Source organism: Paenibacillus xinjiangensis (assembly GCF_059686975.1).
This window is the reverse complement of sequence record NZ_JCAALS010000026.1, coordinates 1-57,671: the sequence shown is the minus strand read 5'-3', so window position 1 is coordinate 57,671 and position 57,671 is coordinate 1. Positions and strand designations below refer to the sequence as shown.

Genomic DNA, 57,671 nt, shown 5'->3' with positions numbered 1-57,671 from the left:
CGCAAATGGTTAAGCAGGCTCTTAACAGCCGTTATCGTCGCCTCTGCCTTGTCCTCCTCGGCTGGCGTTCTTGCCAGTAAGACCGAAATTCCTCTAACAGACACCGCACATGAAGCGCAGCTGAAGTCATATATCCAGAGCTGGATATCCGAGCTCGCCAAACAGCCGACCTTCGAGCAATGGAAATCGGCCGCATTCGAGGTAACCCCTCTCGGTCCAGGTACGCATAACTGGCTGGCAGTCGTGAAGCAGCATGAGAATGCTGTCGGTTATCTGGTTGTACAAGCTCTAGAGCAAGGCGGCTACTCACTAGGGGAATATGGATTGGGAGCCTATCTATATAATGAAGCTGCACTACAGCAGCTTGATGAAGAGTCTGGGAGCTCGACGAGTCAGGTCATGTATATACATCCCTTATTAGCGGTGTGGAGAACGAATGGGGATACTACGCATTATTATGATGCGATGAGCGGAGAAGAGCTGCCTTTATCTGATCAGGTGTGGGAAGAGTCCTTGGTCGAGGAAAATAAGCTATTATCCAATACCGATATTACGCAACCAGTGTCTATTCTTAAGCATATCGCCAATCGCTCTTTCGATCCATACGGCAGGATGCCATGGCTGACGAATGCGCCGCTGCAAGCAAACAACCTCAATAAGACCCCCGTTCTGACCGAACTAGGGTCCAAGAAGAAGCTCTATTACACAGCAGAGCGATATGACGGTCAAATGCTGTACGTATGGTCGGCAACTGGCTACGACAAATGGAGCAACGGAGAGATCTACATCCGTCTTGAAACCGATGAGCTCGGCGAATCTAAGCGTTATATCCCGCTTCAGCTATTGACCGAGCTCGGCCATTTCTATACTTAGCTTGTAATCACATCACTTAGCCTTAACGCTGCGTTCTCCTCTAGCCTTCCACCACAGCATAATGCTCATAGGTCCCCAGCCGAACCATCGCGTCAGCCAATGCTCCCTAACTGCCTTGGCTGATGCCCTCGTCTGCTTCCGTTCATCCTTCGGTGTCTCCATGTAATTCACAATTTGAACCGTCATGTACTTGATCAGATCATTACCTTTAGTCGCCATTAGAATCACCTCGTTTATGTGTTAGTTCAAGTTTGCCCTGTCTAATCCATTCATAAACGTGTATGAGTTTTCCTCCATTAAGGTACGCTAACGGTACATCCATATAACCGCCGGATATAGGAGGAAACCTTTGTGTTCAAAAAGTTGCCATTCGTCATAACCCTGATGCTGATCCTGCCTATATGTACGGCAGCCGTTCCCCTTGAACAAACGCAAGCCCCTGAGGACAGTGTGCTTAGACCGTCAGCCGTCGTGTTAATCGATGCAGGCCATGGAGGAATTGACGGCGGAGCTACAGCAGATCAGATGGTCGAAAAGGATATTAATCTGGCCGTTGCACAGAAGCTGTATTTGCTGCTCAACAGTCAAGGAATTCCGGCTGTACTCAATCGAACAGGTGACTACGCTCTTAGTGACGATAACAGATGGCATATTAGCAAATCACGCCACCGCAGGGACCTGTCTCAGCGAAGGCAGCTGACGGAGGAGATTCAAACCGAGCTGCTCATTAGTCTTCATGTGAATGCAACCAAAAACCGCAGCAAGTTCGGACCTCTGGTACTGCACCAGCAGAGTGGCGAAAGCGCACTGCTCGCTTTTTGCATCCAAGATACGCTGAACCGGCAGCAGGAAACCGCCAATTATCCTAGAGAAGGCAACCCCTTCTATTTGCTGCGTCGTGTCGAGCAGCCTGCGGTCATTGTCGAGATGGGCTTCATCAGTAATGAAGAGGATCGCACGATGTTATCCGACCCTCGCCAGCAGCTGCGAATTGCCTCAGCGATCGCTTCAGGGATTCGGCAATACAAATGGCTCACCCGGTGACAGCATGCCTGACAGCTTGACGAACTGAACATTCGAGCCAGATTCCAGATTCGGTATCGATTGCTTCAGCACAGCTGCTGTCTTCTTGCCAGACGGGCCGACATGCCCAATCGTTACACATTGCTCATTCTGCTCCAGATGCTTACGAATGACATCAATCTGCTTGGAGATATGGGCTTCCGTATACACATCATCCAGGAATACATCATTGGATAGCAGAGGAACGCCCAGTTCCTTTGCTACTTTGGGAACGACTGTGTGATAGCTTGTTCGGCTGTCTAGAAAGAACAGTCCACGCTCCTTGCATACGCTGATAACGATACGCATCATTCGCTCATCAGCAGTAACTTTTGAGCCCATATGGTTATTCATGCCTATAGCGTAGGGAACATTATCAATCGCTTCCTCTACCCGCTTGCGTACTTCCGCATCACTCATATCGGTCGTAAGCGCACCAGGGCCTAACCACTTCCTCAAGCCCTTGTTCGGCTCCATCGGCATATGGACAATGACATCATGACCCAGCTTGTGCGCTTCCTCTGCATCTTTGACGGTACTCGGCATAAAAGGCATGATGGCTACGGTGAACTTAACCGGCAGATGCAGCATCTCATCCGTTCCATCATTGCCGTTCCCGAAGTCATCAATCACAATAGCAACCTGGCGGCTTGGCTCTCCTGTCATCGCTGCTGAAGCTGCCGGCGGAATAACAGAAGCGGAAGCCATTCCCCCTGCTAGACTGATGCTAATGACTATAGCTGCACACAATAGGAGATATTTCAATCTGAATACGGCCATTTCTCTCACAATTTACACTCCTCGTCGTCACTCACCAATCGTTAATATGAGTAATATCTCTTTCATTGTTTGTCCAAACGAGGAAAAATATGCAAAACAAAAGATCCTCCCATCCATTCATCATTAATGGGCGGGGAGGATCTTCGTTCTAATGCTGTAATTTAGATTTTGGTACGCAGATCGTTCGTAATCTGCTCAAGCGTAATATCTCTGAGCTTATGCTCCATAGCAAGCTGAGCATCATTAAATGCGATTTCGAGAGAAGACTGTATGTTACGGCCGACATCACAATTCGGATTAGGCTTCTGGTGAATAGCGAACAGATCATCCTGCTTATCACCTTGCACCGCCCGATAGATGTCCAGCAAGGTAATCTCGCTCACCGGCCTCGTAATCGAGGCGCCTGCTACTCCCGCACTAGTCGTGACAAGTCCAGCCTTACTTAGCAGTCCCATTATTCTTCGTATCACGACTGGATTCGTATTAACACTGCCGGCAATCATATCCGACGTTGTTCTGCCATTCTTATTCACTTCAAGTAAGGACAAAATATGAATGGCTACGGCAAATCGATTACTGGTCATCCCGACCACCTCCGTAGACGAGCCTTTAAATATGGAGCTATTATAGGGACTATGCGAGCAGAAGTCAATGAAGCTGACTATTCAGCGAAAGTTACCTTCTGATCCTTCAGAGAAGCAACTCGCGCAAGTGATTCTACCCGGTAGCCAAGCTCAAGCAGCTTCTGTCTTCCCGGCTGGAACGACTTCTCAATCACGATCCCAATACCGCATACCGAAGCGCCTGCCTGCTCAACGATTCTTGCCATACCGAGGGCAGCGTCGCCATTAGCCAGAAAATCATCGATAATGAGCACCCGATCTCCAGGTCCTACAAACTTTTTGGAGACGGTCACTTCGCTCTCCTCTTGCTTGGTGAACGAGTAGATTTTTTCGGTATACAGGTCGTCACGAAGTGTCAATGATTTTTTCTTTCTTGCGAATACCAACGGCACCTTGAATTGCAGAGCCGCCATAATGGCTGGAGCAATACCCGATGACTCAATCGTCAGCACCTTCGTAACGCCGCTCTCCGCGAATTGAGCTACGAAGGTAGCACCAATCTCCCACATCAGCTGAGGATCAATCTGATGATTAAGGAATGAGTCAACCTTCAATACTTGCTCACTTAGGACGATTCCCTCTTGCAGCACTTTATTCTTCAATAGTTCCAATTCAATTACCCCTTGTCCATCATATTGAATTATTTCGCGTACACCTAATGCCGAGTATTCTAACGTACTGGTTTGTTCTTGACTGCTCCTATTATAACATGATACAATCGTTTTTGTTGACACAACATCAACATTTGCGGTCGTGGCGGAATTGGCAGACGCGCTAGATTCAGGTTCTAGTGGTGTAACAGCCGTGGAGGTTCGAGTCCTCTCGACCGCACCAACCATTCAACTAACAGGTTCGTGGATTTGCTCTTAGAGCGATTCACGGGCCTTTTTTCATAGGCAATAGTCTCTTTCAAAAAAAAAAATACATACACCTCTCGAAATATGTTACTTTTATACTTAGTTTATTGAGATGGTAACCTTTACTAACTTCTTAGGAGTGACAGCAGCTATGACAATCTACGATTTCAACATCGTAAAAACGAACGGTGATCGGTTGCCTTTGTACCAATTCGCAGGCAAGCTCGTACTTATTGTGAATACCGCAAGCAAATGTAAATTCACCCCCCAGTTCGATGATCTGCAGAAGCTGTATGAGCAATACAAAGAACGCGGAGTCGAAGTTATCGGATTTCCTTGCAATCAATTCGACGAGCAGGAGCCAGGCAACAGCCATGATGCCGAATCCTTCTGTCAGATCAACTATGGCGTGAAGTTCCCGATGGTAGGAAAAATTGATGTGAACGGCGATCAAGCCCATCCACTATTCCATTATTTGACGAAGGCCGCTCCATTCCAAGGATTCGACGAGAGCAATATTAGTGCCAAGCTGCTCAAAATGATGGTTGCCGACAAAGCGCCCGAGTGGCTGCTCGGCAATCCAGTCAAATGGAATTTCACGAAGTTCCTTGTTGATCAAGAAGGTAATGTCGTTCGTCGATTCGAACCGACAGATTCGATTAATGACATCAAAGTCAGCTTAGATGAATTGCTGCAATTAGCGTAAAACAACGAACATCCCGAACTACTCTATCAAGAGAGTTCGGGATGTTTTTTTCCATGCTATGTCGGTATACTAGTCGGACTAAGTCTCCATGAATTTGGCAACAATACCGGCAATTCTCCGATCCCTTGTTTCCTGAGTTTTGGCATCAACGACCTGTCTGACGAATTCTTTGCGCTTCGAGGGAGCCAAGGCTTCGAACACCTGGGTAGCGCCCTCCTGAGCAGACAATGCAGCACGAAGATCATCAGGAACTTCAATGGTGCGTGGCTCTAGATCAAGCGCAAGCTTCACCTCTACCTGGTCTCCAGCCTTGAGACTTGAAGCTTCCCTATGCGCGGCGCTAAGTGGAATCATGAACTCACCATTCATTACACCTACAGTAGTCGAATAGCTGTAGCCATTCAGACTTACCGTGACACTCGGCTTCTTGCTCTTGCCAAGCTTGTCTATCATCTCTGCAGGCACCACAATGCCTGTCGCTTTCTTGCCTTCTGCCTGGATGACGCTAGTTAAGAATGTTACTGTCATACTCATACAATAGCCCTCCTTCTGTTCCTATCGTCACCTTATCCCCCACGTGAATACTTCCGCGGCAGCAGCTCAGTAATTGGGGTTGTTGTATAGTGGTCGTGATCCTTGATAATAACGTTCATATCCATTCCGTAGTCACTAATTAACTCGCGACATATCCCACAAGGGGATACGACCTCAATGGGCTCATTCTCGTGGTCTGGATCAGGATGTCTGACAGCAACAATGGTGTCAAATTCATGTTCTCCCTCAGAGATTGCTTTGCCGATGACAATAGCTTCGGCACATACAGCTACTCTTCCAATGTAAGCCTCCAGATGAACCGCCGAGAATATCTTGCCTGATTTTGTTCTCAGCGCCGCCCCTACATGATGCTTCCCATCTTGGTACAGTCTGCTTATTGTATCCTGCGCCACAGCTATAAGCTGCTGGTCTATTTTCTTAATCATTGTGCACACTCTCCATAAGCTCATCGTTCATTACTTGCCTAAGAACCCGCCTTCGGATCGGATGACTTGTCCCGTAATCCACTGCGATTCGTCGCTGGCTAATAAGCTGATTCCCCGAGCTGCATCCTCAGGCAATCCTAGGCGTCCCATCGGGAACATCGGCAAAAAATGCTCCTTCAGCTCATCATTAATCCAGCCTGAATGAGTCGGACCAGGATCAAACCCGTTAACCGTTATATGAAGCGGCGCCAAGCCTACCGATAATGGCTCAATCAATGCTATAAGTGCTCCTTTCGTTGCGATATAAGCCAAGTTATTAGAGTCTGGCCCCTTGGATACTAAGAAGATAATACGCCCTACTGCACCTGCTGGTTGGTTCAGCTCAAATCGCTTCGCAAATTCAGTGCTGAGCAGTATAGTGCCCCGATTGTTCACAGCATAATGCTGATCAAGCGTTGCTGCATCAAGACTTCTGAAATGAGTATGCAGCTCGTAAGTCGCATTATTAATTAGAATTGAAGGCGCTCCTAAAGTCCGTTCTACCTGATCCATTATAAGAGCTGGCATCTCGGGGTCAGCCAGATCCGCCTCCATATGAGCTGCTCTCACACCTAGCTGCTCCAGTTCGTCTTGCAGCTGCATCGGCCAATCAGGTTCTCCGCCATTACCAGCAGTTTCGTCGAAGGCACGCCAATGGGTAAAAAAGATATCTGCCCCTAAGCTTGCTAATGAGCGGCATACGGCTGTCCCAATACCAGAGGCTCTGCTTGCACCTGTTATGATTGCTATTTTATTGTTCAATTTGATCATTGTAATTTCCCCCATTCATAATTAGGAGGACCAACAGTTAGACGTTCATCCGAGATGCAGCTCCCCTGATTATAAAAACAGATACCAATAAGGTATCCGCACAGTGGGCTTGATGATTCATCATCCCTGCGTATCCTGTAAGGTAAAAGATAAGCAAGCAATACCAACTACAACAGTGATCCTTCACTATTGTCCATCCGTATTGTATCTCGTTCATATCCCTACAGTATAATCCACATGTCTGCTTCAAGCTCCTTCACCAGCATCTCTGCATATACCTTAATTGAGAATGACAATAAAATCAATATTTACAACCATTTTCAAAGACATATAAAAAAACAAGCGACCACCCCTCAATTCAACTTCGGGAGTAGTCGCTATAATAGAGAAAGCTTATTCGAACAAATCACCAAATACATCGAGCACCGTTTTTTTCTTCTTATACGGTCTGCCGTATTTATCATACTTCACCTTGGAGTCGTAGCCCCCATTGTAATGCCTGTCATAGCTGCCTTGCTGCGCCGCCCCGTAGCCTGGAGGAGGTGAATAAGGCTGCTGTCCGTAACCATTCGAGTTATTGTACGGCTGCCCAGGGGTCTGACCGTAACCAGCTTGTCCGTTAGCTCCGGATGGCGGGCTGCTTGGCTGCGAATCATATCTTGCTTCCTCAGCCTGATACTCCTTAACCCCTTGCATAAGCTTATCCAGCTCTCCACGATCCAGCCATACTCCCTTGCAATCTGGACATATGTCGATTAGAATACCATCCTTCTCAACTTCCCTCATTCGCACATCTGCACACACTGGACACTTCAACCTTGTCTACCTCCTTTATGTTGAGCTTCCGCTCCCGCGCTCGCTTGATGCAAGCTCAAGTGTATAATCGCGGCTTAGCTTAACGACTCGTCTATTCGCTCTTCGAATGACCACTGACGCATCATCCCAAGCTACTACGATTCCTGTTACATCATTCATTTCCATTTCATCGCGGATCACTCGTACCATATCTCCATTGACACGATAATAATCCAGTTGTTCCTCTGTAATCAATTACTTATACCTCCTGCTAGCAGCAATTTGGAAAAAACCTCAATGAAACTGGTTAAAGTTCATTGAGGTTTTCAGTCATTCATATCCTATTCGTGTTAGACACGTATTAGCCTACATGTTCCTTAGTATCATTCGTTTCATACCATTCATCGAGTACTCGAGAAGACATCACACGCCCCGCTATATACTCCGCTTGACGCTCAGTAAACTGTTCACGCCAGCTCATGTCGAGTTCCTCAGACAGCTTAACAATCGTAAGCAGCTCTGACCAAGCTACATAACGTTTGTACCAGAAAAATTGCGGATGCTCAATCATATAAGGATAAAGATCGTCAAATTCCGTATGCTTACAATCTAGTGCACGTTCAAAATGCACCTTCGCGTCACCTAGTTTTGTATTCATAAACTCAGCAGATAAATGACCCATTTGCTTATGCCTCCCCTCGGTTACATGAATATTATTATAAGCCATATTGTCGAAGCAGAAAAGAGTATAACTCTGGAACTTGTTATTCGAACGTAATCTGACCATTCTCAAGCGATGAGATTTTAACCAGCGATTCCATTCGAACCCCTTGCTCACGCAGCGTTCTTCCGCCTGCTTGGAAGGATTTCTCGACGACGATGCCTAGTCCAACGAGATGCGCTCCAGATCTCTCGATAATCTTCACAAGTCCGCGCGCCGCATCGCCGTTTGCGATAATATCATCAATGAACAGCACTCTATCGTCTTTGGTTAGAAATTGCTTGGATACCATGATATCCGTTACCATGCCTTTTGTAAAGGAGGGTACACGTTCCGAATAAGCCTCTGGATCAGCAATAAGTGTCTTCTTGCGGCGTGCAAATACAAGCGGAACACCCAGCACATAAGCAGCAGCAAAAGCTGACGGAATACCCGATGATTCTATCGTAATGACCTTAGTGATCTGCTCATCAGCGAACCTGCGAGCAAACTCATGTCCCATTTCCATCGTTAGCGCAGGATCGACCTGGTGGTTGATCAAAGAATCCAGCCTCAGTACATCATTTGATAATACAGATCCTTGCTGCAAAATACGCTCTTTTAAAATATTCATGTATTCCATTCCCTCCACCAAAATTCCTTTTCGTTAACGTACCATAGGAAGGGTTCCAAGCGCAACCCGAAGTACTGGCTAAATGTCAGGTTATCTGCACATGGACAAGAATAGACCAGCTCGATTATTTGTTCTACAATGAAAGCATTCCAGAAACTTTTTCCAATTATGGACGTCTATTAGATATAAGCTACTGCGTCATCCATACGATCATATATAGGGGGGGAAATAATGCAGATGAGATCGCCAAGAGCACGATACGCTATGATGAGCAAATGGGCAGCTGCCCTGACCATTACCCTGCTTGCAGCAGGCTGTCAGCTGGGGGGCGAGCCGAAGCCTGAGACTACTAATGAAGCTCAAGGCCAGTCAGCAGAGCGTAATGATACTTATTTAGATAAAGATACACCACAGAAAACCTACTTAGAGGATAACGATTCAAGCGATACTTATGTCGAGAGTGCGCCGCCCGATTATGAAGCCTCCGGAAGCGGCAGTGGAGCAAGTGCGGAATCCAATTCACAGGAACCCCTCTCAACCAGTACGAAGGCTGATGTAAGCACCGAAGGAGAAGAGCCGAAGTGGAACGCAGCCAAGCCGCTGCTGCTCGACATTCCGATTGGAGCAGCCAAAGCCGACATCGTTAAGCAGCTCGGCACAGCCGATGATTCGTACATACTTGAAGATGAGGATGAGAAGATTGAGGTGCTGGAGTATACAGGCTATGCCATTGGCATATCTGCCAATAAAACGGTGCAGTATATCGAGGTCTACTTGAACACAGTATCGACCGGGCTTAGCGGTGTCCGTGTGGGCGATAAGCCCGAGTCGGCTGTGAAAGCACTCGGGAAGCCGAGTACGCAGAACAGCTACATGCTTACTTATGAAGGGGAAGGTACGCTGCTCAAGCTCGATCTTGATCCTGACCGGAACAAGATCGTGTCGATTAAGCTCATCAAACAAACCTAATTAATGCCATCCTTGCAGCCAAAGCACAAGCAGCGCGAACAGCAGAATCGGGAATGTGAATAGTAAGCCATACTTGGTATATTCTCTCCAAGTGATGGTGATCCCGCCTTGGCGTACGAGCTGAATCCAGAGCAGCGTTGCCAGAGAGCCAATTGGAGTCAGCTTCGCACCTACCGCTGTTCCAAGCAGGCTGGCATAAGGCAAATAGTCTGGTCCATTCACTTCTACAATAGCTAATGATGAGATGAGAACAGCTGGCAAGTTATTGATGACTGAGGCGAGTATGGCGAACAGTAGCCCAGAGCCTAATATGCCGATCAGATCATTCTTATCTGCTGCTTGCGCAATAAGCGATGGGAACCACGCGGCTGCGCCATGTACATGCAGACTATATACAATCAGGTTCATCGACAAAGCGAATACGATAATAAGCCATGGGGCGCGCAATACCGTTTGTTTGAACGGGGCGCGTCCTTTTGCTGCCGACAGTATCCACTGAACAGCTGCCCCGCCGAGTGCGATTGCCGACGCCGGGATGCCGAAGTGCTCCGAGATCAGGTAACCGACCAGCATCAGAATGATAATCAGCCACGACAGTCGGAATAACAAGGGATCTCCGATGACCGAACGCGGCTGCGGGAACAATGCCGGAGACTCGCCTCGCTCCTCCTCTGCCAATATTCGCTGCCGGAAGAAGCCCGTCATCACAAACACCGTCGCCGCTATAGCAGCAAGCCCCGGAAGCAGCATATGAGAAGCATATTCTCCGAATGGAATCTCAAAAAAGTCGGACGTTAATATATTCGTCAGATTGCTCATCATCAGAGGAGCGCTTGCTGTGTCCGCCATGAAGCCAATCCCTAGCAGATAAGCGAGCCTTCCGCCTCTCGATAGCCGCAGTAGGGCTGTTACCTCCAGTACAATCGGCACCATGATCAGAATCGTCCCGTCATTGTTGAAGAAAATCGTTATCACAGCTGCTAGTAGAGATAGCAGCGCGAACAGCAGCACCTGCCGGTGGTGATACCGCTGTACAATATGGAGAGCCGCCCAGCGGAAGAAGCCATTATGATCCAATAATGACGTGAAGATCATAATTCCGATCAGCGAAAATGTCGCATTCCACACAAATCCCCATATGTACGAGGCATCCTCCGGCTTCAGCAGTTGGAGCGCGAACAAGATGGCGGCTCCCGCCAGAGCGGTGAATGCCTCATTCAATCCTCGCGGCTTAAAGAGAATAAGCGCAAGCGAGGCAGCAAACACAATAATAGTTACGAGCATAGCCATAATAAGTAGGAACCGCCTTCGTTTTTAACGACTAAAGTGAACTTGCTGTCATGCTCGTCCCCTTCCGATCATACCTTGTAAATAGACAAGTTTTCATAGATTGGAGGACAGGCTTACATGATGAAGCGTACAGGCAGGGTGCTGCAAATCGCCTCGACTTATATAGGTACAATCGTTGGTGCAGGGTTCGCTACCGGTCAAGAAATATTGCAGTTTTTCACCCGTTTCGGTTACTGGGGCACAATGACCATTGCGGTTGCAACTGCTCTATTCATTTGGCTGGGCAGCAAGATGATGCTGATTGCCAGCGAGATAAAGGCCAAGTCCTATGAGGATCTGAACAAGGTGCTGTTCGGCGATAAAATGGGCCGCTGGATCAGCCACTTCATGCTGATCATTCTGCTCGGCGTAACCGCGGTCATGCTCGCGGGAGCCGGCACTATTTTTTATGAGAATTGGAACATCTCTTATCAATCTGGCTTAATCATTACGGTTGTCGCTTGTTATTTCCTGCTTCGCAAAGGCATGAATGCCATCTTGACGGTTAACGCGATTGTCGTTCCGCTCATGCTCATATTCACCGTGTTCGTCATGATCGATACCTTCAGCACCCCGGAAGCAGGCCGTTTCCTGACGCTCTCTAGCGATCATACGGTATGGGCAGCATGGGCTTCCCCATTCCTGTATACCGCCTTTAATCTATCGATGTCACAGGCGGTGCTTGTCCCGCTCGGAGCAGATACGCCTGACCGTAAAGTGATCATTGCAGGCTCATGGGTCGGAGGCATTGGCATTGGCTTCATGCTGCTCGCAGGCCATATCGCGCTATCCGTTCATATGCCTGGCATTCAGCAGTATGCAATCCCGATGGGAGGCATCGCCAAGCAGCTTGGACATACAATTCAGTTCATTTATGTATTTTTGATTTTTGCCGAAATCTTCACCACACTAATCGCCGATATTTATGGTCTAACCCTCCAGCTTCAGCAACGGCTGAAATGGCCGCGCTCCATCCTCACTTTGCTCGTCCTTGGGTTCTGCCTGCTGACAAGCCAGATCGGCTTCGGTACGCTGCTGTCTACGCTGTATCCGATCTTCGGCGTCATTAGCTTCGGCTGGCTGATCCTGATTATCCGTAAAAAAATGACGCAGAGCCATGTGTGAGTAAGGCTAGTGAGGCTGGTCAAACTATGAAGGAGTTAGCTCATTGAGCCGAGCTTCTGGAAGCTTCTCCATGAGCATATTGCGAATATGCTCATGGCAGGTGAATAGAACAAGCTGTCTGTGCTGGGATAACGGGATCAGGAGCTCAGCTGCCGCTTGCAGCCGTTTCTTGTCGAAGTTGACGAACAGATCATCGAGCAGCAACGGCAGATTGGCCGTTTGTGCAGACTCAACTGCAAGTGCGAGGCGCATCGCCAGATACACCTGCTCAGCTGTGCCGCGACTCAGCATGACACTATCGACAATTCTGAGATCAGCCGTCTCGAGTCGAATCGTCGAATCGCCAGGTGTCGTCAGCACCCTTCGATAACGCCCTTCGGTCAATTGCTGTACGAACCCGCTTGCCAGCCGCAGAACGACCGGCTGCCGTTCCTCCTCGTAAATGCGTCTGGTCGACCGAATCAGACTGCTGCTGACAGAGAGCACCGCATACCTCTCCGCATCTCTCTCCAGCTGAGCTATTATCATCTCCTTGTCTGCAAGAAGCACCCTCTGCTCATCCTCCTGCAGAAGATTATCCAACTGCTGCCTCAGCCTACCTCTTGTATCCAGCCTATCCGTCCGCTTTCGTTCCGCTTCCAGTGCAGCCTCTTGAGACATGCCTCGCATAGTGTGAAGCTCGGCTTCATCATGGAGGGCAAGCAGCTGCTTGAGCTCAGCTAGCCGCTGCTCTGTCATACCTGCCGTCAGCTCGATCGTCAGCTTATTCAGCTCAGCATCAATCGCAGCGAGTCTGCTGCGATGCTGAAGGTTAGCTGCGAACGCTGCCTCCGACGGCATATCCGCCTGCTGCACGAGCTCAGCCGCAGCCGCGATGTTCTGCATCAGACGGGATTCCACCGTCGTGATGGATAGGTGTTGCTCTTGGAGCCGCTCAGTCATACCAGCGGCTTGGAGCTGCGCCGCAGCTTGCCGGCGCTGCTCTGCTTGCAGCAGCCGGAGCGCCAGCGCCGGGTCTGCTGCTTGCTTGTGCGCCGCCTCGGGATAGGCGGCGCATAGCTCTGCCGCCTGCGCCTCGAAGGCGGCGAGTCTTGCTTCTGCGGCGGCTTTCTTCGCCGCGTGGCGTTCCCGCTGCTCGAGCCGGAGCAAAGCTTGCTCGGCGAGGTCGAATACTTCGAGCGCTGCATCCGGCGACATGCCCGGCTGCAGCGCGAGCGCTTCCAGCCAGCCGCGCCACTGGCGGGCGGCTGCTGTACGCTCTTGCGCCGCAGCGGCAGCGGCCTCGCGGCGCTCCAGCGCAGCTGCGCGCAGACGCGCATGCCTGCGGGCGAGCTCGATGCGCGCGCCGCTCATGCGCTCGCTGGCGTGCAGCGCCTCCAGGCGCGCATCCACGGCAGCGCACAGCTGTTCGCGTGCCTGCGCAGCGGCATGCGCGTGCTCTTGCGCCGCCGCAGTGCCAGCGGCAGCGGCGCCTTGCCCTTGCAGCGCAGCCGCGGCAAGGGCGGGCTCGCGCACCAGCGCTGCCAGCGCAGCTGTGGCGCGCTGGTGCGCGGCGAGTGCGCTGCCGCCGCGCGCACCGCGCCCGCGCTGCCGCGGCTGGCGCCGCCGGCTGCGCACCAGCGCCAGCGCCGCCAGCGCTAGCGCAAGCGCGCCCAGCGCCGCTGCGCCCGCGGCGCTCGCCGTGCCGGCGTCGCCTCCGCCAGCTATCGCGGCTGCGCCAAGTGCAACGGCGGCACCGCCCGCAGCCGCGGCGCCCGCCCATAACGGGCCGGCTCCGCCGCGGCCCGCTTCCGGCGCGGCAGCTAGCCGCAGCCGCTCTAATTCCCACTCGCGAAGCGCAGCATCGCAAGCGTTCCAAGCCGCGCGAAGCGCTTCGCGCGTGCGCGGCACAAACTCCACGCCGCCGCTGCTTCCATGCGCGGCCTCCAGCCTCGCCTGCTCTGCATCCGCCTCGGCAAGCTGCTGCGCCGCTTCGCGTTCCTGCTCCACGGACGTGTACAGCTCCGCATTCAGCCGCTCCTCCAGGCGGCCCGCTTCCGCTTCAAGTCCCTTGACCCCGCGCACATATTCGCGGTCAGCGACTGTGATCCGCAGGCTTCGCAGCTGCTCCTCCGTCCAATCCACGGCGATCCGGCTTAAGTATCGGCCGATCACCTCGTCATCCGCTCGCAGCTCCGCCTGCAGCTCTATTCGCTCTTGCCGCCAATGCTGAATTCGCTCGCTTTCCTGCAGAGCAGCCTCCACTTCCTCTGCTGTCACTAGCAGTTGATCATTGATGACGATCGCGCTGCGCTGCAGTTCTAACAGCTGACTGCTGCGCTGAAGCTCGTCAAGCTGCTCATTTAATTGGACTCTCTCCCTTTGCAGCTCTGTCCAGCGCAGCTCTGCTTCTGCTGTAATACGTCCAGCTTCAACGAATCCTTCTCGTTCCTGCAGCAGCTCAAGTCTTCTCACCCAATCCGGTCGAACTGCGTTCGCCTTGTCCACTAATTGCAGATAGGACTGCTTCCGCGGCAGCTCTTCATCTAACAGCAGCAGCTCCTGATCGAGAAGCTCCAGCTGTCGCTTCAATTGGTTATAAGCCGTAATGCCATCCGCCTGCTTGCGAAGCGCTGCCTCCGTCTGATCAAGCGCCTTCAGCTGTTTATTCATCTGCTGATTAACACCGCGCGGCTTGAACAACGACTCCATCTCCTGCTGCAAGCGCTTCTCCGCAGCAGCGATCGCTTTACCGCCTTCCCAGCCTGCATGGTACAAATATCGTCCAAGCTCATCGCCAGATAGCGCCCCAACGTCCTGCAGCTCTGACAAGGTAATCGCGTACAGCTGTCGGAACAGCCGCTCATTCGTACCGCCAAGGAACTGCCGCTCCCATTCCTCTTGAGAGAGCCAGCTCTCCTCACCTTCTGCACCCTCGGCATCTAACCGGCGCAGCTTCAGCTTGCCGCCTCCCCGATCCGCATACCGCTCAATCACATATGAAGCGCCACTGGCATTCTCGAACAGCAGCTGGCCCCCGTGCGCTCCGCCATTAACCGGCTCTTGACGCTCTGCCAGATTGCTTCGTTTGGCGAAGCCGTACAGCATCGTTCTAATGAAGCTGAACAGCGTGCTCTTGCCTGCCTCATTCAGCCCATACCAGACTACGGCTGAAGCGTCCAACCGGAAGCGAGCTCCTGTGAGCTGGCCGAAGCCATCTATCCGTGCCTCAAGAAGCTTCATTCCTCTTTCCTCCCCTCAGCTCCGCCATCCTCCAGCAGACCAAGAGTAAGCTCTCTTGCCTGCTCCAGCCAGCTCGTAGGCAGCTCCTCCCACTTATTCTTCAACACCCTGCCAAGCTTTGCGTGTCCTGCAATAGCTGCCACGGCAGCTGCTGCCTCAGAGCGCCAAGCCTCCTGATTCTCCTCAAGCCGTTCTGCCAGCCTATACAATTCACCTGTGAAGCTGTCCTCCTCCTTCAGCTCAGCCAGCTGAAGCTCCGCTTGCGTGTAGATCTCAATTGCATAGACCCACGTCCATATCCCGCCTGTTGGCAGCTGCCTGCTCTCTTGCAGCTGCTCCAGAAGCGTTCTTGCCATAACCGGATCGGACAGCCTGCGGTGAAGCGCACCGCGTCCGGCCAAGATTAGCCTTACCATAACGGATCGGCCCTCTCCATCAAGCGTGATTCGATCCAGCATATCTTCGAGCCGCAGTAGAAGCTCCTGCTCAGAGCCAATTCCCGTAATTGGCAGCTCCGCTTCCAGAAAGCGCACCTCATCGAGCGGGATAAAAGTCAGATTAACCAGGCGCTGTGCAGATACCTCTACCAGATAGCAGCCCTTCTCACCTTTTTCCCGAGGATTTCGCCCTTGGATGTTGCCTGGATAGACGACATAGGGATATTCATGCATAACCTTTCTTGTATGTATATGTCCAAGCGCCCAGTAATCAAAGCCTTTGCTGCCGGTCAACTCCTCCAGTGAGCATGGCGCATAGGGATCATGGGAGCTGTCGCCGCCTACATTGCCATGAAGCATGGCAATGTGGAATGGAGCATCTGGCTGAGGCAAGTAGCTTGCAGCTAAATTTTGTGTGACATGCCGAGTTCCGTAGGACATCCCATAAACAAAAGCAGCCAGCTCACCATTCTTGCTGGTAGCCGGCTTATATTCCATATGCTCAGCACCGAACACTGTAACGTTAGCCGGCAGCTTCAGCTCAGCCCGCTCACCATTCAGTGGATCGTGATTGCCATGGATGACGAATACAGCAATGCCGTGCTCCGACAGCCTCTCCCATTCCTTGACGAGCAGCAATTGCGCCCGCAAGGAACGATCAGCAGCATCGTACAAATCACCTGACAGGACAATGAAGTCCACCTGCTCGCGAATCGCCGTGTCCGTCAACGTCCTTAGAGCGGTGAATGTGGAGGACAGCAGCTTGTCCCTGAGCGGCTCCGGCACTTTGTTCATGCCGCGGAACGGACTGTCCAAATGCAGATCCGCCGCATGAATGAATCGAAATGGCACCGTCATCGGCTTATTCCTCCGGTTTTACTGACAAATATACTTTTTTGAGCTGTAGAATAACTCTTTGCAGGGAATATACTTTCTTAGCTTTGTCCCAGCCTGCACGCGCCAGATTATAACGGTATGACGGGTCTGTCACCAGCTTCTCGAGTGCATCAGACAAGGCGATTGGGTCCTCAGGTGGCACCAGCAGGCCGTTCACGCCGTCATCGATTTGCTCCGAAATCCCGCCCACATTCGTGCCGACTAATGCCAGCCAGCATAGCGCGGCCTCTGCGAACACAGAACCGAACGCTTCCGCACGTGAGGGAAGTACGAATACATCGAAGAATGGCATGAACTCTTCCGGATGAAGCATATACCCATAAAAAATAATATCATCATATAAGCCCAGCGATACTGCGAGCTCCTCCAGCTCTTCCCGAATCGGTCCATCTCCAATAATATGGAGCACGAACGGATGGCCACGCTTCTTCAGATCCGCACAGGCATGCAGCAGAATATCTAAACCCTTGGCAGGCACAAGCCTGCATACGGTGATCAATTGAGGAACCGCATTCTCATGGGCGATCGGCTTGAATCTCTTCTCATCGAAGCCGTTCGGTATAACCTTGATCTGACTTGCATCCTTCATGTAGGGCGATACATAGGAACGGAAAGATTCAGACACTGTTAACAGCCGATCCAGCTTAGCCTCCAGCTCCCCATATATAGATGTAAGGAAACGATGCTCAGGACCATCAGGGATGATCTTCCCATTCAGAATAAGCTCACGCTCGTAGCTGGAGTGCATCGTCATAATGACCGGCGTATCCGGTAAAAGCTGCTTCATCACGAGTGCAGCAATCGGATGATGGGCATGGATAATGTCATAGGACCGATTGATTCTAAGCCGTGTCCACCAGACATAATCACGATAGGTCTGTATGTATTTGTCGATGGTCGGATTGCCTTCGAATTGCTTAATATCAAACGTATCGAACGTTATCTCCTCTTGTCCTTTTCCTCTTACCCGCTTAGGCAACGAGAACAGCTCCATCTGCCAACCAAGCTTCAGGAATCGATCCTGAATGTACGGAACCATGGAGGACACGCCGCCTGGTTGCTCAGGTGGGAAAAACAATGCTTGTAAAATATTCAACGACATCCTGCCTCCTTTAATCTATTATTAGGTTTTGCGACAGCAAAACCGATATATGTGTAATAGTGCTGTTTGCACGACGACGAAATCTTTCTCAAACGAAGCTTTGCGCCTTTCATAAAACATGTTATATTAGAACATATGTTTCTGTAAAGCTACACATTCTAACTGGATAATGGTGGTACATACATGTCGATTATACAATGGGTCTCTGGCCCGAACGGTCAGCTAATTTCTTCCACATCAGTGATGGTTATATTAGTCCTGATGCTCTTTATGTCAACCCGATTATATGCCAGCTATCGCAACAAACGTGTTTACCGGCTGCTTATTGCAACCATTCCGCTGTTCATCATCCAGCATGCTCTACTGTCTGTACTCGCTTATCCTAACACGGCGATTACGCCTCTGCTGAATATGGCTGCGACCATCTTGCAGATCGTCTCCTTCATTATTATAAACTTTGTTTTCATGAAATTATATACTCAGCGAAGTGTCCAGCTAAAAGTTCTTCCCTTCATCATCATGGTCATCATGACCTTCGTCATTGCTGGAGGGCAGTATGCATTCCTGCCTCCTCTTAACGAGGCCGCAGCAGTTGGTCAGCAATATCGTTTTCTAGCACTAGATTTCTATTCCTTAATTGTGACATTTCTCATTCTGCTCGACACAAGAGGCGCGGATATGAATACCAAATATTCCGCCAGTCTCATTACATACTTTATTACAGAGCTAGCCAGATTCGCTGATGGATACGTCTTCCATGGCGCTGTCTCCTGGCTGCTGCTAATCATCCATATTCTTCCGATCATATACTTTATGCAGCTCTTTTTGCTTTTATTTGAATGGGTTATCGAGCGATTGCTGTCGACCTATCAATCCTCCATTACAGACGGGTTAACCGGACTGTACAATCGGCGCCACTTCCATATGAAGGCCGAGCAGCTGATGAAGAAGCAGAAAGGCATGGCCGTCATTTTTTGCGATATCGACAATTTCAAGAAGCTCAATGATACGCATGGCCATCATAAGGCAGACGGTGTACTTAAGCAGGTATCCGAGATTATTAAGGAAGAATCTGCCGGTATAGGCGCAGCTGGCCGATATGGCGGTGAAGAGCTGCTTGCATGCGTCAGCACAGATCAGGTTAAGCCCGACCGCGTCGCAGAATCCATCCGCAAGCGGGTCGAGCTCGAGACGATGGTCACGATTAGCGTAGGGGTCAGCACAACGAAGGATGTTCAGGACGTGCAGGAGCTAGTTAAGCTTGCGGATGAAGCCATGTATCATTCGAAGACAACCGGCAAGAACAAAGTAACGCTATTCCAATCCATGCCCGCCTCCAAGAAGAAATCACTTTCCTCTTAATACAAAAAAAAGATGCTGCAAGAGTGTTTCGTCCACTCTAGCAGCTGATATAATTGTTTGATTCGAATCATAAGTTTGTCGAAAATCAAGCTTAATATAAACTTCGCATTGGTTTAATAAAATAAAAGAGTCAGTATACTGGCTCTAGAATAGTGTTTAATTCACCCTTTGGGAAATACCAAGCTCTCTAAGTTTTTGCAAATATGCTTCTTTAAACCTGTTGTTTATTGACATATTAATCCCAGTAGTACTGACAACTCTTCTATAACTAGGATATATTCCTTTCATGTGTAATTCCTCTGTTACCATCTGAATTTCGTGAATTATCCATCCATTCTTTTTCTTGATTGTATTTTATTATGGGTTACTAAGTTACGAACTTTACCACTTAGGGTTCTTTTCAGGGTCAGATAAGATTTTATTTCGTTTCCACTTTCGCATTCGGGCTCATGGGTAACATGTGCAATTGATACACAAACAGTCGGAATTGACATAGAGGAAATTAAGCCGATTCCTTTGGATGTTGCAAGTCGTTTTCTTCCGAATTCGGGGTTAAATCAATGATGAAATAGTATTTTGTTGTTTGCCTTATTAGTCATATCAACTTAAACTGCGATAAACGCTGGCATTTTAAGGCTTGAGATTTCCCAATGGCTCTAAGCCAAGGCAGCGTCAAGAAGTTTGTATAGAAAGGTTTTCTATCGAGACGATGAAACGGAGATTTTGTTTCTGATTTGCGAGAGAGACAAAGTTCAAAGAAAAGACACGGGAGTTCACTGATCTTTGGCAGAATCCTTTTCATAACGTTGTACATCTTTATTAGACGCAGTTTATGTGTCGGGTTCGATGAATCCGATGATTGTCTTTCCACACTACTTTTCGTTGTAGTCGAGCGCTAATTGAAGGGAATGGAATATCAGTTTCTGGAGTGGTAGCAGACCGTTCGCAAATCATCAATCCTATACGTTTATTAGCAAGCTATGGACAAAAATTCGGTTTAGATGCTATTATCAAGTCCCAAAATACAATTAGCAATATCCTCTTCTAGAATAGCATTTTCATAAATTATAGATGCTAATTTATTTCGTTTACTATTCGTATTTCCTGATAGATATGATTTATATAATATTGATTTGAAATTTTCCCAATTCTCAACAGGTTTTTTGAATTTGTTAGACAATTCAATATATTTATCCTCTCCAAATTTATTACCTATAAATTTAATTGAATTAGAAAAGTTAATTCGATCTCTTATAATATTCCTAATACCCCTAATTAAAATCCCATTTCCCCCATCAAAATCTTCTAAATCGATGAACTCTATTGAGTTATGTTCTATATGTTTACCAAACTCCTTCATAGAGTTAATCGCACTTGTAGGATAATCAAATCTATCAGTCATTTTTATGGCTGCCTGTTCTAATAAACTAGTGCAGTCTCTTAAAGTATAACCTTCAGTATTAACGATATTAAATATTGAATAAGTATTCATGTATCCTTGTGTGAAATATTCTTTCATTAGTGTTTCACCAAATACTGGCGGTTGAAAATATGGTCGTGTGTCATTACATATTAAATTCCCACTTTCATCACTTCCTATAACAAGTATTGCATGCCCAGAATGAATTTTATTGTAGAAATCAGATAACCAAGGAAGATAATATGTATCCATTGTAATAATTATTGGCATGTTACTTCCAAGTTGTTCATTAATAATAGTGTATGTATCTTTAATTCCACTATTATGTACACTCTTAATCTCCAATCCATGTAATTTTTCTAGAAGACAATAAGGTTCCGCCAAACTTCCATAAAATAATCTTGGACCTAAATCCCCTCTCTCCCAAATACCAGAGTGTTTCGTACCTTTGGGAGCAAAACTAAATCCCCATGCATCGGCATACATTAATTCAAATCCACAGTTAAGCCAATTTGCTACTGAGGCAATTAAAAAATGAGAGCAATTATTTAATCCGTCATCCATAAGTGGTTTAATATTTAACATATTATCAATCCAACTCCCTATTATATTCAAATTCTCTAATAAACCCTACTTAAACCTGAGAATTTAGATACTCAATGAGATACAATTGTGTACATATTTTTACACATAGTTTTATGATTTGTCAAACTTCACAGCAAGCGATTAATTTAAATAAATATTTACTAGTAAAGGACTTATTCCCAATACATTTGCAAAATAAACTACTGCATTTCTATCTTAATGGAGTACTATGTAATATCGGTAACCAGCTTTTTCTGGGGCCCTACGGCATGGAATTCACGTTTCAAACGGTTAAGATATACGATAGATGCTGCATAACTGGAACGTTTCCTTTTCTTTCGAATGACCGACTGGATGGATAACTCTTTCATGATGCGCCACACCTTTTATGATTGACACGATATCCAGCTTCCCGCAAGGCAATGATCATTCGAGGATAGCCAAAATAGGGATGTGCAAAATGAATGTCCATCATATGTTCCTTAATCTCTCAAGGTATCCCTGCAATAGCTAACAGAAGGGTAATGCCATGTAAGTCGCGTAGATCATCAATTACTTCGTAGTTGTCTTGCCCTATCTGCCACCACTTTGTAGCTGCCTGATCCCTCAAGATAATCCTTCACCGCTGCATCTTGAAATCTTCCGTGTATTGTTGAAAAACCTGCCCTTTTTTAGCCATAAAAAATCCCCTCCAAGTTCACTCTTTTTCCTCATGATAGCATAAGGCTTTTTACGAGTGTCTACTTGTAGGGGATAATACCAAAGTAGCCGGTCTCAATAATACTATTAATCTCGATCTTTAATTGTAAGTATAGGCCTGCAAGCTAATCCGAATTTAACGAATGCATATCGGCTCTGATACACCTGAGTATCAGGCGCTAGATCCCGATCCGTCCACCCAGCATGATTGGTGAAGCTGTCCGGTCCTATTTTAAGCGGCTCTCCTTTAATATGGTGATGCGGACCAAGCAAGTTGCGACAGCTTCCCGCGAACTCAAGCTCGATGACGTTCCGTCCATGCTTCAGCAATGAACCAATATCTATCTCATACGGCTCCCACAGGAAGGTACGAGCCTCAACCCCGTTTATGCGAAGCTTAGTTACGATAGCATCTGGCGGCAGACCGAAAGACCATGCCACTTCTGATGACACTAGCTGCTCTTCACTCCAGTCAATAACCTGCTCAAGCCGCAATCTCCCAGCAAAGAAAGGGAAGCCTTGCTGCACGAAATCGCCAACTTTGAGCGTCAATGGGCGCTCCGTCAATTCGAAATCCCCAATCGTCTGAAGCGTCAGCCCCTCCTCGCCTTCGACGAACGGCGTCATCGATCGCACTCCGAAATCCCCCAATAGATAGACACTTTCCAGTTCCGTATCATAGGTCAGCTTATTGCCCTCCGACTCGAACGTTTTCGCCCGCTCAATCGCCTCATACGTTTCCGGAGCATTATAGTAATCGTATTCAATAACAAGGTTGTTCTCACCGAGAACAACCTTGCCGCTAATAGCGATCTTGCGGAAGGCTGTATCCAGCCACCAGCCGCAATTCTCGTTTGAAATCACTATACCGTTCAATGTGATGCTCGTCTTATCCGGCTGCTCCATAACGAGATACAGCTCCCTCTCGCACGTACAATCGAAATCGACATGAAGTCGGAACTCGCACGCAATCTGAACATTACGGCCCAGCTCCAGAAGCTTCTCCTGTAGGACAATAACCGGCTGTGGCTCGCTCCACTCTCCTCCTTCGACGCTTAAACGGCAGGTATCCAGCGTCAAGCTATTCAAGTTGGCGTGCTTGACCTGCCAAGTACCGTCAATAGAGATCACCTTTTGCGGCGACGAGGATGTACCGCTCTTCTTCAAGGAAGGCTGTAAGTCACTCGTTGCACAATCTACCATCTGTTTCAGCATGTAGGATTGAGCTGCAAGCAGAGGCAGCCGAGTCCTGACAACGCCACTAGCACGCTCCTGAACAAGAGGCAATTCCTCACCTGATACCAGATCCAATAGAGTAACTTCACCTTCACGGCATAGCTCAATCTCCACTTCTCCCAAAGATGACTCTCCCGAATGAACGATATAATAGAGCCATGCATCTCCAAGCTTAAGTGTCTGCGCGTTCACTATATCAGAATCAATCGGATTACCAGCAGCGTCCTTTATGCGCACGAACGGCATAGATGAGCATGCAACTACTTCATTAGCTGTCGTTTTCCATGCTAGCTCCAGCAAACGATCGAGAAGCGCATCTCGCTTGCCATCAAGCAAGGTCGGATATGGCTCAACGACTATAACTTCGCCGCCTTGCTCTAGCATGGCAATTAGCAGCTCTACCGTCGCCCTGCTCCAAGTCACGCTTGGCGGCATGATAACCGACGAATAGACGGCTTGGCCTACAATTAGTTGTCCGCTATCCACCCTGCCATGCCGTTCCAGAACGCTCTCGCTGCCGTAATCATGCTCTAGGAAGGAACGGCACAGCTGCCTTGATAAGGCTGCGAAGCTCTCATGATAAGGACGAATGGCCGAGCTGTCTAAGCCTTGCTGCTCTACCCAAGCGGACCGAATCGGATGCAGCAGCAGAATATTCGCTTGTCTCTCACCCTCTGAGAGCAGCATAGACAGCCGAGCGAAATAATCATTAAATAACCGATAATCGTCCCACCATGGCTGCTGATAGAACAAGGACGGCGGATAATCCCGTTTCCGCAGCCCTCTTAAGCTATAGCTTTGCAAGTGCTGACACATCATCGTAATGCCGTGCACGAACTGCCATTCGCCGATTCGCTTCAAGTCTTGGAGACTCACATTCCATCCTGAGCAGCCATAGCTCTCTGTAATCGTCCGCTTCTTGCCGAGCTGGTGTGCGACCGATCCTACCTGCTTAGGTACGAGGGGCTCCTCCCCGGTGAATCTTCCTAACCAATCACAGCCAGGAATTTGCATATATTCATAGAAGGACATTAAGTCGCCAACAGACGTCACCTGTCCCATCAGCGTCTGCTCGTCAACGACATGACCCGTTAGCGACCATCCTTTCTCTTCGCACCAATCACCGATCTGTTTCGCATAACTGGTTGTGAATAGCTCAGTCACGCAGGCCCAGAATTGGTAGCGATGTTCCTTGGCATATTCCCCATCTAAGAACAAAGAGGGAAGAATTTCGAGCACACTGCTGCCGTTCTGCTGTCGATACGCCTCATCTAGATCAAGCGACCAAGGGATCTGTCCTCTACCAAATTGGGGCTCATCGGTGAACACACCCTTCAATACATGCTTGAACGGCTCGCCGAAGGCGTCCCAATAAACTTCGTATGTGCTGTCAATGAAGGCGCGTACCGCTGCCTTGCTAAGCGTATCTATGTAATAGGGATTGATCTCCCAGAAGATACGAAGCTCAGCTTCTGTCACCCTTTCCCCCGATACCCTAAGCCAGCCCTGTTCCGTATGGATGTAATAGCCTAGAAGACGCGATTGATCAATCACTGTGTGGAAGGGAGCTTTCTCCATAGCCAGATTCTTCTGCTGGTAAGTGAGACCAAGTGCGGGCACTTGCCCTCCACCGAAGCCGCTTGGCCAACCATTCTCGTCATAGAACCAAGGCTCCATATCAAGCGATTCCGCTTTTTCAATACAGGCGCGGACAGCATTCATCCACTCCTCGCCCATATACGGTGTCTGAAGTCCGCCCCTTGCATGCATGAAGAAACCGCCAATGCCGGCGCGATGCATCTCCTCGATCTGACGTTCCAATTGCTCCTGCTCCAGCTTGTCGTTCCATGACCAGAGCGGAACAGACCTATACTCGCTATCTGGATCACGCAGCTTGCCCCAATTCCAATCTCTATTCCTACCACTCTCGAGTTGCCGTGTCTCCATTTCCCATATCCCCCATACGACTGATTTCCGCCCTGCGGACGGGCAGTACTATCCCTTCAAAGATCCTGCTGTCATTTGTATAAACGACTTGTTGGCAAACAGATACACAACGAGTATCGGTACGATGGACAGGCATGCACCCGCCATCATGTAATGCGTCTGCGCTGCCGCTGAGACACCATACTTCAGATTCGCTAGTCCAACAGTAAGCGTCTGAAGCTCGGGCTTGCTCAGCGTGAAGACAAGGGGAAGCAAATATTCGTTCCATGCGCCGCGGAACGCGAACAGCCCGGCAACGCCAAGACCTGGCGTAAGTAGAGGAAGTATGATTCGGGTATAGACAGCTGCAGGCGAACAGCCGTCGATAGTCGCAGCCTCGTCAAGCTCGCGCGAAATCCCGCTCATGAAGCTCAGCAATATAAAAAAAGCCGATGCATGCGCACTTACCAGTATGACTATGACACTCCACAACGAACGATGGAGCTGTAGATTGATCATCAGCTCGAATTGTGGACGCAGGACAACCGCACCAATCGAGACGAACATGGTGAATGCTTGAATGCTTATATATATTTTTTTGCCAACAAAGTTCATTCGATTAACGACGTAAGCTGCCATGGATGCAACGATTAGCGTTCCCACCGTCGCCATTACCGCTACGAACAGACTATTGAACGCATAGGTCTGAAACCCTGCAGCAGTCCAAGCTTCCGCGTAATTGCCGAAATGCCAGCTGGAGGGCAGCAGCGTCGCGCCGGCTGTCAGCTCCGCATTCGTCTTGAACGATCCGAGCAGCGTAATCACAATTGGAAATAGCGTGAAGAAAAGTACAGCAAGCAGAAAAGCCCATGTGAGAATGGTCCATCGGTATCTCATGATGCCCTCCCTCCTTCTTAATCGTACCGGCTCATGCGCCGCGATCCATAGAAATAAATGATGGTAATGACTCCTACAATAAGCGCAGTCACGAACGCTACCGCACTGCCATAGCCCATCTCCTGTACTTGCGTAGCCGCTGATCCGCCTGCCGTAGGGAAGAACAGCTTATAGACATATAAGAACATCACATTCGTTCGGCCGATCGGCCCGCCGTCCGTCATGACCATAATACTCTCATAGCCCTTAAGGGCATTGATAATGGCCAACATAATGATCATCTGCATGACAGGACCTAGCATAGGGATCGTTATATACCTGAATTGCTGCCACCTGCCTGCTCCGTCCAGCGACGAGCTCTCGTATACATCCTGCGGAATGTTTTGCAGACCAGCCAGGAACAACAGCATATAGTTACCTAGAGCTCCCCATACGGCGACCAGAATCACGCTAAGCATAGCGAAATCGACACCCAGCCAATCGATCGGCGCTCCGACGAGCTTGTATTTCATCAGAAACTGATTAAGAATGCCATTATAAGAATTGAAAATCGTAAAAAACACGACAGCCATAACAGCTGTGCTTATGATTGTTGGCATGAATAGCAGCGCGCGTATAACTCCGCGTCCTCGAAGTCCACGGTTCAGAATGACGGCTAACAGCAGTGCAAGCGGCAATGAAAGCGCCAGCTTGCCTCCCGCATAGATGAACGTGTTCAGAACAGAGCTCCAATATTCATGATCTCTCCCTATTCTGGCGAAGTTCTGTAGGCCTATGAACCTCTCCGCGCCATAGCCTTTGTAGTCGTAGAACATATACCTCATTGCCCACAGAATCGGGTAGATGCCGAGTACGACAGTCAGAATGAAGCTTGGCAGCATGAAGCTGTACGAGAAGGCAGCGTATTTCATTTTCTTCATACCTGTGTCACTCCTTATCAGGTCAAGAAAGGGAGAGGGAAGCAGCTCCCCCTCCCTCTGTCAGGCTCTATGTTCATTGGGCGAATTTGCCAGCTAGCGTGCTCGGATCGAAGTCTGGATCGGGCACTGTTTCAACTTCGTTGTTCTTAATCGCTTGGGCGAGCGCAGCATTGTAGCGCTCATTCAAATCTATGATTATTGCGTCAAGATCTCCCCCGCTGATCATGTATTTGAAGAAAGCGTCGTCCGACTTCGTGCCTTGCACCGCTACAACCGGATAGACTGGCCACACGCCGTCGTACTTGTTCGGTAAGAACCCTTCGATCCCCTTCACCTGTGGCGTTGCTGCAGCTTCACTAACCGATGGCACCATAGAGATTCCGAAGCCCTTTTCCTGATACTGCTGAAGCAGCGGCTCAGAATACATGTATGACATGAACTTCCACGCGGCTTCCTTGTTCTTCGTCTTAGAGCTCATTGCCAGCCACTGTCCTCCTAAGAAACCCGATGCCCCATTATACTGCCCGTCTATAGAAGGTGCAGGTGCTGCAGCCCAGTCGATCTTCGCAGGGAATTGTGAAGAATAGACACCCGCTTCTGCGGAGAAGGACAGATACATGCCGATCTTGCCTTCAGCGAATTGCGCGCGAAGCGGATCGATGTCGAGTGATTCGACCCCCGGCAGCATGCTGCCGTCATCCTTGATCTGCTTGAAAGCTTCAATAATTGGCTTAAAGTGGCTGAAGTCGTATTGCGCCGTATTGAAATTATAGCCAAAACCACCGAACCCGCTCATCTCAGCGATGACGCGTGACGAACGACCGAATGCGCTTCCTGGATTTTTGAAGTTTTGCGCGAATCCGTAAGCGCCGCTCTCCTTGCCGGCAACCGTTAGCTTTTTAGCAATATCGACTAACTCGGCAACAGTCGTTGGCGGCTCTGTAACGCCTGCCTTCGCGAACAGCTCTTTATTGTAGATTAGCCTCATCGTCGTCCCATAGTTTGGAAGACTGTAGCGCTGTCCTTCAAAGCTGTTCAGCTCAGGCATCTCCGGGAAAACCGCCTTAAGCTCCTCCGTCATAAACTCATCAATAGGTGCAAGATAGCCTTTTTTATAAAAGGTTTGAATCGTATTCTCTTTCACGCGGATAATATCTGGCGGCTCGGATGTCTGGAACGACATGTCGAGCGCCTGATCGAAATCATCCCCTTTGATAACAAGATCAACCTCGATATTGTCCGTGTTGGTAGCATTGTACGTATCAATCTGCTCTCTAATGAACTCCGAGTCATGGCGGTCGCCTGTCCAATAGCTTATGACCGTTTTGTCTCCCGATCCACCGTCTCCTGCCCCGCCGTTCTCATCTGTATCCTTACTGCCGCAGGCTGACAGGCTTCCAGCCATCATGATAGCAGCCAACATCATTAGCCATCTCTTTTTCATGCTTATAGCCTCCCTTGTATCGAATACTCCGTGTGACACTCCTCATTATAGAGGTGCCAGCCCAGCTGCATAAGGCGGAAATCGCACATAAAGGGCAGATTTCTTCATCTCCTTTGTTCTATTACAGATAGGAGACAGCTGCCTGCCAAAAAAGCCTCTTGCCAGCTGATGCCGGAAGAAGCTGCATAGAGTTCATTCCTACTCATTGCTGCCCTTTACCTTGCTCAAGGTCAATCGGTGAGTCGGTATTGCCTGTACTGTATATTTTGAATTCAGATGGTGTCATGTTCGTATGCTTCTTGAATGCGTCACTGAAGTAACGTCGATTCTCGTAACCAACCCGTTGGGCAATTTCCTGTACTTGATAGCCGCTGATCAGCAGATCCTTTGCCCGTTCCATCCGCTCGTGGATTACGAATGTCTGGAAGGAAATACCTAGTACCTTCTTGAACAAATTCGAGAAGTAACCTTGACTGATGCTGAAGCGCTTAGCGCAATGCTCAAGTGACAGATTCAGATGAAGGTTGTCACAGATGTAATTTTTAGCCTCGTAGATGAGTTTGCTAGATTCGTCGGATCGCTCTTGGCGTGTCCAGCTGCATGCTTCCTCGCATAAGCCGCGGACCCTCTCTCTCATTTCCATGAAGGTCGAGCTTGCCCCTGTCCACCCGGACAGCCAGCGCTTCTCAAGCTCATGCACCCTTTGCCTAGGGAAGATCTCCTGTAACGTGCGATATATTTTGGCAGATAGCTCGAGACAGAGGCTCTCCACATACCGGGGGGCCGGCAGCGGTTCATTTTGCAGCATATCATTGAATATTTGCTCCAATAGCAGCCTGCATTTGCCGTTGTTGCCTGACTTCAGCGCGAATAGGAACTGCTGCTCCACCGCAAACGAATAATTCGGCAGCATGCTGGGTCTTGCTTCTACGTCCGTGACGACGGTATAGCTTGTTACGCCGTTTCCATCGGTATAGAAGTGATAGGATAGAGCGCTGACGGCTTGTCGGTAAGCTTCTGGCAGCTCCTGAATCGTCTCAACGCACAATCCGACTCCAATAGATATCGTGGAATGAGTATACTGCTGCGTATTGCGCCTGCAATCCTCGGAGATGCTCTCCGCTTCCTTATTATCTTGACAGTTCATAATACAGACGAATCGGTTAGATGCTTCGCGGAATACGACGCCTTGCGTCCGCTGTGATACCGTTTCCTCCAGCACATTCTTCAAGCTGAAGCGCATGAGCTCGATCTCGCGGGCAGGCCTTGTCTTGTACTTCTCCATGAAATGATCGAATTCTACGACGAAGATATTAAAGTGTGCAGGCTCTAGACCGATGCCGAGCTTCTTCCATTGCTGCTCTGCTTTCTCTACGGTGATCGGATGATGGATCAGCAGCGATAGATGCTCCTGCTGCAGCATCGGCAAGCCTAATCGACGCTCCATCTCGATTTCACGGCGTTTATCTCGTTCCTTCCGCTCTTCAAGCAAAGCTTTCTTGGCATGCAATACGGTCTTTACGATCTCGTCGATCGAGAAAGGCTTCTTCAGAAAGTCGAATGCGCCTAGCCTGATCGCCTGCTGAGCATAAGCAAAATCGGTGTAAGCGCTCAGTATGATGACTTTGGTAGAAGGGGCAATCGATAGTATGGCTTCTGTCATGGCAAGTCCGTCCAGCCTAGGCATGCGGATATCGGTCAGCACGATGTCGGGCTGCGTATCCCTAATGAGACCAATACCCTCTTCACCATCGAGCGCCGTACCCATCACCTTGATGCCATGCTCTTGCCAAGGGGGCTTGCTTGATACCATGTCGACTACACTGCGAATATCGTCAATAACGACGAGTCTAATCTCGGTTACAGCTTCATTAGGCATACCACTGAATCTCCCCTCTTCGCATTGGAATCCACAATTCCGTTCTGGTTCCGCCTTCTGCGGGACAACTCATCTCCATCCAAGCCTCATCCCCGTAAAATAAGCTTAGCCGATTGGTGATATTGTACAGTGCGAACCCTTTGCCTGATGGCGAATGGCCAAGCCGCTTCATGCGCTCGCTTATGAGGCGAAGATCTAAGCCTGATCCGTTATCCTGGATGACTATATTCAGCTTGCCGCCCTCTTGGTTCACCTCCAGCCGTATTTCCCCTCCGTCCCTGCGGTCACGCAAGCCATGCTGGATGCTGTTCTCCACAATTGGCTGCAGCAGAATCTTAGGTACGTAATAGCTGAGCAGCTCGGGGTCTAAGACTTGAGCCTCATAACGGAATAACCCCTCGTAGCACATGCCTTGAATGGCACAATATTGTTCGACATGGGTCAGCTCATCCTCCAGCGTATTCCAATCCTTGCCGCCACTAAGACCAAGCTGGAACATCGTTGACAGTGCAAGAATCATCTTATTAACATCCTCGTTCTCGCCCATCTCGGATTTGCAATAAATCGTATTGAGTGTGTTATATAGAAAATGCGGCTCCATCTGCGCGGTCAGCGCACGTATCTCCGCTTCCCGCTTGCCCGCCTCGCTCGTGCGCACATCCTGAATCAGATGGTTAATTTCATCCAGCATTCGATTGAATTGAAAACCTACCTGTGCAACCTCATCCCTCGACTTACTCTCGAATCGCACCGTTAGTCTGTTGTCCTCGACCTCGCGCATCAGCCGCTGCAGTCTATAGAGCGGGCGAACAAGTACACCGGTAAGCTTGCTCGATACGAACCATGCGGCCAGAAGGAACACCAGCATTAAGCAGATCGTCGCTTGTTGTACGTTCTTCATCTGTTCAAGCAGCTTGTCCTTCGATTGAATGCCGAATAATAACCAATAATCTACCACCGAGGAATGCGAATAATTAACCAGATACTCCGTCTCTTCGAACGTGTGGAAGAAAGAGGCAGACCTACCGTCCTCACTCACATTGCCAAGGAACGATTCATCCTTGCGCATATTATGCTGCGCAGACCATGTGGTTCGCATGACCTCGTTGCCAGTAGTGTCTACAATGAAGTAGCTGCCTTCTTTTTGTGAGGAGCCCTGGTTCATGATGTCGATCAGCCCACGTTCACTTATATTAACGATGAAATATACATTCGTATTGGAGAAGTAATCCTGCGTGCCTTTCGTGACGAAGCTGAGCACTCGGCTCTCGCCTGTGAAGAACACGTCATTATGGCCTCTTAGCCATAAGCCTTCATTGTTGTCTTTCGCCAAGTAGTATAGATTGGATTCATAGAAAGAACGATTAGGAGATCGTCTCTGAGATAGATGATAGAAATCGCCGATCGGCGTTGCGATTAGAATGCTCTCGATGAGCGGCTCATTGAACATAGCCTGTGAGAATTGATACTGCATTTCGGAGAGATGAACGTAGTAGTTGGAAATCGTATTGCTCTGTACATCCTGCATCATTAGATTGAATGAGTCGCTTAGCATAATGGAGCGAACCGATTTCGATACGCTGTACAGCTTGTCATCCAGCAGCTGGGCCGTCTTGCTGACTGATTCCCGGCTGGAGGAGAACGCGTTGCGCTCGAGCTCCTTCGATGCGATTAAATAAGAGGCCGTTCCTACCACTGCAATCGCCAGTGCAATTAACAATAGGAACACGATCCCGATCTGCTGTTTGAATGACATACCGTAATACACATTCGATATCGATGCCTTCATCCGTTTAACCCACGAAATCGTCAAGCTCAATGCACCTCCCGCTTGCGAACCATTGTACATGATTGAATACGGTTTCGTAAATTGTTTCCTGTAAGTCTATTATTCATGCGGTATCGCGGATATACAGCATAAAAACCCCTTCCGGACGATAGTGCGAAGATACCGTGGAATCATCGCACAAATCTACCGAAAGGGAATTCTTTTCTCTTATGGCTCTTGTCTGAAAATTTGCTGGGAAAAATAATACGAGTGGAAACAGAATTTCATACCCAAATTTCGATTTTGACTTTCCCCCTCTTATATTCCATGACTGTTTTCGAACGTTATTCGATATTCTTGTGGCGTGATTCCGGTCCATTTCTTAAACAAGCGAGTAAAGGATTGTGGCGAATCATATCCGATACGTGCACCGACCTCGGCTACCTTCATTTCTTCCATACCGAGCAATTCTTTGGCCTTGCGGATACGTGTCTCCTCAATATACTCTGACAGATTGACACCCTGTTCCTGTTTGAACAACCGTGATAGGTACGAAGGATTAAAGCTTATGACATCTGCCAATCGAACAAGTGAAAGATCCTCGGCTATATGCTCTTCTATATAAGAAGAAATTTTCCGGATGACATGGGCTGCCCGATTACGCTCTCCGCTTCTCCTGGCAGAGAACAGCATTTCTGCTGAATCACGCAATAATACAAAGGCCTCAATCCAAGAACGGTATACTTTCGATTGTAAAAGGCTGAAAATACCAACTTTCCCCTGCATGTCCCATCGATTAATATAGGAGATAATAGGAAGAGATATTGCATAATAGAGCTCGGTCAGGTAAGCCTCTCCCTTACGTTCTTCAACGTCTACCTGCTCAGTCAGCTCATCAAATAGCCGAAGAAACTCCTCCCGTCTGCCAGCTTCCAAATGAATAGCCAGCACTTCGGATTTGGTATGCAGCGAACGGTCACGAGGCGAGGATGTGGATGAGTAATCTGCTGACTGGTTCAACTGCACTTTATGAACCATTAGATTGCCGTCTCCAACCCGAAAGTGTTGCTGCCGTCTCATCCTATCATACGAAACAGGAAGCCACTCCCAAGAGATCGCTTCACTGCATAGCGTGACAGCCATCGTAACATCCAACGACTCCAGGCAAGCTTGCTGGATCAGCTCGAATGTCCCTTCCAAGAACATGACCGTTTGCTCATATTCCCATCCTCCCTCTTCACTCGGCTGATCAGGCTGAATAAGCCATATCATATCACCATACCGATCGATTATGCCCATGCTGGTCGTCCTCTCCGCCAGGAACGTTTCCGCCAGAAACTTCACACCAAGCGCAGACTCCTGCTGATCGGAATAAGAATGGGAGGACTGACTGAAATACGTCAAATTTCCAAGCACAATCAGAACAGGAAGATCAGGATTTAACGGTATATGCAAGCGCTCGAAGTCATCCTCGAGATCATGCATTGTTCCATTTTGAAATAAATATCGAAAGTAATCCCCTTGCGCGAGCGTCTCCAATATGTTGAGCTTTTCTCGGGACTGGTGAATCAAATCCTTGACATGCATCGCATCCTCCAGATCCTTTAGCGCTCGCTTTACAGCCTCGATCAATTTAGGATAGCCCTCATTTTTGAGCACATATTGAACGCCTGGAGCTTGGATAGCCTGGTAAACGTAGTCAAAATCATTATGACCTGTCAGGAATATGATCTTGCACTGCGGCCAGCTCTGACGAATATGGCCCATCAGCTTAAGCCCGTCTATGCCAGGCATGCAAATGTCCGATAAAACGATATCCACTCTCGTACGGTTCAGCAGACTAAGCGCCTCTTGACCGGAATACGCTTTGTATAGATCCAAATGAAGATCAAGTCTGCTAAATATATCCATTAAGCCATCCGTAATGATTTGTTCATCGTCAACGATCAGCATCCTGTACATCCTTTATGCCACCTCCAACGGAAAGTACAATAGTTACTTTCAAGCCTCCAAGTTCACTAGGCTCAGTCTTCAGTCCGCAGCTATCACCTGATGTAATCCGGATTCGACGATGGATGTTCACCATTCCCGTCGTTTCCGACCGATCATCCTCATGATGCAGAGAATTCGCTATTCGTTTCATTGCCTCATCGGTCAATCTGCCTCCGTTGTCCTCTACAATGACGCCAACCATGCTCTCATCCACTAGAAAGCGAACAACAATTAATCCATCCATCATTTTTTTCTCGAGGCTATGCTCGAACGCGTTCTCAATGATCGGCTGGATAATTAGGCGCGGCACCGTCAGTTTTTTGAGTTCCTCCGGCAGTGCATCGAATTGAACACTCACTCGTCTTGAAAAGCGCATTTCCTGAATTTCCGTATACATTCTCGCGTGATGAATCTCCTGCTCCAGTGACACCATGTCCGAGGCATTCCTTGTTACAAATTGAAAATATTCGCCAAGTAACGTTGTGAACTGCTCGATTCGCTCCACGTCCGCAGTCCTTGCCATCGTATTCAGGATAAAAAAGCTGTTGTATAAGAAATGGGGATTAATTTGCGCCTGTAGCTGCTTCAATTCCGCTCTTTGCGCAAGAATTTTCTGTTTGTAGGCTTGATCGATGGATGATCGCAAATTCTCTACCATCTGATTAAACCTTCCATACAGATAACGGAATTCGTCTTTAGATTCATGTGCAATCAGGAAATCCAAATCGCCATTTTCCATTCTTCTAAAGCTCTTCACCAGCGTCAGCATTGGTTTATGAATAAAACGATAGGTAGCCATCGCAAAAGCTGCTGTAATTGCCAATGCAGCGGCAGCGAACACCCATGCTAGATTATAAAACTTGCGAAGCGGCTGCTGGACAACCTCCTCAGGAATAAATCGGTAAATCGACAATTCCAGTTTTGCTGAATGAGCCATCAAGGAATAGTACTCGTGTCCCTCTATCGTCACGGGCTGCGCTTCACGAGGACCCGCTAATTGCATACCCATTTGCAGGAAGTACTGCGGCATATCAGCCTCGGCGAGCTCTCCCGTCCCGCTTGCCAGTGCCACCTTAGCGTTCTCTGACAGCAGCACTGTACCGCTTCCTGAATACGTGTTGAATTGGGCGAGCGCCTCCCGCAGCCTTTGACCATCCAGTTCAATCTCAACAGTGAAAAAAGGCTCCGCCCCTTTTATTCCTCTTAGCTTGGCAAACCCAAGAAACAATCTGCCATTCCACTCCATAATTTGCGAGTCTTTCCCGCCATATACCGAACGGATTTCCTTGAACCGCTGAACATCCAAGTCACGCACATCGTCCTCAGCCGACATCGTCCTGCCGATCAACGAAATGTGTACGCTTACATCTTTAATGTACATGCTGCTGTTTTGGACAGTAAACAGACGCTTCATAATTAAATTCATGCTGTCCGTCCGCTCAATTGTATTCATTCGTTCCCAAGTTAAAGCTAGTTCATTAAGATTTTCATCCTCCAGCAGACTATATTGGAGTAATTTGATACGCTCAATCTCGTTCTCTAGGTCGCTGAGATAAAAGGCAATTTGTGAGGTCGCTGATTTGGTAATGTCACTACTTGCACTCTGCATAATCCAATGGTACTGATAAACCCCAAACAATATAATAGGCAGCAAAATGAGCAAAAAGGTGATGATCAATCTAAGAAAAATCGTATTCCGCAGCGAAAACTCCGGTCGATACAAGTCATGATACCCCCAACAATTTTTACTCATTATAACCTGATTTCCAGTAATCTGCTATATGAGACAAATCTATGAAGCGGTAGAATTATCCTTTCACACTGCCTAACACGATCCCTTTCACAAAGTACTTCTGCAGAAATGGATAAGCTAGAATGATAGGCAGCGAACCAAGAAAGATCTGGGACGATTTCAAGGTCCGGTCTGAAATAAGAGCTAGATTGAGCATCGCATCGCGTGACATATTCGATAGGTTCTGCTGGATGACAATCGTTTGAATATAGCTTTGAAGCGGATAATTGGACGGATTGCCCATAAGCAGTAGCCCATCGAACCAACTGTTCCAATGCTCGACGAGCGAGAATAATGCCAGTGTCGCCAGTGCGGGCTTGGATATTGGTACAAAAATGGTCCACATGATCCTCCAATGGCTTGCTCCATCCATTACAGCCGCTTCCTCAAGCTCCTTCGGAATTTCTCGAAAGAAATTAAGCAGCAGTACGATGCTGAATACAGGAACTGCTCCCGGCAGAACCAACGCCCAGATCGAATCAAGCAGGCCATATTCTTTAATCGTAATATACCAAGGGATTAATCCACCGTTGAAAAGCATTGTTATAAAGAAGAGCCAAGCATAAATGGATCGGAATCGAAAGGCATTTGTCTCTTTTGACAGCGGATAGGCTACCAATATGGTTAACAGTAAGCTTAGCGGCGTTCCTATTCCTATTCTTTTCAAGGAGACAAGCATTGATTCCCAAAATTCACTGCGGCTTGCCGTATATTTATAAGAAGCAAGCGTAAAGTCAACAGGCAACAACTTTACATATCCTGCAGAAGCCGCCGCGCTTGAGCTGAATGAAACCGCAATAATATGAATTAATGGAAGCACGCAAAGGAGTGATAGTGCGATTAGAAAAATAGTATTCAACAACGGAAACCATTCGTAACGTTTGCTTTTGACTGCAAGTGATTCTGTCCATACTCGATCCACTTTTCACCCTCCTTTAGAAAATCCGATATTTCGCAAACCGGTAGGCTAGCAAATAGGATGTAGAAATTAATGTGAGCGATATAACCGACTTGAAAAAGCCTACTGCAGTAGCTACTCCATATTGTGCGTCTAGTAGACCGATTCTGTAGACAAACGTATCTAGAATATCGCCACTTTCATAAACTTGCGGACTATATAAATTAAATACCTGGTCAAATCCGGCATTCAATAATTGGCCGAGGCTCAGTACAGTCAGAAGTACAATTACCATCCGCATACCAGGAATCGTAATATGCCATATTTTGTGCCAACGATTAGCGCCATCCATCGTTGCGGCCTCATATAATCCTGGATCGATGCTGGTTATTGCAGCTAGATAAACGATTGTTCCATACCCGAAGTTTTTCCACACATCCGATGTGATGAGCGAAAAAGGAAACCAGCTGTTATCTCCAAGGAAGAAAATTTTCGGTATGCCAAACATTCCGAGAAATGAGTTGACGATGCCGTTGGATGGAGAGAGAATATCGACTAATATACCGCCGAGCACAACCCAGGATAAAAAGTAGGGTAAATAAATGGCGGTTTGGACTGAACGTTTAATGACCCTGTTTTTGAGCTCGTTTAATAAAATAGCGACAATGATCGGAACGATCAAGCCTAACAAAAGCTTTAAACTGGCAATAAACAGCGTATTCCAAAGAACCGTTGAAAAATTCGGCAGGCTCATGACATATTCGAAGTTCCCCCATCCAACCCATTTCTGATCTCCGAACAAGCCTTTCGCCGGGATAAACTTTTGGAATGCAATTACAATACCAGCCATCGGTATATAGGAAAACAAAACAATCAGGAGTAATCCTGGTAAAATCATCATATGCAGCGGCATTTCTCTCATAAATTTCAGTCTCATCCTAATCCTCCACATTTGTGAGCAAAATGAGGCAGAGGAAGAAAAAGTCTTTCTTCCTCTAGCCTAAGCAATTATTTCGTCGATTCATACCACTCATTAACTTCTTGCGTAATTTGGTCTCCGCCAAGCTTCTTCCAGTTCTCAACGAACTGATCGAACGTATCAATCGACTCGCCTAAAATGATTTTGACGAACACTTCCGTTTGCAGCTTATCGAGTGTTGCTTTACGTTCTACCATTGTCGGCGTTGGTGCCCCAACGAATTTCTCCATCAAAAATTGATTGTTTTTCTCGTATTGATCGGCAATACCCATAGAGCCTTGTTCGCCGTATATCCGTTCCCAGCCCCACAACGCGAAGCCTTCTTTTGTTCCCGACGCAAAGGATTCCAATTTCTCTTGAATCGTCTTTGCTTCACCCTTCAAGGTCGATGTATCGCCGGCTTTCCGGGCGGCGTCTATGGCTCTGAACGCATCAACATTTTTCATAGCTGGATACGGTGTAACTGGAGACAGCTGCCACACGCTTTCCGCCTCCGGCGGCGCATAGTATTTGTCGAACTCAGCACTCTCTCCCCAGTTTTTCTCCAGATGCAGATTGAACATTTTGATAACTGCTTCCGGATTCGCTGCCCCTTTCTTGACTGCAAAAAACCGGGTCGTGCTGAATTTGAGAGGCACCTTAGGCGAATCTCCCGATTCTGATACGATCTGGAAAGCTTGCCACTGCGCATTCGGATCATTATTGCGGTTGAGCTGCAGAGGCCAGATGGAGTTCCATTGCTCGCCGTACTCCATCCCGATTTTCCCTGCAGAAATTTGCTCCGACACCTTACCCCCGTCTTTAATGCCGAACTCATTGTCAATCTGACCGTTTTTGGACATATCCTGAAGAACTTGAAGCGCTTTTTTCACTTCCGTTTGAATGCTGCCGAATACAAGCTTGCCGGAAGCATCCTCAACCCACATATTCGGAAAAGCGTTATATGCAGCCATGAATCCTTCCAGCCCCATCGCGCCTCCCCATAAGTCTTTTGTCAGCCCTAGACCAAATGTATCGTTTTGGCCATTTTGGTCTGGATCATTTTCTGTAAACGCTTTCGAAATTGCGAGAACATCAGCGATCGTTTTTGGTGGCTGCAATTTTAATGTTTCCAACCAGTCCGTACGGATCCAAATATACATTGAACGTTCAATCGATGATTCGAGCTGCGGAATAGCCATCAGCTTGCCGTCGTAAGTAACCGCATCAAATGGGCTAGTTCCTTCCTGGGAGAGCACTTTTTTGGTTAGAGGGGAAGCATACTGATCATATAGCTTCGTTAAATCTTCAATTTGGTCGGAATCGGCCAATTGCTTGAGCTGTGTTGCGTTTACAGGAATGACATCGGGAAGATCTCCGGAAGCAAGCGTGACATTAATTTTTTGCAAGTATTGATCGGAAGTGGACGCGCCTTTGACAATCCAATCATACTTAATCTTAATGCCCAGCTGCTCTTCATACAGCCGTGACCAGCGGTTATCCTCGATCGTTTCGCCCTGCAATACGCTGAGCACATTATTTTCCACGACATCGTTCAAGTCTCTAACAAATGAAACTTCGATAGGCGGATCGTATTTGGTTAGCGGACCGTTATTGTCAGTTGTAGTCTCACCTTGCTGCTGTTCATTGGTTGGAGCCGTATTCGTTTCCTTATTGCTCGTGCTATTATCCCCTGAACAGGCAGAGAGGAATAACGAGGCAAGTAACAATAAAGACACCCCTTTGACCCCTATTAATGATTTTTTATTGCTCATTTGCATCCCCCAATTTCGATAATTTGGCTGTTGGTTCATTACAACTTAATTATGCGATGGTGGATGTGCTAAAACAACATTCAACTCTTTACTTCACTTCTCATCCGTTTACCAAAATGTAAACGCTGTTATTCTCGAAATCGTCATGATCTCTGCACCTCCCGCTTGCGAATCATGTACATGATCGGTTGCCATTCCGTAAGTTACATTTCTGCAAGTCTATGACATAACGAAGACAGGAAGGCAATTGCCTCCCTGCCTGACATTCGACTATAGTTCAGCGACTGATTTAATTCGTTTTTGTAAGCATGAAGGCATCATGAGCCAGCGTATAGGAAATGCTCCCCGGATCTTTGCCGGTAATCTGGAATCGGAAGACCTTACTGCCAGCCGAGCTGAAGGTTACCGTTCCAAGTCCAACCGTCTCGTAGCCTTGCGGACTGCCGTAATGGTCGAGCGGATATCCTGTGGCTACGCCATCGATATACAATTGAGCCGTTCCGCGTTCGGGATGCTTCTTGATTCGCGCGCTAACCGCGTACGTTCCTGCCTCGGATACTGGAACCGTATATTCGATCCACTGCCCTACCCCGCCGAAGCCGCTATAGCTTAGTGATCCACCGCCTGCACTCGAATCTGCACCATTCGTCACCGTGGCACCTGCCGACAGGTTCGTGACTAAGCTCTCACTCTCATAGACCAACGGTTTCTTCGTCAGAGCGATGTAATCTGTCGCCAGTGTATAGACACTGCTGGAAGCGTTCTTCCCGGTTACTTGGAAGCGGAAGGCCTTCGTACCGGCCGCACCGAACGTTACATCTCCGAGATCGACAGAGACATAGCCTTGTGTGCTGGAATATTGTTCAATTGGAGCGCCTTGTGCTGCTCCATCAATATAAAGCTGCGCCGTTCCGCGGTCAGGGTGCTTCTTCACCTGCACCTTCACGTTGTAGGTCCCCGCTGCTGGAACGTTCAGCGCATATTGAATCCAACCGCCTACACCGTTCGCGTTGGCGTAATTCAAGGCGCCGCCGCTTGCAGATGTATCGTTGCTATCCGTATTCGTCCCTCCTGACGACATCGTGGTCGTTGCGCTTTCCGCTTCATATTTAACCGGCTCATAGATTTGCGGAGGCAGATACTTGTCAGGTGATCGGTAAGTCAGACGTATCGTATCTGTCGCCAACGTATATTGTGAGCTGGCCGAATTCTTGCCCATAATCTGGAAGCGGAAGGTTTTGTCTCCTGCTGAGTTGAATGCGTAATTGCCCAGGTTCACTTCGACATAACCTTGCGTGCTCGCATATTGGTCGATTGGCGATCCCACCGCTGCACTGTCAATATACAGCTGTGCAATTCCGCGATCCGGATGCTTTTTCACTCTAACTTTCACGTTGTACGTGCCGGCGCTTGGAACATTAACCGTGTAGTCGGCATAGCCGCCGACCGCATTGCCGTTCGTGTAGCTGAGCACCCCTCCGCTTGCAGCCGCATCGCTGCCGTTCGATGAAGTGCCACCGCTCGATAAGGTAACAGGCAGGCTCTCTGCTTCATGCTTGTAGCCGGACTCTATCGTTACGCTGCCTGTACCGCCAGCGCCAATGACGACATCCGCAACAATCGTTTTGTTGGCAGTTCTATCGTAGATAACCGCTTTGCCGGTCTTGTTCGCAGGACCAGTCGCATTGATCGTCAAGCTTGATGTACCCACGCTTTGAGTGAATGAGGTAATATTCTCATCCGCATAGAGCACCTGCATCTCAGAGCCGTTGTCCTCTTGAATCCAGAACGCTTTGCCCCTTGATGTGTTCTCTGCAAAGTTAACGGTAAGGCCCGGCGACTTGAGCTCTGCTCCCGTGAATCTTCCTTTGTACTTGTATCCGATCACGCCGCTGTCGTTCATCGTGACATCTTCTACCAAATACGTCTTACTGTCATCAAGCCAGCGCAGGTCGAGCGTGAACTCGTTCGGTGCAGCTGCCTCGTTGCCGGCGGTAGCGATGATGAGCGCTCTACTCTTGTCATCCGGCGCATACATCCAAGCATAAGGCCCTGACGTATCGTAGTTCGGGCCGGCATATAGAGGCCGGATGATGCCGTCAGTAAGCGCCTTGATACGCGGATTTTTCCTCCAATCGTTGAACTTCTTAAGCGTGCTTATGCCTGCCGCGCTCCATGTTCCCGGGTCCTTGGCGAACTTGATCACGCGGGCTGGCATATACGAATAATAATCTTCTACCTTGCCAGTCGTAAGTCCGCCGTAATAGACCGAGTTAAGCGGCAAATACCCGAAGCTGTTCGTCGCGATGAGCATGCTCTTGTCCACGTTGCCTTTCGATGATACGAAGCCGTTATCGCCAATATGGAGCAGGCCGACGTTGCGGTCTCCCTGCGTTGGATATATATCGACCTCGCTCGTCAGCTTCGTCAAGAAGTCCGGATGACGCGAGACGATATCGTTATTGTAATCGCGGACGAGCACGTTCTTCCGGTATACGCTGTCACTCGGATGTGATGTCGACGTAGCTGCTGTGTTCGGCCAAAACTCCGTCAGGTCGATCATCTGATGGGATAGATGATAATTCGGAATCATGTAATCCTCCACTTGGCTGCGTTTGAACTCGATATTGGCTGGATCAGCCAGATCGCGACCAAGGTTATGGTTGTCCCCAGTCATGCTGAACCAAATGCCAAAACGCATGCCTGCTGCAATAATCGTATCTGTCAGTCCCGCTAGATTCGAGGTGAAGGAGCTGGCTGCCGTCGTCGTATCTCTTGTCGTATTCCAGAAATCGTCAACCATGACCATATCCATGCCTGCTTGTGTCGCTTTCGGAATTACGGTGCTGCGGTAATAAGCCTCGCTCCTTTTACCGAGCCACTCCCAATCATTCGTTGTGAACACCGATGTTGTATGATGATACTTAAATCTTTTGCGAAAATGCTCCTCCACTGCCATCTTGCCATCCATGCTATCGCCTGTGAAAGCGGTCATATTTACAGAAATATACTCGAATTGCTCATTGGGGAATAACACGAGCTGTAGGGACCCGGGGTTCGTCGAAACCTTGACACCGGATATGCCGCTCCATGCGTTAATACCTGCGAACGGGAGGTTGTCCGGCGCTCCCTGCGTCTTCCAGTTCATCTCCGGCTGGAGCGTCCAGCCATCACCTGTATTGTATCTGTTAATCGCGTTTTTGCCAGCATTCATAGGCAGTGCGCCCGTCGTGCTGCTCCATGTCATATTCGGCACATAATGCAGCGTATGGGCATCGCTTGGGAAGTTAAGCGCAATGATATCTGAGGCTGTTATCGTCTTATTTGCTGCGCTGTTGTTCTTGATCAGATTAGAATATTTAAGCCCTGCTCGATCGTTATACATCTCGAATCGGAGCGTAATGGTCACATTATCCGGAGATGTTCTGGTAATCGGAATTTCGAGCCTTTTGCCCCAATTCGTGCTGAATAGGGAGATGTTGTTGATCGTGTCCGTTCCGAGCGTCCAGCCGCCATCATTAGCATACAGATCGCTGCCGCCATAATTGTAGTAGAACAAATAATTGCTGCCGCTGCCGGTTAAGTACTCTTTGCCAGCCTCCTTATTGTAGAAGCTCGTCATCTGGATACTTCCACTTGCGAAGGAGATCACGACCTTAAGCACATCGTTTTCTAGAGTCCACGTATTGCCACTTTTCGTAATCGTTGAACCGGCTGCTTCTACCGTCTGGACCGACCCATTCGGAACAAACGGAATACTCGACATGCTTAGCACAACTGCTAGAATCAGACAGAACATACTGCGTAACCCGATCTTTAGCACAATTGCAACCCCTTTCAATAGTTGATTTCATAATGGGATAAAAATACCCGCTAACCATAACGCCGATCATTCCCATTCGTGAGAGACCTATGCTCGATTTGCGGGTATAGGCTGCGGCAATGAAGCCATTACTTGATGTTATTTGCTCAAAGAAGACATGAAGGCCACATATTCAGCTTCTGCATCCGCCGTAGCCGGGTACCATTCCTTCTCTAAGAAATCCTTGAATTGCTGCTCATTGATAGCACCTGTAATATATTTGATCTCGTTATCGTCCTTCTTCTTCACCAGATCCGGAATGGTGCTGTTCAAGCTCGCGATCTTCGGCGCTCTGACGGCAGGCACATTCACTGTAGTCATTTGTCCGAGCGCTGTGTCCAGCTGTGATTTATACAACTCTAGCCGCTCAGGAGTGTTTGCGTTAGCAATGGAAGCACCATCTCCATTAACCGCATTGGCAGGTGTCATGTAAGGGCTCGTTATTGTAGACAACAAAGTCGTCTGCTCGTCGGTACGCGAGAAGGCTTTCGTAGCCGGATCATAGCTGTCATAAGTAACGCCCTTCACTCCCAGTTGGAATAATGCGTTTGCTTCTGCTGTATTGCCCCAATCGAGGAAGGCCAGTACGTCATCCACGTTTTTCGAACCTTTCGGGATCATCCAGCCGCCCCACATGGCAGGCGTAACCCAGTCTGCTGCGACACCGTTCGCATCCTTCAATACACCATGATACGTATACTTTTTGTCAGAATCCGGGTCTTTGCTAATGTTGCCCAGCACCGTATATTGATGCGCATAGATGATACCTACACGGTTCTGATTCAGCTTCTCTTGATCGACGTAAATTTTGTTAATTAGGAATTCTGGATCGATCAGCTTCTCATCGTTCAATTTCTTCAAGTACGTCAAGTAAGGCAGATAGCCGGACATTTTCTCTCTGATCTTGTACGTTCCGTCTGCATCCTTCACCCCGTCTACAACTGGAAGGCCGAAGGCAGCAGTCAGGAAGTTCGAAGCATTCCATATCGTATTGCGTCCCAGATCTGGTCCAGAGAAGCTTAAGCAATAGCTGTCCTTCTGGCCATTACTGTCAGGGTCTTGCTCAGTGAACGCCTTGCACACATTGGTCAACTCATCTAGCGTCGTTGGCGCTTGCAGCTTCAATTTATCCAGCCATTGCTGGTTAATCATATAGCCCCAGTGGTTAACGACATTCGTTCTTGGAATAATGTACGTCTTGCCATCGTTGACTGATTTGACCGCATTCCACATGTCCGGCGTAATATTTTTCATTAGATTGGGATAATTGCTGATTTTATCATCGAGAGGCTCAAGCAGGCCATTCTGTGCCCACTTCTCCATATTCGCATCGGCGCCATTGCCTGCAGTACCCCAGTTGTAGATCACGTCAGGAAGATCGCCGGATGCCATAAGCACTTGCAGCTTGTCGACGTAGTTATTGATTGGCGGCGCCTCGATTTCCAGCTTCACATTCGCGAGCTTCTCGACCTCTGCAATAACTGGATTATCTTTGAGAACAATCTCTGCATTGACCCTGTTGAACATTTTGATCGTGACCGGTTGTTTGACCTCTGGCTCATCCGTAGCTTTATTCGTCGATTGCGGTGTGCTCGTGCCGCTGTCATTTATGTTGCTGCCGTTGTTACCCGAGCTGCACGCCGTAAGCGCCATTGCCAGAATTAGCAAGGAAATGAGCGTTTTTACGTTACGATACCTTTTTGTAACCATGTCCTTCTCCCCTTTGATCATCGTATTATATTAAACCGCGGACAACCGCAGATTTAATCGATAGAAACGCCAAGCGTATACCCTTATCCTTTGATCGAGCCTACGAGAATACCCTTCATAAAATATTTCTGCATGAACGGATAGACCGTGATGATCGGCAGCGTGGAGAATATGATTATGGCCATCTTAATCGTGAACTCGGTCACCCCGGAGGCTCCCGTATCCATCAAGTCCTTCGTGACACCACCACTGTCGACGACCATATCCCTGACGATCAGCATTAGCGGCCACAGCTCTCTCTTGGACGTGTAGATGATGGCGCTAAAGAACGTATTCCATTGCGTCACCGCGTGGAAAATGACGAACGTGGCAATCGCAGGCTTCGATAAAGGAACGATAATCCGGAACAGAATTCTTAGCTCGTTCGCACCGTCAATGGATGCTGACTCTTCCAGGCTCGGGGGAATGTTCCCGATAAAGTTTTTCATCAGCAGCAGGTTGTAAGCGCCAAGCGCATTAGGCAGTACAAGGCTCCACAGCGTGTTATACAGATCGAGCGATTTGATCAAATAAAAATTCGGAATCAGTCCGCCATTGAAAAACATCGTGAACGTAATGAGCACTAGAGCGATGCCTCTGCCCTTCAAATCCCGCTTCGAGAGCGGGTACGCGGTTATGATCATGAGGAAAATGTTGATGCACACGCCGAGCACGGTAATGATGATCGTATTCCGGTACCCGGTCCACAACTGATCCATCTTGAATATTTGGGTGTATGCACTGAACTCTAGTCGACTTGGAATCAGCTTAAGCGGATTCGCCAAATATTCGCTGTAAGGTGTAACCGAGAAAGCGGCTACATAAAAGAATGGAAAAAGGCAGGCGAGCGCGAACAACGTAATACATGTGTAATTAATAATGTCGAATAGCTTATCTCCCCTGGATCTGATATTCACAGGTAAACTCCCCCCTTGTCGAGATGCTGCAGGCTGCGCAGGTCCGCATCACCATATCCCGTCTTCCTTCATCAGCTTCGCGATTCGGTTGCTTGCGAGCAAGAAGATCAGTCCAATAACGGAGGTGAACAGGCCTACAGTTGCACCGAAGGAGAACCTTCCGCCGAGTATGCCTACTCGGTAGGCGTACGTTTCAAACACCTCGGAGACGCCTAGATTCATCGGATTCTGAAGCACGAAGATTTGCTCGAAGCCGTTATTCATGATGTGACCAAGTCGTAAAATGAGCAATATGATAATGGTCGATTTGATGCTAGGTATCGTAATATACCATAGTCTCTGCAGACGGCTGGCGCCGTCGATGCTTGCTGCTTCGTACAGCTCTGAATTAATAGCAACGATCGCGGCCAAGTAGATAATACTCTCCCAGCCAGAGTCCTTCCAAATACTGCTTAGCACCACTAGCGGACGGAAATAATCGTTGTCGGCCAGGAAGAAGATCGGCTCGATGCCGAGCTGCTTCAGAAACAGATTGAGTACACCCCAGGATGGAGACAAGAAGTTAACCAGTATGCCTCCGATAACGACCCAAGAGATGAAATGCGGAAGATAAATGATGGTTTGCGTAATCTTCTGGTAGGTCCGGTTCCTCATTTCATTCAGGAATAAAGCCAGAATAATAGGAAACGGAAATCCGATAATAAGCTTCAGGAAGCTTAAATAGAGGGAGTTCCAGAATACGGTGTAGAAGTCGCTCAGCCCGAACATGTATCTGAAGTTCTCGAAGCCGATCCATGAGCTGTTCCAAATGCCCTTGGCGAAGTTAAAATCCTTGAAAGCAATTATTACACCGTACATCGGCACGTAATTGAATACGAGAAAATAAATAATGCCGGGAAGGAGCAGCAGATACAAATATTTCTTTTTGTTCAGATAGCGAAATGACTTTTTCATGTTTGTAGCTAACAAGGTGCACACCTCCATCCTTTGAACGAACAGACTATTTCAGAACTAGGGCGAGCAGATCGTCCAGATGCGCGCTAGCCAAGCATTCATAGGTGTCGCCTGCTCCGTAATAGATTTTCACCTCACCCGTATCTTCCAAGATCATGCCTCCCGGAAACACGACATGGTTTCTGAATCCACCTTCCTTCTCGTAAGGGGCATTCGGCGCAAGCAGTGGTTCCTCATATAGGCCGATAATTTTGTGAGGATTATCGGAATCAAGCAGCATCAGTCCTGCGGAATACCTTTTCTTCCAGGTATCCTCCCAGCCGTTCTTGCCGCGGGACGGATCAATATCGACGGCATGAAATGTCGTCAGCCAGCCCTTCTTCGTCTTAATTGGCGGTGCTGCCGGACCCAGCTTCGCATTCGCGAACGGTACGCGTTCCACCGGGAGGAGCAGCTCAGAGTTGCCCCAGTCCTTCAGATCGGGAGAATCCGATATCCAAATGTCGAACCGTTCCTGACCTTCACGGCTGTAGATCGTGAACGGTCTCTCCAGCCGGACGTACCGTCCACCAACCTTCTCAGGGAACAACACCATATTCCGGTTATCGGGCGAGCTCATGCTAATGACTTCAAAATGCTCAAAGTCATCGGTTACAGCGATTCCACCGCGAATGCCATGCAGCGTGTCGACTGCGAAGCACATGTAGCAGCGACTGTCGATAACGGTTAACCGCGGATCATAGCTACGGATGATCTCATTCGACTTCAGATCGAAGATCGGCTCCGGCCTTACATCCCATTTAATGCCGTCCCGGCTGAATGCGAGGCCCAGGTTCGTCGTGCCGAACGAAGAGAGCACCTGCTTATCTGGCTGACCATAGTCATTGCGGAACACCATGACGTATTGGCCTTGGAATTTGGTTACACCTGCATTGAATACCAGTGCCGGCTTGTAGGGAACGTCCTCCCTAGTAAGAATCGGATTGTTGGGATGACGAAGCATGATCGGGCTTGAAGACAGTTCACCGATCAGGCCGATTGGCGGTAATAGCATATAGAAATCCTCCTTGATTGACTGTGGAATTTGTAGCGCTTACAAACACATTTTATGGTATAATCTGACCGTGAATAGTGCAAAAATTTATATCAACACACTAGTTTTTCACTGAATTTTGGGAGGGTTCATCATGACGATTTATCCGATGAACAAAGACTTGTCCGACTACGAGATGATTTCGGCCGACTTTCCTTTCTATGTTTCTATTAATGAAGTCCGCAGTACCTTTCCTGCACATCGCCATGATTTCCTGGAGTGCTCGCTTGTCATCGAGGGTGAAGGGCATGAGACGATCAACGGTATACGTCATCCGATGAGACGAGGCACATTCACGATGCTGCTGCCCTATCAGATTCATGATATCGTGACGTATTCTTCTACTCCGATCCGGCTGTTCAACTGCATGTTCGCTATGGAGCTGCTCGTATCGTCGACCAAATCCGGCTCCCCTTACTTGCAATCGCTGCTCACAGACAATCAGCAGCCTTTCCTTCACCTAGAGAACGAAGAGCTGCTGCAGTTCGAGAAGCTGCTGACCAGCCTTTATAACGAATACAACCAAGCCTATGCCTTCCGCAACGAGCTGCTCATCTTGAAGCTCCACGAAATATTGATGCTGTTCCAACGCACTCGGGTGACTCAACAGGGCATGATTACCGTTGAACGAGCCTATCTTGCAGGCAGCGGCTCGATCTGGCCAGTCATCGAGTACATCCATTACCACTACCGCGACGATCTGTCGCTGACTGGCTTGTCAGAGCATTTCCGCATCCCACCTTCAAGGCTGAGCGTCGAGATCAAAAAACATGCCGGCATCAACTTCCTCCATCTACTCCATACCATCCGAATTCGCCACGCATGCGGCCTGCTCAGTGCAACTGACATGAGCATTCTTGAGATTGCACTCGAGGTTGGCTTCAGCTCATACAACGTATTCGGTCGACTCTTCCGAGAATATAAAGGGATTACTCCGACCGAATATCGTGAGTCCAAGCTTAATGCCTAATTCATGGCAGTAGTACAGGCAACGAGATAGAACATGCGAATAGATGCTGCAAGAGTGTTCGGCCACTCTAGCAGCATCTTTTTATTTGTACTATTTTCTGCTGATTCATAAATTGTGACAAAAATGTGAGAACCTCTCTTATTTTCGCTAAAATATCTTATGAGGATGATTATATATGCTACAATTAAAGCTAGGTGTTTTATGGAAAATATGAATAAATATAGGCGTGTTTACTATGATTCTCTTACTTCAGAAAATAGGTGATAGCCGTGAATGATCGTCCGCAGAACAACCCAATCGTCAATCAGAAACAATTCTTTTTTAGAATGAACGTCTTTTTCTTCGTTGTGTTTGCCCTATTCAGCCTATTAATATTGCGATTAGCTATTTTGCAATTCGTAGAAGGCCCTGCGTTAAGCTCGAAGAGCAGTGATAAGCAGACACGCCAAGTCAAGATTGCCCCGATTCGCGGCAATATTTATGATTCTACCAATCAAGTCATCGCTTATTCTTCTTCCACACAATCCTTGTATTTCACCATATCCAGAAAAACGACTGAGGACGAGCATGTTGCACTCGCATTTGCCCTTGCCGATATATTCCGTGAATATGGCGATCCAGACAAAATAATGACGGAAGAAGACATTATTAGACAGATGGATCTTCTCTTTAGAATGAATAATATATCGACTCCTAGGCGTCTTAAGTCTGGTCTGACGCAAGCGGAGATAGCCGTTATTATGCAAAATAAAGCTTCGTTCCCTGGCATCGAAATTATGGAGGAAAGCATCAGGCACTACAGTGAGGACACCATCGCTGTTCAGCTTGTCGGCTATTTGAAGAAATACAAAGGCGTTAGGGAAACGATGCCCTTTTATAAAAAGATCAGTGAGGAAAAAGATGCTAGTCTACAATATTTGGAAGATGAAGAAGTAGGAACTGACGGTCTGGAATATATGTATCAGGACGTTCTCCGTGGAATGAATGGAATCAAGAAATTCCCTATTAATAGCGGAGAAGAAATTATCGGACCGATGGAGATCACGAATCCTACGAAGGGTGCGGACATTTATTTAACGATTAATAAGAACGTGCAGCTCAGAACCGAAGACGCTATCATGAGCCATTTGACCAAGATTAGGAACTCCACACTCAAAGCGGAACGAGCTCCTGATGCAAAGATTGGTTACGCTGTTGCCATGGAAATCGATACGGGCAAGATCATTGCGATGGCGAGCATGCCAGATTATGACCCAAATATTTGGCTGGGAGGCAGCATCTCTCAGAAAGAGCTGGACAGCATTAAGTTCGTCATGAATAACGGGACGATTCGGCAGGTGTATCCCCAGTATGCAACTCAGGAGGAGCTGGACAGACATCCTTCCTCCCTCGTGCCTCTGGGCTCTACGCTTAAGCCACTGACCGTATTAGTTGGTCTCAATGAGGGGCTGATTACAACCTCTACCCGTTATACAGACTCCGGTGTGTTTTACTTTGGCGCGAAGGGTCATGAACGAGCTATTAGCAATGCATCGCAGCATGTATATGGCAGTCTTACTCCTGCTACCGCTATAACGAATTCCTCTAATCCTTTTATGGCGGCCATGATTGGCAACAAATTGTATATGCGTGATGGTAAAAAAGGTGTTGATATCTGGGATGATTATATGAAACAATTCGGGCTTGGTGTTCTTACCGGCAGCGGACTGCCGAGGGAGCAGGAGGGCATTATTGAATATTTTAACGAGAGTAAGAATGCTAGCGCGCAATCTGCGCTCGTCTTTGCCTCCTTCGGGCAGCAAGGCCGCTACACGACGCTCCAGCTAGCCCAATATACGGCTATGCTGGCTAATCGCGGGACGAGACTGAAGCCTCAATTCGTGGAGAAGATTGTACAAAGCGGAAGTATACTGCAGCACTATGAGCCAGAAGTTCTGAATACGATCGATATTCCGGAGGCTTATTGGAGGGAAATTGAGAAAGGCATGTCCAAGGTTGGGTCGCAGGGCTTCGATGGCTTCAAATACAGCTATATGCGTAAGACCGGTACCTCCGAGCAGCAGGTCGCTACGCGGACTGCCGAGAATGCGGTCTTCATCGCCTACGCACCAGCAGACAAGCCTAAGCTAGCCGTAGCCGTAGTCGTTCCCGATGGCGGCTTCGGCGGCTGGGGCGCAGCGCCGATCGCCCGCCAGATTTTCGATGCTTACGATGATGAGATCGGCCTAAGCGGTGTCCCTGCCAAGGCAGAGCAGACGGCACTTAATGCTCAAAGATAATAAAGAAGTAGACTGACTTGGTAAAAATACAATCGGCAGCCTTGGACTAGAAAATCAAGTCCTAGACTGCCTATTTTTTATTACAATCCGTTATTAGATAATAATATTAAATGAAGAGCCGCAAGGACTCCCATTGAATAAATAATGATTCTTGAGTAAGTATTTTTAAATCCATTACGGGGATGCTTCTCAAAAAACAAGTGTAGAATGGCATGGATGATTAAAAATAGATCGAGTACCCAGAATGTAATTGTCTGATATTTACTGAAAAGTAGAGAGAGTATTAATGTATACAGAGGAAGGTGAATAAATGTGAATACTTTATACGCTTTAGAATCTTCCATATCTTTAAGCACGATAAACAATCTCCACTCTGAATGTCTTATCGCATCCATTTCGTGCAACAGAAATAAAGATAAGTTAATCAAAAACAACACAAGCAAGAAATCAGGCAGTCAAAAAACCTCCTACAATTTTATTACTATATGTTACCACACTCTATGTCACAGTCTAGGGCATGCGAATGACCCGTAAGATGGCCGCTTCACTCATGAGCAGCTGTTCTTACAGGTCATTCTTTCATTTATCGGCAGAGTTGGCTACCTTTTCGAACGTTTCTTGGAAGTTGCTTTAACATGTTTTCTGCGATTTACGCTCGAAACCATCACATTTTTCTCCGTAAACGTATAATGCTGCTTATAGACAGGGCAGCAATGATGCTGCTTGATCGTTTCAATATTTTGAACAACATTCACAAGCTGCGGATGGTAGTAATTCTCGTATTGTACAACTGGAGGATCATAGATGGTCTGAGTTGGACAATCGGGACAGAATCCAGCCTCATTCACACCGCCTACATTACCCATGTTATTACTAACGTTATTACCCCAGTTGTAGTAATTATTACGGTTCACTGTATAAATCCCCTTCCTATTTTGAAATACAGCTTATTGTATTCCGAGAAAGGAGATGCTGCCTGTACGCTTGACATGGAAGGCGATGGCCTCCCATATTCCGAGGGTATTGGGGGCGAGAGATATACCTCCTTGGCAAATGCCTACCGGGGATATTAATACATAAATCGTTGAATAAACTACTTCTCTTCTATCGATTTCTGTATGCTCTTCTCTCCGCATACGGAACACAGCTGCTGCAAATTTTGATCGGCTGTCATTTATCATTCAGATAACTCCGCGCTTCCTTCGCTTTCTTCCCACATACCGCACATTTTGCTCCAAATAACCATGCAAACACTAGTGAGGCTCCTTTCTATACTAGAATAATCAGACTTTTTGTCACTCTGCAACCAAATTTATGTCCTTGAACTGTAACGAGCCTATTCCACTCATGTCATCAGGTGGCATGAGTGGAATAGGCTCGCTCTAACACTGTTTTTCCGCTTATCGCCTATGTTAGAGCCATCCTTCGAGCTCCTTAGGTTGTTTTCCGGCTTATTGCAACTGCCTACTTCAACTAAACAAAAAGACCTCCCCATATTGGAAAGGTCTTTACTAAGATCTGAGCTCAAGCTGTAGCTCTAACGTTCACATGCAATCAAATCTTTGTCTCGGTCGCTTTTTTTGTTGGCATCATAAAGAGCTTGGGAAACATAAGGCTTATATTTCGTTTTTCCACCTTTGTTCTTGACGGAAGAGGAACGAGCAACGCCGCCCTTATACACCTTGTTAAGCTCCGTACAATTTTTATATGTAACGACTTTTGCTTTGGTTGCTGCTACCTCTGTTGAATAGCCGAATACCAGACTTAGTGATAGAACGATTACAATAATCTTATTCATACGAACACACCCTATTCTAACTTTTGCGATAAGCTGTCGAACTTCATTATATTCTACCCACTATTCAATAGGAAGGGTTTTTCAACCTCTGCTTCTATAACTACGGCTTATAGTCCTCACCTGAATTTGGTTGTAAAGGTAATTTCATAACTTCTTCATGATTAGCTGCTTTCTTAATTTGATTAACATAATACTTCATTTTCTCAGACTTCACTTCGGACAACGAATGTAAAGGTATGGATGTTAGATCCATCGATGGGTCGTTCCTGTCAACGTCTACTCGTGTACGAGCTATCCATTGACGCTCTCCATCCTCAATGAGAATATCATTAAGTTTAGCTTGTTCGTAGAAGTCCTTCACATAAAAATGATACTCTCCATTAAATTGCTCCATTTTAGATAGCTGAATTCCAATGATACTTAACATATTTAGAAGATCAAAGGTTTTGGAATCTGAACCTTCATATAATGGTTTTTCTATCCTATTGTTTTGAATAATGACTATCTCAAAGCGCTTATAACCATCCCTTACAAGATCTTGTCTATTATCACCAACTGTAATATCAGGTAAGTCTGATCCATGCTGGGACAACGCAGTTCCAAATTCTACAGAAATAAATTTCTCTTGATTGTCGATGGTTACTTTATCCTTCGTAATCAATGTGAAATCAGATCCATTAGAGTTCTTATAAATCTCATAATCGACCTTCTCCTCTATTATAGAATAGAGCTCCGAGTATGGACCATAATACCAGAGATGATTCTCCATCAGCCCCTTAGCCTGATCTATCAAGCTTTTATCCACAGTAGCTGTTGAGGGCTGGCATGCCGCTAAGAGTATAGCCATTAGTATAATGGTCTGCATGAATCGCATGGCATCATCCCTTCCTTCTTCCAGCAACCAAGTTGAAATCAGCCATGATGAAGTTCAAGCTCTATAGGAAACCGGTTCCCTTTAATAATATATAAAATTATGAAATTGAGTAAATGCTTTTTTTACTATATTGAAAAAAATCTCCTTCCGCCAGGCTGTAATAGCCTAGTGAAAGGAGATTTTTAATCACCATTGGTGAAAAATAAGACTTGCCCTCTTCTTCAATCAATACTGAGATGTTAACCCTAACCAACCATCTCCACCAATAACCGCTCCAACTCCCTCACAGTCCCAACCACATAACTCGGTGCCGCCAACCGCAGCTCCTCATCACTCCCATAGCCATAACCAACGCCGACGGAAGCGATGCTGTTCTTCTGGGCGCCGATGATATCATGCTTCCGGTCACCAATCATGATGGTGCTAGTCTTGTCAATTGCTCTCGAAGCCAGAACATGGGCAATGATCTCGGCTTTATCGGAACGAGTACCATCGAGATTACTGCCGCATACGAAGTCGAAATAGGTATCCAGCTGGAAATGCTTCAGTATCTTTTCCGCAAAAACTGACGGCTTGGAGGTGGCGACATGCAAGGCTACCCCACTCCTCTGTAACTGCTCCAGCATTTGTGGAATCCTCACATACACCTCATTCTCGTACATGCCTCGATCCGTGAAATACTCTCGATAGTAGTCGATCGCCTTCTTCGCCTCCAGCTCAGAGAACGAATAGATTTCCTGAAAGGACACGATAAGCGGCGGCCCAATAAAAGGCTCCAACGTATCCAGATTATCAACTGGAATGCCAAGCTTAGCTAACGCATACTGTATCGATTTCGTAATGCCAAGCTTGGGATCGGTCAACGTACCGTCTAGATCAAATAGGATATGAGATAATGACATTCGTGCGTTCCTCCAATTCTATGACAGCTGTCTATCATAATCGGATAGCCCGCTTCTTTTGTCAACATTTTCCTGTATATAAAATTTTGGCAGGGGAGAAGCAGCTGATGCTGAATGGACTCTCCCCCTCCTCATCCCGCCACAGCCGGCCCCATACATAGATGAACTGCCCATCTGCAAGCTCCGCCCAACGTTCCTCTAGATTCATCTCATACCGGTAATCGGCCCCCTTGCGGAAGCCCTGTCTCGAATATGTCCGGTACACCGGCAGTCGCCTAGGATGAGAACCAATGAATCGATTGGCAACTGTCTCAAGAATGGACTCTGTACTACCGGTTATTGCTTCCTCTTCTGCAAAATAAGGCAGCTTGCTCATTCGCATCTCCCCGCATCTCTATATTTCGCCTCCTGGATATAAGGTTGAGCTGTACATGCGCTTCGTCTGCTTAAGCGGTTGACCAGATGGCTTGTCCGCTAGATTAGCTTGCCCGCTTGCATACAAGGCCGCCGTCTCGTCGTTATAAATAATAACCTGCTCCGTTCCGCTTCCCAGCAGATCGGCATGAACCGCATAGCCATGGGAAGGAAATTCCGCAACTGTGTTCATCTCTCCATCATACAAAGCAGGAAATACGCCTCCGCCTCTGCGATAGGCTAAAATATAGTCCTGCTCACTCGCATCCCACCCTCTTACGGTTTCAACAATGGTTAGCCAGCCATCTGTTATGCGATCCTCTTTCCACAGCTCTTGACCTTCCGAGTTAAGCAGAAACATCGCGTCTTTCCCTTTCAGCCCTTTGCCATCATCCTCGCGGACAAGACGATCCAGACCTGCAATCTCTAGACCCGGCAGCTCGGGACGGAATTTGCCCAGTGCAATATGCTGAGATTCAATCGACCCCTCGTAGCGCCACAGCTCCGCGCCATGTCGGTCATACATAACCGTGACGCTGCCGCCTATGACAAGCTCAGGCTCCCCGTCACCGTTCACATCACCAACCCAGATGCAGTCGGCATGATCCTCCAGCTCCTTGCAGCTCCACTGCAGCTGTCCATCACTGCTTAGCAGGTCATAGCCAGCCATCACCTCATCCTTGCCGTCACCATTCAGATCATACACCCAAGGAAAATGTCCGGGATTGCCTTCATGTGTCCACAGCAGATTGAAGTTTCGATCGAGCGCCCACATGCGATGATAACGGTCCTTCAGGATAATATCGGAGGCATAATCTCCACCAGTCAGATTAGCGATTATGATGCAATCGTGAGCATGAGGATCAGGAAGCTCATAGGACTTTTTCGTAAGCCCAGTCTCTCCATCAATAATATGAAAACGATCCTCCATTACGCACAATACTTCCAGCTTCCCGTCACCATCGATATCGTAGATTTGAGCAGGATAATCTGAGCCTTGACTTCCCGCTTCCGGGTCAGGCGTTCCAGTCTGCCACAGCCGATTGCCCTCCAGATCAAAAGCTGTCAAACACTGCACTTGATGTGGAATATATCTTACATCCTGCCGATTATCCGGTTGTACGAGCAGCAGCTCGATCCGTCCATCACTATTCAAGTCACCTAGCAGCATTTTGCAGCGTGGACCTGCCAGTCGAATATCGATCTCCCCAAGCTGTATGGCTGAAGCCGTTCCTTGTTTCATTGTTAATCCTCCCCATAGTTAGGCATAACTGATAGGTGAATCACACAAGCGTGATCTGGCGTCCACCTTCAACTTCGACAATACGACCATCCACATTCAGCCAAATGCTGATTGCCGTAGGGTTGTATACAAAGTCCAGCGCTGCAGAAAATTTAAGCTGACGGTAGGCGTTCATATAGTCGTTTATTGCAAGGTTAGTCGCATACCAAATATCGTCGCGGCCTCCTGTATATTCGCAAAATTGCTCGATCAGCTCCCAGTTATTATCATGATCGAACTCATAGCTGTGGCCCCATACGTACATGAGATACAAATATTGCGTTTTATGAAGGCTGACAAAAGCTTCCGCATGGTTCATTAATTGCTTATTATGATGGCAGGTCGGCTTCCATTCATGGAAGTCATCCGGCATTCCGAAGCTGCCCGTACTCTCAACAACTCTTGCATATTCAATACCTAGCATCGGCAGCATTTGTTTGATTTCCCTATTGAAGGAGCCATTCGGATAGGACATGCCCCTGACCGTGCAGCCGAACAGCTGCTCCAGCCTCTTGCGATCCTCCATCACTTCATAGACAAGCTGCTCCTTCGGGATTCTTGCAATCGTTGGATGAGTTAGTGTATGAGCCGACACCTCATGACCTGTGTAGAGCGAAACCGCCTCCTCTTCAGTCAAGCGATTGCCCGTTCCGAATAGACCAGAATTGATGTGAAAGGTCCCCTTAATACCGTGTCGATTAAAAATATCAACTAGCCTCTTATCCGCAGTCGTTCCATCGTCATAGCTCATCGTTAACGCTTTATGCTTGCCTTCCGGAAAACAAACGACTATTCTCGGCATGCTATTATCCTCCTCCAAGGTATTGTGCAGCAAAACCTGCTTCGTAAGGGTGTACTTTGGGCTTATATAGTAAAATTAGCTATGGATGAAAAGTGAGCTTTTAGTAAAAAGGAGTGACGAGCTCAGGTAGAAGCATGCCACAACAAAATAGACTGTAGACTGTACAGTCTTATACACGATTTAGAAGCTGTTAACGGAGTTAGACTGCATTCCTGCAGCTAGAATAAAAAGTGGACACTCGTTAAGTGTATGAGGATAATGACAATAACGAGAAGGGGTGTCCTGTATGGAGAAACAACCACGTAATCAATATACAGAAGAGT

General features: G+C 47.9%; 49 protein-coding genes and 1 tRNA gene (1 of these 50 running past the window's edge). 9 read left to right on the top strand and 41 right to left on the bottom strand.

The window, feature by feature from the left end:
• On the top strand, positions 1–873 hold the 3' portion of the coding sequence (locus AC6ESP_RS22705; protein ID WP_497099017.1) for a hypothetical protein. Its footprint begins 3 nt before the window's first position; 873 of the gene's 876 nt are visible here — the last part of the coding sequence; its start codon lies off the left edge, out of view; its stop codon occupies positions 871–873.
• Positions 874–885: 12 nt separating this feature from the next.
• On the opposite strand, the gene AC6ESP_RS22700 is transcribed toward AC6ESP_RS22705, so the two are convergent.
• On the bottom strand, positions 886–1,092 hold the full coding sequence (locus AC6ESP_RS22700) for a YqzE family protein (protein ID WP_497099016.1): 207 nt from the start codon (positions 1,090–1,092) through the stop codon (positions 886–888).
• 132 nt (positions 1,093–1,224) lie between these two features.
• On the opposite strand from AC6ESP_RS22700, the gene AC6ESP_RS22695 reads away from it, so the two are divergent.
• Positions 1,225–1,917, top strand: a complete 693-nt coding sequence (locus AC6ESP_RS22695; RefSeq protein WP_497099015.1) for an N-acetylmuramoyl-L-alanine amidase family protein — start codon at positions 1,225–1,227, stop codon at positions 1,915–1,917.
• On the opposite strand, the gene AC6ESP_RS22690 is transcribed toward AC6ESP_RS22695, so the two are convergent.
• From AC6ESP_RS22690 to AC6ESP_RS22680, 3 genes are all read right to left on the bottom strand, one after another.
• Positions 1,882–2,715 carry a divergent polysaccharide deacetylase family protein gene (locus AC6ESP_RS22690; protein ID WP_497099047.1) on the bottom strand — a complete coding sequence of 278 codons (834 nt, stop codon included), beginning with the start codon at positions 2,713–2,715 and terminating at the stop codon, positions 1,882–1,884. The two genes, AC6ESP_RS22695 and AC6ESP_RS22690, sit on opposite strands and share 36 nt — an antisense overlap.
• A gap of 161 nt (positions 2,716–2,876) precedes the next feature.
• Positions 2,877–3,299 (bottom strand): Rrf2 family transcriptional regulator, encoded by a 423-nt coding sequence (locus tag AC6ESP_RS22685; protein ID WP_497099014.1) that lies wholly within the window; start codon positions 3,297–3,299, stop codon positions 2,877–2,879.
• A 77-nt stretch (positions 3,300–3,376) separates the two neighbouring features.
• Entirely contained in the window at positions 3,377–3,949 is a 573-nt protein-coding gene (locus AC6ESP_RS22680) for a xanthine phosphoribosyltransferase (protein ID WP_497099013.1), read from the bottom strand.
• Positions 3,950–4,085: 136 nt separating this feature from the next.
• Between AC6ESP_RS22680 and AC6ESP_RS22675 the strand changes: the two genes are divergently transcribed.
• Positions 4,086–4,172, top strand: a tRNA-Leu gene (locus tag AC6ESP_RS22675).
• A 174-nt stretch (positions 4,173–4,346) separates the two neighbouring features.
• A complete protein-coding gene (locus AC6ESP_RS22670) occupies positions 4,347–4,901 on the top strand; it encodes a glutathione peroxidase (protein ID WP_497099012.1) in 555 nt (184 codons plus the stop codon).
• A gap of 78 nt (positions 4,902–4,979) precedes the next feature.
• On the opposite strand, the gene AC6ESP_RS22665 is transcribed toward AC6ESP_RS22670, so the two are convergent.
• The 7 genes from AC6ESP_RS22665 to AC6ESP_RS22635 form a co-directional block, all read right to left on the bottom strand.
• Positions 4,980–5,435: a YdeI/OmpD-associated family protein gene (locus AC6ESP_RS22665; RefSeq protein WP_497099011.1), complete on the bottom strand. Its 456-nt coding sequence runs from the start codon at positions 5,433–5,435 to the stop codon at positions 4,980–4,982.
• A gap of 32 nt (positions 5,436–5,467) precedes the next feature.
• Positions 5,468–5,881, bottom strand: coding sequence for a cytidine deaminase (locus tag AC6ESP_RS22660; RefSeq protein ID WP_497099010.1), 414 nt, complete (start codon positions 5,879–5,881; stop codon positions 5,468–5,470).
• A 30-nt stretch (positions 5,882–5,911) separates the two neighbouring features.
• The gene (locus AC6ESP_RS22655; protein WP_497099009.1) at positions 5,912–6,691 is read right to left on the bottom strand and encodes an SDR family oxidoreductase; all 780 of its coding nucleotides are present in this window, start codon (positions 6,689–6,691) and stop codon (positions 5,912–5,914) included.
• Between the two features lie 393 nt (positions 6,692–7,084).
• Positions 7,085–7,507, bottom strand: a complete 423-nt coding sequence (locus AC6ESP_RS22650; RefSeq protein WP_497099008.1) for a TFIIB-type zinc ribbon-containing protein — start codon at positions 7,505–7,507, stop codon at positions 7,085–7,087.
• Positions 7,508–7,522: 15 nt separating this feature from the next.
• On the bottom strand, positions 7,523–7,741 hold the full coding sequence (locus tag AC6ESP_RS22645; RefSeq protein ID WP_497099007.1) for a hypothetical protein: 219 nt from the start codon (positions 7,739–7,741) through the stop codon (positions 7,523–7,525).
• A 106-nt stretch (positions 7,742–7,847) separates the two neighbouring features.
• Positions 7,848–8,168, bottom strand: a complete 321-nt coding sequence (locus AC6ESP_RS22640; protein WP_497099006.1) for a hypothetical protein — start codon at positions 8,166–8,168, stop codon at positions 7,848–7,850.
• 82 nt (positions 8,169–8,250) lie between these two features.
• The gene (locus AC6ESP_RS22635) at positions 8,251–8,820 is read right to left on the bottom strand and encodes a xanthine phosphoribosyltransferase (protein ID WP_497099005.1); all 570 of its coding nucleotides are present in this window, start codon (positions 8,818–8,820) and stop codon (positions 8,251–8,253) included.
• A gap of 231 nt (positions 8,821–9,051) precedes the next feature.
• On the opposite strand from AC6ESP_RS22635, the gene AC6ESP_RS22630 reads away from it, so the two are divergent.
• Positions 9,052–9,789 (top strand): hypothetical protein, encoded by a 738-nt coding sequence (locus tag AC6ESP_RS22630; RefSeq protein WP_497099004.1) that lies wholly within the window; start codon positions 9,052–9,054, stop codon positions 9,787–9,789.
• Here the strand turns inward: AC6ESP_RS22630 and AC6ESP_RS22625 are convergent, their stop codons facing one another.
• On the bottom strand, positions 9,790–11,079 hold the full coding sequence (locus AC6ESP_RS22625) for an ArsB/NhaD family transporter (protein ID WP_497099003.1): 1,290 nt from the start codon (positions 11,077–11,079) through the stop codon (positions 9,790–9,792).
• A gap of 120 nt (positions 11,080–11,199) precedes the next feature.
• Here AC6ESP_RS22625 and AC6ESP_RS22620 point away from each other — a divergent pair, with 120 nt between their 5' ends.
• A complete protein-coding gene (locus AC6ESP_RS22620; RefSeq protein ID WP_497099046.1) occupies positions 11,200–12,243 on the top strand; it encodes a YkvI family membrane protein in 1,044 nt (347 codons plus the stop codon).
• A gap of 24 nt (positions 12,244–12,267) precedes the next feature.
• Here the strand turns inward: AC6ESP_RS22620 and AC6ESP_RS22615 are convergent, their stop codons facing one another.
• Genes AC6ESP_RS22615 through AC6ESP_RS22605 form a run of 3 tightly spaced genes read right to left on the bottom strand, consistent with a single transcriptional unit; the run spans position 12,268 to position 17,895 of the window.
• The gene (locus AC6ESP_RS22615) at positions 12,268–15,465 is read right to left on the bottom strand and encodes an AAA family ATPase (RefSeq protein WP_497099002.1); all 3,198 of its coding nucleotides are present in this window, start codon (positions 15,463–15,465) and stop codon (positions 12,268–12,270) included.
• A complete protein-coding gene (locus tag AC6ESP_RS22610) occupies positions 15,462–16,760 on the bottom strand; it encodes a metallophosphoesterase family protein (protein ID WP_497099001.1) in 1,299 nt (432 codons plus the stop codon). The genes AC6ESP_RS22615 and AC6ESP_RS22610 overlap by 4 nt, the downstream gene beginning before the upstream one ends.
• Positions 16,761–16,764: 4 nt before the next feature.
• Complete coding sequence (locus AC6ESP_RS22605) at positions 16,765–17,895, bottom strand: glycosyltransferase family 4 protein (RefSeq protein ID WP_497099000.1); 1,131 nt, start codon at positions 17,893–17,895, stop codon at positions 16,765–16,767.
• 189 nt (positions 17,896–18,084) lie between these two features.
• On the opposite strand from AC6ESP_RS22605, the gene AC6ESP_RS22600 reads away from it, so the two are divergent.
• Positions 18,085–19,263 (top strand): GGDEF domain-containing protein, encoded by a 1,179-nt coding sequence (locus AC6ESP_RS22600; protein ID WP_497098999.1) that lies wholly within the window; start codon positions 18,085–18,087, stop codon positions 19,261–19,263.
• Positions 19,264–20,260: 997 nt separating this feature from the next.
• Here AC6ESP_RS22600 and AC6ESP_RS22595 read toward each other — a convergent pair.
• The 17 genes from AC6ESP_RS22595 to AC6ESP_RS22515 form a co-directional block, all read right to left on the bottom strand.
• Positions 20,261–21,247, bottom strand: coding sequence for a BtrH N-terminal domain-containing protein (locus AC6ESP_RS22595; protein ID WP_497098998.1), 987 nt, complete (start codon positions 21,245–21,247; stop codon positions 20,261–20,263).
• 807 nt (positions 21,248–22,054) lie between these two features.
• On the bottom strand, positions 22,055–25,150 hold the full coding sequence (locus tag AC6ESP_RS22590; protein ID WP_497098997.1) for a glycosyl hydrolase: 3,096 nt from the start codon (positions 25,148–25,150) through the stop codon (positions 22,055–22,057).
• 48 nt (positions 25,151–25,198) lie between these two features.
• Positions 25,199–26,026, bottom strand: coding sequence for a carbohydrate ABC transporter permease (locus AC6ESP_RS22585; RefSeq protein WP_497098996.1), 828 nt, complete (start codon positions 26,024–26,026; stop codon positions 25,199–25,201).
• Positions 26,027–26,043: 17 nt separating this feature from the next.
• Positions 26,044–26,946, bottom strand: a complete 903-nt coding sequence (locus tag AC6ESP_RS22580; protein WP_497098995.1) for a carbohydrate ABC transporter permease — start codon at positions 26,944–26,946, stop codon at positions 26,044–26,046.
• 73 nt (positions 26,947–27,019) lie between these two features.
• Positions 27,020–28,390, bottom strand: coding sequence for an ABC transporter substrate-binding protein (locus AC6ESP_RS22575; protein ID WP_497098994.1), 1,371 nt, complete (start codon positions 28,388–28,390; stop codon positions 27,020–27,022).
• 202 nt (positions 28,391–28,592) lie between these two features.
• Entirely contained in the window at positions 28,593–30,269 is a 1,677-nt protein-coding gene (locus tag AC6ESP_RS22570) for a helix-turn-helix domain-containing protein (RefSeq protein ID WP_497098993.1), read from the bottom strand.
• Entirely contained in the window at positions 30,262–32,082 is a 1,821-nt protein-coding gene (locus AC6ESP_RS22565) for a sensor histidine kinase (protein ID WP_497098992.1), read from the bottom strand. Before AC6ESP_RS22565 ends, AC6ESP_RS22570 begins: the two co-directional genes overlap by 8 nt.
• Positions 32,083–32,355: 273 nt before the next feature.
• Positions 32,356–33,999, bottom strand: coding sequence for a response regulator (locus AC6ESP_RS22560; protein WP_497098991.1), 1,644 nt, complete (start codon positions 33,997–33,999; stop codon positions 32,356–32,358).
• A complete protein-coding gene (locus AC6ESP_RS22555) occupies positions 33,977–35,752 on the bottom strand; it encodes a sensor histidine kinase (protein WP_497098990.1) in 1,776 nt (591 codons plus the stop codon). The genes AC6ESP_RS22560 and AC6ESP_RS22555 overlap by 23 nt, the downstream gene beginning before the upstream one ends.
• A gap of 85 nt (positions 35,753–35,837) precedes the next feature.
• On the bottom strand, positions 35,838–36,743 hold the full coding sequence (locus AC6ESP_RS22550) for a carbohydrate ABC transporter permease (protein WP_497098989.1): 906 nt from the start codon (positions 36,741–36,743) through the stop codon (positions 35,838–35,840).
• A 13-nt stretch (positions 36,744–36,756) separates the two neighbouring features.
• On the bottom strand, positions 36,757–37,656 hold the full coding sequence (locus AC6ESP_RS22545) for an ABC transporter permease (protein WP_497098988.1): 900 nt from the start codon (positions 37,654–37,656) through the stop codon (positions 36,757–36,759).
• 71 nt (positions 37,657–37,727) lie between these two features.
• Positions 37,728–39,452, bottom strand: coding sequence for an extracellular solute-binding protein (locus AC6ESP_RS22540; protein WP_497098987.1), 1,725 nt, complete (start codon positions 39,450–39,452; stop codon positions 37,728–37,730).
• 289 nt (positions 39,453–39,741) lie between these two features.
• Positions 39,742–43,275 (bottom strand): carbohydrate-binding protein, encoded by a 3,534-nt coding sequence (locus tag AC6ESP_RS22535; RefSeq protein ID WP_497098986.1) that lies wholly within the window; start codon positions 43,273–43,275, stop codon positions 39,742–39,744.
• Positions 43,276–43,413: 138 nt separating this feature from the next.
• Positions 43,414–45,024 (bottom strand): extracellular solute-binding protein, encoded by a 1,611-nt coding sequence (locus tag AC6ESP_RS22530; protein ID WP_497098985.1) that lies wholly within the window; start codon positions 45,022–45,024, stop codon positions 43,414–43,416.
• 83 nt (positions 45,025–45,107) lie between these two features.
• A complete protein-coding gene (locus AC6ESP_RS22525) occupies positions 45,108–45,980 on the bottom strand; it encodes a carbohydrate ABC transporter permease (protein ID WP_497098984.1) in 873 nt (290 codons plus the stop codon).
• 48 nt (positions 45,981–46,028) lie between these two features.
• Positions 46,029–46,934: an ABC transporter permease gene (locus tag AC6ESP_RS22520; RefSeq protein WP_497098983.1), complete on the bottom strand. Its 906-nt coding sequence runs from the start codon at positions 46,932–46,934 to the stop codon at positions 46,029–46,031.
• A 46-nt stretch (positions 46,935–46,980) separates the two neighbouring features.
• Positions 46,981–47,988, bottom strand: a complete 1,008-nt coding sequence (locus AC6ESP_RS22515) for a glycoside hydrolase family 130 protein (RefSeq protein ID WP_497098982.1) — start codon at positions 47,986–47,988, stop codon at positions 46,981–46,983.
• Positions 47,989–48,121: 133 nt separating this feature from the next.
• Here AC6ESP_RS22515 and AC6ESP_RS22510 point away from each other — a divergent pair, with 133 nt between their 5' ends.
• Together AC6ESP_RS22510 and AC6ESP_RS22505 are read left to right on the top strand one after the other, a co-directional pair.
• Positions 48,122–48,997 (top strand): AraC family transcriptional regulator, encoded by an 876-nt coding sequence (locus AC6ESP_RS22510; protein WP_497098981.1) that lies wholly within the window; start codon positions 48,122–48,124, stop codon positions 48,995–48,997.
• 269 nt (positions 48,998–49,266) lie between these two features.
• Positions 49,267–51,276 (top strand): peptidoglycan D,D-transpeptidase FtsI family protein, encoded by a 2,010-nt coding sequence (locus tag AC6ESP_RS22505; protein ID WP_497098980.1) that lies wholly within the window; start codon positions 49,267–49,269, stop codon positions 51,274–51,276.
• 80 nt (positions 51,277–51,356) lie between these two features.
• Here the strand turns inward: AC6ESP_RS22505 and AC6ESP_RS22500 are convergent, their stop codons facing one another.
• The 9 genes from AC6ESP_RS22500 to AC6ESP_RS22460 all read right to left on the bottom strand — a co-directional run bounded on the left by AC6ESP_RS22500 (position 51,357) and on the right by AC6ESP_RS22460 (position 57,348).
• Positions 51,357–51,713: a DUF6713 family protein gene (locus AC6ESP_RS22500; RefSeq protein WP_497098979.1), complete on the bottom strand. Its 357-nt coding sequence runs from the start codon at positions 51,711–51,713 to the stop codon at positions 51,357–51,359.
• Between the two features lie 162 nt (positions 51,714–51,875).
• Positions 51,876–52,190 carry a hypothetical protein gene (locus AC6ESP_RS22495; protein WP_497098978.1) on the bottom strand — a complete coding sequence of 105 codons (315 nt, stop codon included), beginning with the start codon at positions 52,188–52,190 and terminating at the stop codon, positions 51,876–51,878.
• 623 nt (positions 52,191–52,813) lie between these two features.
• Positions 52,814–53,074 (bottom strand): excalibur calcium-binding domain-containing protein, encoded by a 261-nt coding sequence (locus tag AC6ESP_RS22490; protein ID WP_497098977.1) that lies wholly within the window; start codon positions 53,072–53,074, stop codon positions 52,814–52,816.
• 100 nt (positions 53,075–53,174) lie between these two features.
• Positions 53,175–53,921 carry a hypothetical protein gene (locus AC6ESP_RS22485; protein WP_497098976.1) on the bottom strand — a complete coding sequence of 249 codons (747 nt, stop codon included), beginning with the start codon at positions 53,919–53,921 and terminating at the stop codon, positions 53,175–53,177.
• Between the two features lie 124 nt (positions 53,922–54,045).
• The gene (locus AC6ESP_RS22480) at positions 54,046–54,177 is read right to left on the bottom strand and encodes a hypothetical protein (protein WP_497098975.1); all 132 of its coding nucleotides are present in this window, start codon (positions 54,175–54,177) and stop codon (positions 54,046–54,048) included.
• Positions 54,178–54,193: 16 nt separating this feature from the next.
• Positions 54,194–54,850 carry an HAD family hydrolase gene (locus tag AC6ESP_RS22475; RefSeq protein WP_497098974.1) on the bottom strand — a complete coding sequence of 219 codons (657 nt, stop codon included), beginning with the start codon at positions 54,848–54,850 and terminating at the stop codon, positions 54,194–54,196.
• A gap of 61 nt (positions 54,851–54,911) precedes the next feature.
• The gene (locus AC6ESP_RS22470) at positions 54,912–55,232 is read right to left on the bottom strand and encodes a hypothetical protein (RefSeq protein WP_497098973.1); all 321 of its coding nucleotides are present in this window, start codon (positions 55,230–55,232) and stop codon (positions 54,912–54,914) included.
• A gap of 12 nt (positions 55,233–55,244) precedes the next feature.
• Positions 55,245–56,507, bottom strand: a complete 1,263-nt coding sequence (locus AC6ESP_RS22465) for a hypothetical protein (protein WP_497098972.1) — start codon at positions 56,505–56,507, stop codon at positions 55,245–55,247.
• Positions 56,508–56,547: 40 nt separating this feature from the next.
• Positions 56,548–57,348, bottom strand: coding sequence for a polysaccharide deacetylase family protein (locus tag AC6ESP_RS22460; protein WP_497098971.1), 801 nt, complete (start codon positions 57,346–57,348; stop codon positions 56,548–56,550).
• Positions 57,349–57,671: the final 323 nt, after the last annotated feature.

Coding starts and splice junctions, on each gene's coding strand:
- AC6ESP_RS22700 (WP_497099016.1), bottom strand. CDS start 1,092: ATGGCGACTAAAGGTAATGATCTGATCAAGTACATGACGGTTCAAATT.
- AC6ESP_RS22690 (WP_497099047.1), bottom strand. CDS start 2,715: ATGGCCGTATTCAGATTGAAATATCTCCTATTGTGTGCAGCTATAGTC.
- AC6ESP_RS22685 (WP_497099014.1), bottom strand. CDS start 3,299: ATGACCAGTAATCGATTTGCCGTAGCCATTCATATTTTGTCCTTACTT.
- AC6ESP_RS22670 (WP_497099012.1), top strand. CDS start 4,347: ATGACAATCTACGATTTCAACATCGTAAAAACGAACGGTGATCGGTTG.
- AC6ESP_RS22665 (WP_497099011.1), bottom strand. CDS start 5,435: ATGAGTATGACAGTAACATTCTTAACTAGCGTCATCCAGGCAGAAGGC.
- AC6ESP_RS22660 (WP_497099010.1), bottom strand. CDS start 5,881: ATGATTAAGAAAATAGACCAGCAGCTTATAGCTGTGGCGCAGGATACA.
- AC6ESP_RS22655 (WP_497099009.1), bottom strand. CDS start 6,691: ATGATCAAATTGAACAATAAAATAGCAATCATAACAGGTGCAAGCAGA.
- AC6ESP_RS22640 (WP_497099006.1), bottom strand. CDS start 8,168: ATGGGTCATTTATCTGCTGAGTTTATGAATACAAAACTAGGTGACGCG.
- AC6ESP_RS22635 (WP_497099005.1), bottom strand. CDS start 8,820: ATGAATATTTTAAAAGAGCGTATTTTGCAGCAAGGATCTGTATTATCA.
- AC6ESP_RS22630 (WP_497099004.1), top strand. CDS start 9,052: ATGCAGATGAGATCGCCAAGAGCACGATACGCTATGATGAGCAAATGG.
- AC6ESP_RS22625 (WP_497099003.1), bottom strand. CDS start 11,079: ATGGCTATGCTCGTAACTATTATTGTGTTTGCTGCCTCGCTTGCGCTT.
- AC6ESP_RS22620 (WP_497099046.1), top strand. CDS start 11,200: ATGAAGCGTACAGGCAGGGTGCTGCAAATCGCCTCGACTTATATAGGT.
- AC6ESP_RS22615 (WP_497099002.1), bottom strand. CDS start 15,465: ATGAAGCTTCTTGAGGCACGGATAGATGGCTTCGGCCAGCTCACAGGA.
- AC6ESP_RS22610 (WP_497099001.1), bottom strand. CDS start 16,760: ATGACGGTGCCATTTCGATTCATTCATGCGGCGGATCTGCATTTGGAC.
- AC6ESP_RS22600 (WP_497098999.1), top strand. CDS start 18,085: ATGTCGATTATACAATGGGTCTCTGGCCCGAACGGTCAGCTAATTTCT.
- AC6ESP_RS22595 (WP_497098998.1), bottom strand. CDS start 21,247: ATGGATGACGGATTAAATAATTGCTCTCATTTTTTAATTGCCTCAGTA.
- AC6ESP_RS22590 (WP_497098997.1), bottom strand. CDS start 25,150: ATGGAGACACGGCAACTCGAGAGTGGTAGGAATAGAGATTGGAATTGG.
- AC6ESP_RS22585 (WP_497098996.1), bottom strand. CDS start 26,026: ATGAGATACCGATGGACCATTCTCACATGGGCTTTTCTGCTTGCTGTA.
- AC6ESP_RS22580 (WP_497098995.1), bottom strand. CDS start 26,946: ATGAAGAAAATGAAATACGCTGCCTTCTCGTACAGCTTCATGCTGCCA.
- AC6ESP_RS22575 (WP_497098994.1), bottom strand. CDS start 28,390: ATGAAAAAGAGATGGCTAATGATGTTGGCTGCTATCATGATGGCTGGA.
- AC6ESP_RS22570 (WP_497098993.1), bottom strand. CDS start 30,269: ATGCCTAATGAAGCTGTAACCGAGATTAGACTCGTCGTTATTGACGAT.
- AC6ESP_RS22560 (WP_497098991.1), bottom strand. CDS start 33,999: ATGTACAGGATGCTGATCGTTGACGATGAACAAATCATTACGGATGGC.
- AC6ESP_RS22545 (WP_497098988.1), bottom strand. CDS start 37,656: ATGAGACTGAAATTTATGAGAGAAATGCCGCTGCATATGATGATTTTA.
- AC6ESP_RS22540 (WP_497098987.1), bottom strand. CDS start 39,452: ATGAGCAATAAAAAATCATTAATAGGGGTCAAAGGGGTGTCTTTATTG.
- AC6ESP_RS22530 (WP_497098985.1), bottom strand. CDS start 45,024: ATGGTTACAAAAAGGTATCGTAACGTAAAAACGCTCATTTCCTTGCTA.
- AC6ESP_RS22520 (WP_497098983.1), bottom strand. CDS start 46,934: ATGAAAAAGTCATTTCGCTATCTGAACAAAAAGAAATATTTGTATCTG.
- AC6ESP_RS22515 (WP_497098982.1), bottom strand. CDS start 47,988: ATGCTATTACCGCCAATCGGCCTGATCGGTGAACTGTCTTCAAGCCCG.
- AC6ESP_RS22510 (WP_497098981.1), top strand. CDS start 48,122: ATGACGATTTATCCGATGAACAAAGACTTGTCCGACTACGAGATGATT.
- AC6ESP_RS22490 (WP_497098977.1), bottom strand. CDS start 53,074: ATGAATAAGATTATTGTAATCGTTCTATCACTAAGTCTGGTATTCGGC.
- AC6ESP_RS22485 (WP_497098976.1), bottom strand. CDS start 53,921: ATGGCTATACTCTTAGCGGCATGCCAGCCCTCAACAGCTACTGTGGAT.
- AC6ESP_RS22475 (WP_497098974.1), bottom strand. CDS start 54,850: ATGTCATTATCTCATATCCTATTTGATCTAGACGGTACGTTGACCGAT.
- AC6ESP_RS22470 (WP_497098973.1), bottom strand. CDS start 55,232: ATGCGAATGAGCAAGCTGCCTTATTTTGCAGAAGAGGAAGCAATAACC.
- AC6ESP_RS22465 (WP_497098972.1), bottom strand. CDS start 56,507: ATGAAACAAGGAACGGCTTCAGCCATACAGCTTGGGGAGATCGATATT.
- AC6ESP_RS22460 (WP_497098971.1), bottom strand. CDS start 57,348: ATGCCGAGAATAGTCGTTTGTTTTCCGGAAGGCAAGCATAAAGCGTTA.